At 36.2% G+C, this 57,671-nt stretch carries 59 protein-coding genes, 1 tRNA gene and 2 riboswitches (2 of these 62 cut by a window edge); of the genes, 14 read left to right on the forward strand and 46 right to left on the reverse strand.

The genetic code is table 11. From position 1 onward, the window contains the following. The 3 genes from QRY57_RS20970 to QRY57_RS20980 all read left to right on the forward strand — a co-directional run. Positions 1-205, forward strand: the 3' end of a protein-coding gene (locus QRY57_RS20970) for a helix-turn-helix transcriptional regulator (RefSeq protein WP_286016016.1). The gene continues 491 nt to the left of window position 1, outside the view; 205 of the gene's 696 nt are visible here — the last part of the coding sequence; its start codon lies off the left edge, out of view; the stop codon is at positions 203-205. Between the two features lie 139 nt (positions 206-344). Further along, a complete protein-coding gene (locus QRY57_RS20975) occupies positions 345-587 on the forward strand; it encodes a DUF2626 domain-containing protein (protein WP_026589940.1) in 243 nt (80 codons plus the stop codon). Positions 588-674: 87 nt separating this feature from the next. Continuing rightward, on the forward strand, positions 675-2,090 hold the full coding sequence (locus QRY57_RS20980) for an L-cystine transporter (protein ID WP_026589939.1): 1,416 nt from the start codon (positions 675-677) through the stop codon (positions 2,088-2,090). A 347-nt stretch (positions 2,091-2,437) separates the two neighbouring features. On the opposite strand, the gene QRY57_RS20985 is transcribed toward QRY57_RS20980, so the two are convergent. Continuing rightward, entirely contained in the window at positions 2,438-2,653 is a 216-nt protein-coding gene (locus QRY57_RS20985) for a DUF3912 family protein (protein WP_026589938.1), read from the reverse strand. Between the two features lie 251 nt (positions 2,654-2,904). On the opposite strand from QRY57_RS20985, the gene QRY57_RS20990 reads away from it, so the two are divergent. Beyond that, the gene (locus tag QRY57_RS20990) at positions 2,905-3,216 is read left to right on the forward strand and encodes a hypothetical protein (RefSeq protein ID WP_026589937.1); all 312 of its coding nucleotides are present in this window, start codon (positions 2,905-2,907) and stop codon (positions 3,214-3,216) included. A 38-nt stretch (positions 3,217-3,254) separates the two neighbouring features. On the opposite strand, the gene QRY57_RS20995 is transcribed toward QRY57_RS20990, so the two are convergent. From QRY57_RS20995 to QRY57_RS21020, 6 genes are all read right to left on the reverse strand, one after another. Next, positions 3,255-3,746 (reverse strand): hypothetical protein, encoded by a 492-nt coding sequence (locus QRY57_RS20995; RefSeq protein WP_286016017.1) that lies wholly within the window; start codon positions 3,744-3,746, stop codon positions 3,255-3,257. Positions 3,747-3,930: 184 nt separating this feature from the next. Then, positions 3,931-4,308 (reverse strand): nucleoside 2-deoxyribosyltransferase, encoded by a 378-nt coding sequence (locus QRY57_RS21000; RefSeq protein WP_026589935.1) that lies wholly within the window; start codon positions 4,306-4,308, stop codon positions 3,931-3,933. 106 nt (positions 4,309-4,414) lie between these two features. Beyond that, the gene (locus QRY57_RS21005; protein WP_286016018.1) at positions 4,415-4,717 is read right to left on the reverse strand and encodes a DUF3966 domain-containing protein; all 303 of its coding nucleotides are present in this window, start codon (positions 4,715-4,717) and stop codon (positions 4,415-4,417) included. A 50-nt stretch (positions 4,718-4,767) separates the two neighbouring features. Next, entirely contained in the window at positions 4,768-5,826 is a 1,059-nt protein-coding gene (gene murG / locus QRY57_RS21010) for an undecaprenyldiphospho-muramoylpentapeptide beta-N-acetylglucosaminyltransferase (RefSeq protein ID WP_090687496.1), read from the reverse strand. An 18-nt stretch (positions 5,827-5,844) separates the two neighbouring features. Further along, positions 5,845-9,243, reverse strand: coding sequence for a methionine synthase (gene metH / locus QRY57_RS21015; RefSeq protein WP_286017917.1), 3,399 nt, complete (start codon positions 9,241-9,243; stop codon positions 5,845-5,847). Further along, on the reverse strand, positions 9,243-11,075 hold the full coding sequence (locus tag QRY57_RS21020) for a bifunctional homocysteine S-methyltransferase/methylenetetrahydrofolate reductase (protein WP_286016019.1): 1,833 nt from the start codon (positions 11,073-11,075) through the stop codon (positions 9,243-9,245). Before QRY57_RS21020 ends, metH begins: the two co-directional genes overlap by 1 nt. A gap of 69 nt (positions 11,076-11,144) precedes the next feature. After that, a riboswitch (SAM riboswitch) is annotated at positions 11,145-11,255 on the reverse strand. Between the two features lie 200 nt (positions 11,256-11,455). Continuing rightward, positions 11,456-11,568: riboswitch (SAM riboswitch) on the forward strand. A gap of 94 nt (positions 11,569-11,662) precedes the next feature. Between QRY57_RS21020 and QRY57_RS21025 the strand changes: the two genes are divergently transcribed. The 3 genes from QRY57_RS21025 (at position 11,663) to QRY57_RS21035 (ending at position 14,773) form a co-directional block, all read left to right on the forward strand. Next, positions 11,663-12,775, forward strand: coding sequence for a methionine biosynthesis PLP-dependent protein (locus QRY57_RS21025; protein ID WP_026589930.1), 1,113 nt, complete (start codon positions 11,663-11,665; stop codon positions 12,773-12,775). Then, entirely contained in the window at positions 12,772-13,935 is a 1,164-nt protein-coding gene (metC, locus tag QRY57_RS21030; protein WP_286016020.1) for a cystathionine beta-lyase, read from the forward strand. Before QRY57_RS21025 ends, metC begins: the two co-directional genes overlap by 4 nt. A gap of 547 nt (positions 13,936-14,482) precedes the next feature. Further along, the gene (locus tag QRY57_RS21035) at positions 14,483-14,773 is read left to right on the forward strand and encodes an ArsR/SmtB family transcription factor (protein WP_000894376.1); all 291 of its coding nucleotides are present in this window, start codon (positions 14,483-14,485) and stop codon (positions 14,771-14,773) included. 147 nt (positions 14,774-14,920) lie between these two features. Here QRY57_RS21035 and QRY57_RS21040 read toward each other — a convergent pair whose 3' ends face one another. Both QRY57_RS21040 and QRY57_RS21045 read right to left on the reverse strand, forming a co-directional pair. Next, positions 14,921-16,027: a class I SAM-dependent methyltransferase gene (locus QRY57_RS21040; RefSeq protein WP_286016021.1), complete on the reverse strand. Its 1,107-nt coding sequence runs from the start codon at positions 16,025-16,027 to the stop codon at positions 14,921-14,923. Between the two features lie 14 nt (positions 16,028-16,041). Further along, positions 16,042-16,671 (reverse strand): MBL fold metallo-hydrolase, encoded by a 630-nt coding sequence (locus QRY57_RS21045; protein ID WP_026589927.1) that lies wholly within the window; start codon positions 16,669-16,671, stop codon positions 16,042-16,044. Positions 16,672-16,840: 169 nt separating this feature from the next. Here QRY57_RS21045 and QRY57_RS21050 point away from each other — a divergent pair, with 169 nt between their 5' ends. Beyond that, a complete protein-coding gene (locus QRY57_RS21050) occupies positions 16,841-17,014 on the forward strand; it encodes a DUF2759 domain-containing protein (RefSeq protein ID WP_026589926.1) in 174 nt (57 codons plus the stop codon). A 132-nt stretch (positions 17,015-17,146) separates the two neighbouring features. Here QRY57_RS21050 and QRY57_RS21055 read toward each other — a convergent pair whose 3' ends face one another. From QRY57_RS21055 to QRY57_RS21120, 14 genes are all read right to left on the reverse strand, one after another. Continuing rightward, positions 17,147-18,127 carry an ROK family glucokinase gene (locus QRY57_RS21055; RefSeq protein WP_026589925.1) on the reverse strand — a complete coding sequence of 327 codons (981 nt, stop codon included), beginning with the start codon at positions 18,125-18,127 and terminating at the stop codon, positions 17,147-17,149. A 20-nt stretch (positions 18,128-18,147) separates the two neighbouring features. Continuing rightward, positions 18,148-18,348, reverse strand: a complete 201-nt coding sequence (locus QRY57_RS21060; protein WP_286016022.1) for a YqgQ family protein — start codon at positions 18,346-18,348, stop codon at positions 18,148-18,150. A gap of 101 nt (positions 18,349-18,449) precedes the next feature. Further along, positions 18,450-19,028, reverse strand: a complete 579-nt coding sequence (locus QRY57_RS21065; protein WP_026589924.1) for a 5-formyltetrahydrofolate cyclo-ligase — start codon at positions 19,026-19,028, stop codon at positions 18,450-18,452. Positions 19,029-19,181: 153 nt separating this feature from the next. Further along, positions 19,182-19,331 carry a 50S ribosomal protein L33 gene (gene rpmG, locus QRY57_RS21070; protein ID WP_001265618.1) on the reverse strand — a complete coding sequence of 50 codons (150 nt, stop codon included), beginning with the start codon at positions 19,329-19,331 and terminating at the stop codon, positions 19,182-19,184. 70 nt (positions 19,332-19,401) lie between these two features. Beyond that, the gene (locus QRY57_RS21075) at positions 19,402-21,756 is read right to left on the reverse strand and encodes a sugar phosphate nucleotidyltransferase (RefSeq protein ID WP_286016023.1); all 2,355 of its coding nucleotides are present in this window, start codon (positions 21,754-21,756) and stop codon (positions 19,402-19,404) included. 386 nt (positions 21,757-22,142) lie between these two features. Then, on the reverse strand, positions 22,143-22,799 hold the full coding sequence (gene phoU, locus QRY57_RS21080; RefSeq protein WP_208018174.1) for a phosphate signaling complex protein PhoU: 657 nt from the start codon (positions 22,797-22,799) through the stop codon (positions 22,143-22,145). A gap of 93 nt (positions 22,800-22,892) precedes the next feature. After that, positions 22,893-23,708 carry a phosphate ABC transporter ATP-binding protein gene (gene pstB, locus QRY57_RS21085; RefSeq protein WP_286016024.1) on the reverse strand — a complete coding sequence of 272 codons (816 nt, stop codon included), beginning with the start codon at positions 23,706-23,708 and terminating at the stop codon, positions 22,893-22,895. A gap of 21 nt (positions 23,709-23,729) precedes the next feature. Further along, on the reverse strand, positions 23,730-24,596 hold the full coding sequence (gene pstA, locus QRY57_RS21090; RefSeq protein WP_208018173.1) for a phosphate ABC transporter permease PstA: 867 nt from the start codon (positions 24,594-24,596) through the stop codon (positions 23,730-23,732). A gap of 1 nt (position 24,597) precedes the next feature. Beyond that, positions 24,598-25,548 carry a phosphate ABC transporter permease subunit PstC gene (gene pstC, locus QRY57_RS21095; protein ID WP_286016025.1) on the reverse strand — a complete coding sequence of 317 codons (951 nt, stop codon included), beginning with the start codon at positions 25,546-25,548 and terminating at the stop codon, positions 24,598-24,600. 27 nt (positions 25,549-25,575) lie between these two features. Next, positions 25,576-26,493 carry a PstS family phosphate ABC transporter substrate-binding protein gene (locus QRY57_RS21100; protein WP_286016026.1) on the reverse strand — a complete coding sequence of 306 codons (918 nt, stop codon included), beginning with the start codon at positions 26,491-26,493 and terminating at the stop codon, positions 25,576-25,578. Positions 26,494-26,807: 314 nt separating this feature from the next. Next, positions 26,808-28,904: a peptidoglycan D,D-transpeptidase FtsI family protein gene (locus QRY57_RS21105; protein WP_286016027.1), complete on the reverse strand. Its 2,097-nt coding sequence runs from the start codon at positions 28,902-28,904 to the stop codon at positions 26,808-26,810. Between the two features lie 109 nt (positions 28,905-29,013). Continuing rightward, a complete protein-coding gene (locus QRY57_RS21110; protein ID WP_286016028.1) occupies positions 29,014-30,291 on the reverse strand; it encodes an MFS transporter in 1,278 nt (425 codons plus the stop codon). 136 nt (positions 30,292-30,427) lie between these two features. Further along, on the reverse strand, positions 30,428-31,039 hold the full coding sequence (gene sodA / locus QRY57_RS21115; protein WP_026589915.1) for a superoxide dismutase [Mn]: 612 nt from the start codon (positions 31,037-31,039) through the stop codon (positions 30,428-30,430). 226 nt (positions 31,040-31,265) lie between these two features. Continuing rightward, a tRNA-Ile gene (locus tag QRY57_RS21120) sits at positions 31,266-31,339 on the reverse strand. 490 nt (positions 31,340-31,829) lie between these two features. Between QRY57_RS21120 and QRY57_RS21125 the strand changes: the two genes are divergently transcribed. From QRY57_RS21125 to ispG, 3 genes are all read left to right on the forward strand, one after another. After that, positions 31,830-32,597 (forward strand): DUF1189 domain-containing protein, encoded by a 768-nt coding sequence (locus tag QRY57_RS21125; RefSeq protein ID WP_286016029.1) that lies wholly within the window; start codon positions 31,830-31,832, stop codon positions 32,595-32,597. Between the two features lie 65 nt (positions 32,598-32,662). Continuing rightward, entirely contained in the window at positions 32,663-33,010 is a 348-nt protein-coding gene (locus QRY57_RS21130) for a hypothetical protein (RefSeq protein WP_208018168.1), read from the forward strand. Positions 33,011-33,174: 164 nt separating this feature from the next. Then, positions 33,175-34,272: a flavodoxin-dependent (E)-4-hydroxy-3-methylbut-2-enyl-diphosphate synthase gene (gene ispG, locus QRY57_RS21135; RefSeq protein ID WP_161785268.1), complete on the forward strand. Its 1,098-nt coding sequence runs from the start codon at positions 33,175-33,177 to the stop codon at positions 34,270-34,272. 97 nt (positions 34,273-34,369) lie between these two features. Here ispG and QRY57_RS21140 read toward each other — a convergent pair whose 3' ends face one another. The 4 genes from QRY57_RS21140 to QRY57_RS21155 form a co-directional block, all read right to left on the reverse strand. Beyond that, entirely contained in the window at positions 34,370-34,783 is a 414-nt protein-coding gene (locus tag QRY57_RS21140; RefSeq protein ID WP_026589911.1) for a Fur family transcriptional regulator, read from the reverse strand. 13 nt (positions 34,784-34,796) lie between these two features. Next, the gene (locus tag QRY57_RS21145) at positions 34,797-35,630 is read right to left on the reverse strand and encodes a metal ABC transporter permease (RefSeq protein WP_286016030.1); all 834 of its coding nucleotides are present in this window, start codon (positions 35,628-35,630) and stop codon (positions 34,797-34,799) included. Next, positions 35,630-36,400, reverse strand: coding sequence for a metal ABC transporter ATP-binding protein (locus tag QRY57_RS21150; protein WP_026589909.1), 771 nt, complete (start codon positions 36,398-36,400; stop codon positions 35,630-35,632). Before QRY57_RS21150 ends, QRY57_RS21145 begins: the two co-directional genes overlap by 1 nt. A 258-nt stretch (positions 36,401-36,658) precedes the next feature. Next, complete coding sequence (locus QRY57_RS21155) at positions 36,659-37,537, reverse strand: YitT family protein (RefSeq protein WP_026589908.1); 879 nt, start codon at positions 37,535-37,537, stop codon at positions 36,659-36,661. A gap of 149 nt (positions 37,538-37,686) precedes the next feature. Here QRY57_RS21155 and QRY57_RS21160 point away from each other — a divergent pair, with 149 nt between their 5' ends. After that, the gene (locus QRY57_RS21160; protein WP_208018167.1) at positions 37,687-37,941 is read left to right on the forward strand and encodes a DUF2624 domain-containing protein; all 255 of its coding nucleotides are present in this window, start codon (positions 37,687-37,689) and stop codon (positions 37,939-37,941) included. Between the two features lie 19 nt (positions 37,942-37,960). On the opposite strand, the gene QRY57_RS21165 is transcribed toward QRY57_RS21160, so the two are convergent. Next, positions 37,961-38,857, reverse strand: coding sequence for a deoxyribonuclease IV (locus QRY57_RS21165; RefSeq protein ID WP_026589906.1), 897 nt, complete (start codon positions 38,855-38,857; stop codon positions 37,961-37,963). 155 nt (positions 38,858-39,012) lie between these two features. Then, a complete protein-coding gene (locus QRY57_RS21170; RefSeq protein ID WP_026589905.1) occupies positions 39,013-40,323 on the reverse strand; it encodes a DEAD/DEAH box helicase in 1,311 nt (436 codons plus the stop codon). A gap of 181 nt (positions 40,324-40,504) precedes the next feature. On the opposite strand from QRY57_RS21170, the gene vrrA reads away from it, so the two are divergent. Next, the gene (vrrA, locus tag QRY57_RS21175; protein ID WP_026589904.1) at positions 40,505-41,137 is read left to right on the forward strand and encodes a VrrA/YqfQ family protein; all 633 of its coding nucleotides are present in this window, start codon (positions 40,505-40,507) and stop codon (positions 41,135-41,137) included. 91 nt (positions 41,138-41,228) lie between these two features. Continuing rightward, positions 41,229-42,176, forward strand: coding sequence for a 4-hydroxy-3-methylbut-2-enyl diphosphate reductase (locus QRY57_RS21180; RefSeq protein WP_026589903.1), 948 nt, complete (start codon positions 41,229-41,231; stop codon positions 42,174-42,176). A gap of 46 nt (positions 42,177-42,222) precedes the next feature. Here QRY57_RS21180 and QRY57_RS21185 read toward each other — a convergent pair whose 3' ends face one another. From QRY57_RS21185 to yqfD, 17 genes are all read right to left on the reverse strand, one after another. After that, on the reverse strand, positions 42,223-43,344 hold the full coding sequence (locus tag QRY57_RS21185) for a Nif3-like dinuclear metal center hexameric protein (protein WP_026589902.1): 1,122 nt from the start codon (positions 43,342-43,344) through the stop codon (positions 42,223-42,225). Beyond that, a complete protein-coding gene (locus QRY57_RS21190) occupies positions 43,341-44,048 on the reverse strand; it encodes a tRNA (adenine(22)-N(1))-methyltransferase (RefSeq protein ID WP_090687516.1) in 708 nt (235 codons plus the stop codon). Before QRY57_RS21190 ends, QRY57_RS21185 begins: the two co-directional genes overlap by 4 nt. Before the next feature lie 167 nt (positions 44,049-44,215). Continuing rightward, the gene (gene cccA, locus QRY57_RS21195; protein WP_026589900.1) at positions 44,216-44,575 is read right to left on the reverse strand and encodes a cytochrome c550; all 360 of its coding nucleotides are present in this window, start codon (positions 44,573-44,575) and stop codon (positions 44,216-44,218) included. Between the two features lie 385 nt (positions 44,576-44,960). Continuing rightward, complete coding sequence (gene rpoD, locus QRY57_RS21200; RefSeq protein WP_026589899.1) at positions 44,961-46,088, reverse strand: RNA polymerase sigma factor RpoD; 1,128 nt, start codon at positions 46,086-46,088, stop codon at positions 44,961-44,963. 59 nt (positions 46,089-46,147) lie between these two features. Next, positions 46,148-47,944, reverse strand: a complete 1,797-nt coding sequence (dnaG, locus tag QRY57_RS21205) for a DNA primase (protein WP_286016031.1) — start codon at positions 47,942-47,944, stop codon at positions 46,148-46,150. A gap of 38 nt (positions 47,945-47,982) precedes the next feature. Next, entirely contained in the window at positions 47,983-48,441 is a 459-nt protein-coding gene (locus QRY57_RS21210) for a YaiI/YqxD family protein (RefSeq protein WP_026589897.1), read from the reverse strand. A 369-nt stretch (positions 48,442-48,810) separates the two neighbouring features. Next, positions 48,811-49,623 carry a pyruvate, water dikinase regulatory protein gene (locus QRY57_RS21215; protein WP_026589896.1) on the reverse strand — a complete coding sequence of 271 codons (813 nt, stop codon included), beginning with the start codon at positions 49,621-49,623 and terminating at the stop codon, positions 48,811-48,813. 29 nt (positions 49,624-49,652) lie between these two features. Then, positions 49,653-50,285: a transcriptional regulator CcpN gene (gene ccpN / locus QRY57_RS21220; protein WP_026589895.1), complete on the reverse strand. Its 633-nt coding sequence runs from the start codon at positions 50,283-50,285 to the stop codon at positions 49,653-49,655. A 107-nt stretch (positions 50,286-50,392) separates the two neighbouring features. After that, positions 50,393-51,139 carry a DNA repair protein RecO gene (gene recO / locus QRY57_RS21225; protein WP_026589894.1) on the reverse strand — a complete coding sequence of 249 codons (747 nt, stop codon included), beginning with the start codon at positions 51,137-51,139 and terminating at the stop codon, positions 50,393-50,395. 33 nt (positions 51,140-51,172) lie between these two features. Then, positions 51,173-51,316 carry a YqzL family protein gene (locus QRY57_RS21230; RefSeq protein ID WP_000883924.1) on the reverse strand — a complete coding sequence of 48 codons (144 nt, stop codon included), beginning with the start codon at positions 51,314-51,316 and terminating at the stop codon, positions 51,173-51,175. Positions 51,317-51,426: 110 nt separating this feature from the next. Continuing rightward, positions 51,427-52,332, reverse strand: coding sequence for a GTPase Era (gene era / locus QRY57_RS21235; protein ID WP_090687520.1), 906 nt, complete (start codon positions 52,330-52,332; stop codon positions 51,427-51,429). Beyond that, positions 52,325-52,723 carry a cytidine deaminase gene (locus QRY57_RS21240; RefSeq protein WP_286016032.1) on the reverse strand — a complete coding sequence of 133 codons (399 nt, stop codon included), beginning with the start codon at positions 52,721-52,723 and terminating at the stop codon, positions 52,325-52,327. The genes era and QRY57_RS21240 overlap by 8 nt, the downstream gene beginning before the upstream one ends. A 103-nt stretch (positions 52,724-52,826) precedes the next feature. Further along, on the reverse strand, positions 52,827-53,180 hold the full coding sequence (locus QRY57_RS21245; RefSeq protein ID WP_286016033.1) for a diacylglycerol kinase family protein: 354 nt from the start codon (positions 53,178-53,180) through the stop codon (positions 52,827-52,829). Next, positions 53,177-53,647: an rRNA maturation RNase YbeY gene (ybeY, locus tag QRY57_RS21250; protein WP_026589891.1), complete on the reverse strand. Its 471-nt coding sequence runs from the start codon at positions 53,645-53,647 to the stop codon at positions 53,177-53,179. Before ybeY ends, QRY57_RS21245 begins: the two co-directional genes overlap by 4 nt. Then, positions 53,644-55,788 carry an HD family phosphohydrolase gene (locus QRY57_RS21255; protein ID WP_026589890.1) on the reverse strand — a complete coding sequence of 715 codons (2,145 nt, stop codon included), beginning with the start codon at positions 55,786-55,788 and terminating at the stop codon, positions 53,644-53,646. The genes ybeY and QRY57_RS21255 overlap by 4 nt, the downstream gene beginning before the upstream one ends. 246 nt (positions 55,789-56,034) lie before the next feature. Then, positions 56,035-56,994: a PhoH family protein gene (locus tag QRY57_RS21260; protein WP_286016034.1), complete on the reverse strand. Its 960-nt coding sequence runs from the start codon at positions 56,992-56,994 to the stop codon at positions 56,035-56,037. A gap of 3 nt (positions 56,995-56,997) precedes the next feature. Beyond that, on the reverse strand, positions 56,998-57,671 hold the 3' portion of the coding sequence (yqfD, locus tag QRY57_RS21265) for a sporulation protein YqfD (protein WP_208018160.1). It continues 526 nt past the right edge of the window; the window shows 674 of its 1,200 coding nt (coding positions 527-1,200); its start codon lies off the right edge, out of view — the gene reads right to left on this strand; it ends in the stop codon at positions 56,998-57,000.

Genomic DNA, 57,671 nt, shown 5'->3' on the forward strand with positions numbered 1-57,671 from the left:
AAGCACAGATGGCACACAAATTTTCTATGACGTGTACAATTGTCCATTTAAGGAAGTTGCCGTTCATCACCCTGAAGAAGTTTGCCATATGCATAGCGATATGATGAAGGGGATTTTTGGAACTTTATTTCCGGACATGGAATTAACACGACATGAGAACTTATTAGATGGATGCAAGTCTTGTAACTACAAAGTCCAACTATAATTGTTTTTATATGAAATTATGTCAAAAAGAAGTCAATTTGATTTGGCTTCTTTTCTTTTTTTCGCAAATATTTACAATAATAAGAAAAATAAATTATAATGAGGAGAGGTTTACTTTTTTAGAAAAGGAGGGAGATTGCATGGAGCGCATGTTTCGCGTTCTCGGCTTTTGGACTGGAATTTTCTCGGTTATGTTTTACTTAGGGGATATGCATACAACTGCACTATTATTTTTAGGACAAACAGGATTTTTCGTACTTTTAAGTTATTTGAAATTAACAGAGCGTATGTATATATACGTATTCGGGGCCTATTTAACGGTTTTCTTCATTGGATTTACATACTACACAACATTTCTACTTGTCCCTGGCGCTGGGCATTAAAAGGATGGCAATTTGCCATCCTTTTTTTATTCCCCTCAATTACCTAGTTGACTTATAGGTTTTGTTGAAATATATTTTATATAACAGATGGAATTAGGGGGAATTATTATGAATACACTGCTAGTCGGAATTAACATAGTGGTCATGCTTATATTAGTTGGCATTTTATATTATATGCAACGTAAGCATGTATCTTTTAATAAACGCGTATTTACTGCTTTAGGGGTCGGAATTGCATTTGGTCTTATTTTACAATTCATTTATGAACCTACTTCTAAAGTTATCGTGGATTCAAATAACTGGTTTAGCTTAATTGGTAGTGGTTATGTGAAATTACTACAAATGATTGTTATGCCACTTGTTTTAGTTTCTATTATCTCAGCATTTACAAAATTAAAATTAACAAGTAACCTTGGTAAAATTAGCGGACTTATTATTGGCATTTTAATCCTTACAACTGGAATCGCTGCCGCTGTTGGTATCGCCGCAAGCGCAGGTTTTGACGTTCAAGCTACTGGCTTACAACAAGGTGATGCAGAAACAGCTCGTTTGAAATTAGTGGAAGAAAAATTCAGTTCAATTGAACAAACACCAATTCCACAAAAATTATTAGAATTATTACCTACAAATCCATTTCTTGATTTAACAGGTGCACGTCCAACATCAACAATTTCTGTCGTAATCTTTGCAGCGTTTATTGGAATCGCCTTTATTGGTGTAAAAAGAAAATATCCAGAACAAGCTGAACTATTTAAAAAGATGCTCGATGCTGTATATGCTATTGTAATGCGTATGGTAACGTTAATTTTACGCCTGACTCCATACGGTGTATTAGCTCTTATGACAAAAACAGTCGCTGGTAGTGATGTGAATGCCATTTTAAAACTCGGTAATTTTGTTTTAGCATCTTACGTAGCACTTATCGTTATGTTTATTATTCACTTATTATTAATCGCTCTATCCGGTTTAAACCCAGTTCAATATTTAAAAAAGGTATTTCCAGTATTAACATTTGCCTTTACTTCTCGTTCTAGCGCAGGTACAATGCCATTAAATATTGAAGCACAAAAAGAAAAACTTGGTGTATCCGAAGGAATTGCAAACTTTGCCGCTTCCTTCGGTGTATCTATCGGTCAAAATGGTTGTGCAGGTATTTATCCAGCTATGCTCGCAATGATGGTCGCTCCAACAGTAGGTATCGATCCATTACAACCACAATTCATTTTAACTTTAATCGCTGTTGTCGCTATTAGCTCTTTCGGAGTTGCCGGTGTGGGTGGCGGAGCAACATTCGCAGCATTAATCGTACTTTCAACAATGAACTTACCAATCGGAATTGTTGCTCTTCTTATTTCTGTTGAACCATTAATCGATATGGGCCGTACAGCTCTTAATGTAAGTGGATCAATGACAGCAGGTCTTATTTCTAGTAAATGGCTTGGTGAATTAGATCATGAGACATATAATCAAGAGGATGTAAAAAGTAAGGAAGTCGCTTCATAAGAAAGAGGGAACTTTCATGAAAAGGAATGCTAATTCATTTGCATTCCTTTTTTATTCCCTATAATCACTATTTTACATAACTAATCTGCTTCTTTTGCTCCAAAAGATCCAATTCCTTCACATTGTTTTCTGGATTTCCCATTAAAATATTTCGTTTCAATATTGCTACAATATTTCATTTCTTCTTTACTAAATAAACGTAAAAAAAGAGGATATACGCTCTTTTTTGAACATAATCCTTCTCAATATTGCCTATTGATGCATGTCAAAACTTCTTTCTATTATTCAAAACGAACCTTTTCTCTTACAAAATAAAAATTAACGTTTCACTTCACAACCCGTCCTTTTTACAAATAGCCATTTTGCTCGCACCACTCATGAAATTGCCGCACATCTACTCCCACTAAAACAATATCTTTTAGTTCCACATCAACGATTTGTTCGTCAATAACAAGGAAAAAATTCGATCCCTCCTGCTTTCCTTTTTGCTTTACAATTCCAATTCGATTCCGGTACGGTCCGTCTTTTATATATGCTTTTTGCCCTATAATATCAAAATTCAAAATTTTCACCTCTTTTACTACGCTCAACTTCGGAATACTACCTTCTTTTCAGAAATTTTCCTTTCATTGCACTATTTCTGTATATATATGATAAAAAAGTAAAAGAGTCCTTCCTTTATTACAATTATTTTTTCTTTGTTTCATTTTGATAAATTATATGTAAAAAATATGCAAACAAGCGATTGGAAACGCTTTCTTTTGCCGTTTTCATGTTATAATAGAAAAGCAGAACTTCGCAAAGAGGGAGAAAAATGGATATAACAATTATTACAAAAGTAATCGAAGCATTAAAATCATATGGATTTCAAGATGTAACATACTGTGAAGAAGCAAAACAATTTCTATTTCATAATCAAACAGATATCATGAGCGGCTATGCAGAAATCACATATAGTAGTCAATTTGAAAAGTTTAACGTGCAAATTCATCCGATTGAAACGCACCACCAAGCAGAGTTACAAGAAGTTGAAAAACACATTCAATCTTGTATACGAAAAGTCGAGTATTTGAATGCACTTCTTACAGGACAAAAAAAATTAACTGACAAAGTGATTATTATGTAAAAAAGAACGTGATCATCTCACGTTCTTTTTCATTTTCATTATTGAATATTCATCTTCTCTTTCAATTGTAAACTCGTCACAGATTCTAATGCATCCATTGCTTCTCCAATTGTCATATCAAAAATTGTCTTATCTTCTATATATGGGAACTGTCTAAAACGCTTTTCAATCATTTTTACTACATCAGATGTAAATATTGCACTATCTATACCAAATTCTGTTTCAAGGAGAACGATCCAATCTAGAATATGAAACCCTAATCCATTTACAAATGAAATGAGCTTTTCCTCAGGTTGCGAAGATAAGAATACGTGACGTTCCATTTCACTAAAGAGTTCTTCTCCTAAAATCTCTGCAAGCTCTTCATCATGTTCACGATTTACAATTTCGTCATACCCGTAATCGTCTGCAAGTTCTTCTACTTCTTCCCCATCCACACAAAGTAACTGGCTACGCAGCGCACCTTTTTTGAATGCACTTGTTTGTACAACTTCTAAGAAGTTTGTTTCCCATCCTCGTTCTAGTTTCATATTCATAACTCCTTTATTTTTAAATATATCCTTTAATTACTTTTCTCTTTCGCTGTTTAATTACATCTTCTCAAATTCTTGGATAGAAGAGAAGCCTTACACATTAATGGCTATTCCAACAGCTTTCATTGTTCCCAGTTTTTAAATATTTTAAAATTATCGTATATCGTATTCGAAATCTGCATTATACATCACCTTGATTCATAACGTAGGATACAAATCCCGCCACATCCCCCTCAAAAATCTTTACTTCTGGTAAATGGTAAAACGTTGTTTGTAGCAGATTATTTTTATGATACAGATAGACTTTCTTTTCTAAAGCAATTGCCATACCAAGTTCTATATGGCTACCATTTCCTCCATCTAGTAAAAGCAGAAAAACATCCGCAGCTTGAATTGCCTGTCTTTCTGCTTGACCAATCTTCTGTAATTGTTTCCTATTCGTTGCTCTTTCATTTTGAGTCCAATCATATGTATGGTGCCATCCTATTTCTTTCAGTTTACTCGCTACAAATTGAACAAGATGTTTATTTTGAAAACTCGATGCTATATAGAAATTCATCTTAATTAACCCCTTACCTTTATAAACCTAAAGGGAAACTCTTTTTTAGCGTTCATGATAATAAATATAGAAGGATTTCGCCAAAAGAAATCCCCACCTTTAAAACTTATTTTACGTTTAAGTGGTGGGGCACCTCATGATCTTCTCTTATTTTTTGTTTTTTATCACTTTCATCAGCTAACATTTCTAACTCAGCTGTTATTTCTGATTTCTCTAAGTTTCGTTCTTGTGAAAATTTTCTTGAAATGTAAACAATAACACTACCAACATACAAAACAAAACATATAATCAGAGCAGCATTTTCATAGAGACTCAGCTCCAACACAGTCACTCCTAATCCATTCGTATTTTCACGCTCAAAGAACTGAAATTCCCCTATTAAATCTCTGTTATTGTACCATAAATACAATAATTCTTCGAACCTTTCATTCTATTTAAAAAGGCATGATTTTTTTAAAATCATGCCTCCTCAATATATTTCACAATAGTCTGCACTGCTTCTTTTCCACTATATTTTTTTAATTCTTTTTTATACTTCTCATAATTATGATTTAAACTTTCTATCTGTTTTATAAGAGATGTCACTGTTACATTTTCTTCATATAAAACGGATGCATACCCTTGTCTTTCAAACGATTGTGCATTCAAAATTTGATCACCGCGACTTGCAGTTTTCGGTAGTGGAATTAAAATCATTGGCTTTTGCAATGTTAAAAATTCAAAAATCGCATTTGATCCAGCACGTGAGATGACAAAATCCGTTGCCCCTAATACATCTGGTAATTCATCCTGTACATATTCAAATTGCCTATACCCTTCTATACCTTGTAACTTCCCATCTAAATTTCCTTTTCCACATAGGTGAACAACTTGATAAATTTTAAGGAGCTGTGGCAATGCTTCTCGTACTGCCTCATTGATTTTCTTTGCCCCTAGACTTCCTCCCATAACCGTGATGACCGGTTTTCTAGTATGGAATCCAAGAAAGTTCAATCCTTTTTCACGATTTCCGCGTAGCACTTCTTCTCTCACGGGTGAACCTGTATAAACAACCTTTTCTTTCGGCAAATGCTTCGCAGCTTCCTCAAATGTAACAAATATTTTCGAAGCAAAGCGGAGTACAATTTTATTCGCTAACCCTGGTGTCATATCAGACTCGTGTAGCAAAACTGGTACACGATTTAACCACCCACCAATCACTACTGGTACAGATACAAAACCACCCTTTGAAAAAATAACATCCGGTTTTAATTTTCGTATTCGTATATAAGAATCCATGACACCCTTCATAACAAGAAAAGGATCTTTTATATTTTTCAAATCAAAATAACGGCGCAACTTTCCGCTTGCTATCCCATAGTATGGGATTCCTTCGTTCTCTATAATCGCTTTTTCAATTCCTTGATGAGAACCAATATAAGAAATATCCCAATTCTTTTCTTGCAAATGTGGAATAATTGCTAAATTGGGCGTCACATGTCCAGCTGAACCACCGCCTGTAAAGACTATTCTTTTCATACCTCTCCCCCTTCTACACTATAGTACACTAAAATATCGTGCTTCGGGGTGAGCAAATACCATTGCCGTTACAGATGCTTCAGGTTCCATCATAAATCCTTCTGTTAGTGAGATTCCGATTTCCTCTGGCTGAATTAAACGAAATAATTTTTCTTGATCAGCAAGTTCTGGACAAGCTGGATAACCAAAAGAAACGCGAATCCCTTGATATTTCGTACGAAATCGTTCTTCCATCGTCATCTCCGGTGAATCCGGAATTCCAAAGCGGTCACGAATCAACATATGTGTTTTTTCAGCAAGTCCCTCTGCTAGTTCCAGCGCTAATGATTGAATAGCGTGACTGCGTAAATAATCCCCCTTCTCTTTCCACTCCTCCGCGATTTCTCGAACACCTTGTCCAACTGTAACAGATAAAAAGGCGACATAATCCATTTCATCACCAATAGGACGTAAATAATCTCCTAATGTACGGTACGGTGCTTTTCCTTGTCTTGGGAATGAAAAACGCTCTAGTACACGTGTATGGTCTTCTGGATCATAAATAATAATAGTTTGTCCGTCACTTTGAGCAGGGAAGAATTGATACACAACTTTTGGCTTTAGCCAGGACTGTCCTTCTTGCAATAACTCATCAATTAAATCGTTTAATTCATGTGCCCTCTTATCACCTTCTTTTAATAACTTTTTCACATTTCCTTTTAAACCAAGATGATGACCAATTAACATTTGTCTATTTAAAAATGGTGCAAGGTGTGAAACTGGAATATCACGAAGTACGACCCGCTTTGTTGAGTTTGGCACCATGACTTTCGCTCGTGGCAACGGTTCAATACCAACTGGTATCTCCACTTTTTTCTCCTCTTGTTTCACAACATGAATACAGCGATTTTTTTTATCCTGCTTCATTTTTTCTCGTTCTTCTTCTTTTTGTAATCGATTGATAAGGTCAAGCCCTATCATCGCATCGCTTGCATATAACACAAGTCCATTATAAGAAGGTGAAATACGATTATCTGTAAACTTTCTCGTCAATGCTGCACCACCTACAACAATTGGAATATCAATATTTGCCGCTTGTAAATCTTCGGCAGTTGCTACCATTTGTTGTGCCGATTTTACTAATAATCCCGAAAGTCCGATAATATCTGGCTTCTTTTCTTTCACTTCTTGAACAATGCGATCGGAGCGTACATTGATTCCTAAATTAACAATTTCATAGCCGTTATTCGATAAAATAATTTCTACAAGGTTTTTGCCAATATCATGTACGTCTCCTTTTACAGTTGCTAACAATACTTTTCCTTTTTTCGCACTATCACTAGATTCCATATAAGGCTCTAAATATGCAACAGCGGCTTTCATACTTTCAGCACTTTGTAATACTTCAGCAACGATAAGCTCATTGTTATTAAATAAACGACCTACTTCATCCATCCCGGTCATAAGTGGACCGTTAATAAGATCAAGTGGCTTTCTTCCTTCTGTTAGCGCAAGACTTAAATCTTCATGTAAGCCCTGCTTCGTTCCTTCTACAATGTAATTTGCTAACCTTTCATCAAGCGTTAATGTTTCTTGTATAATCACTTCTTTTTTCTTGGCAACTCGGTAAAAATTCGTAAATTCTTCTAGAGTTTCTTTCGTTGTTTCGAATAATAGTGCATCTGCTATTTCCTTTTCCTCATCTGGAATTGATGCATAGCGCTCTAGCTTTTCAGTATTCACGATAGCATAATCAAGCCCAGCCTTTGTTGCATGATATAAAAAGACCGAGTTTAACACCTCGCGACCCGCTGGCGGTAAACCAAACGATATATTACTTACTCCTAAAATCGTTAAACATTCTGGCAGCGCTTCTTTAATAAGACGAATTCCTTCTATCGTCGCTGCTGCCGATCCAATATATTCTTCATCACCAGTTCCAACTGGAAAAACGAGTGCATCGAAAATAATATCCGAGGGACGTATACCGTATTTCTTCGTTAATAATTCATAACTTCTTTTTGCGATTTCTAACTTTCTTTCTGCACTAACTGCCATGCCCTCTTCATCAATCGTCCCAACTACAATTGCTGCACCATATTTCCGGAGAAGCGGCGTCACTTTCTCAAAACGCTCCTCTCCGTTTTCTAAATTAATAGAGTTAATAACGCCCTTGCCTTGTATATACGTAAGAGCTTTTTCCATAACATTCTCATCCGTTGAATCTACCATAATCGGAACTTTTAATACTTTCGTTGCTTCTGTCAAAAAATTCTCCATATCTTCCACTTCATCACGATCTGGATCTGCCATGCAAATATCAATAATATGAGCATTTTTCTTCACTTGCGCCCTCGCAATTTCAGCAGCCTCTTCAAAACTCCCTTCAGCTACTAATCGTTTAAACTTTCTTGATCCAATAACATTTGTTCTCTCTCCAACAAATAACGGCCTCATAGAATCATCATATTGCAATGCTTCTAAGCCACTAATTCCATGCCCCTCCCGCTCATGGTTCTCGCGTGGTTTAAGAGACTCGAGTGAAGATTTAATTGCTCTTATATGATTAGGTGTTGTCCCGCAACAACCGCCAATAATATTAATCCACCCTTCTTCAACAAACTGTTTCACCTTTTCTGCAAGTGAAGTCGGTGACTCATGATAATGTCCATCCTCGTCTGGAAGACCAGCATTTGGATAGCAAGAAATATAACACTCCGAAAGATCCGACAAAGAACGAATATGTTCTCGCATAAATTCCGGGCCTGTAGCACAGTTTAATCCGACAGACAATGGTTTCATATGCTCAACTGATAAATAGAATGCCTCTATCGTTTGTCCCGCTAATGTTGTTCCCATCGGTTCAATGGTTCCTGAAATCATAAGAGGAACAGTATAATTCACTTCTGTAAATGCTTGCTGGATCCCTAAATACGCCGCTTTTACATTACGCATATCTTGACTCGTCTCAACAAGCAACACATCAACGCCGCCCCGCAATAATCCTCGTGCTTGTCTCGTATATGCTTCAATTAATTCATTAAATGTTACACCACCCGTTACACTAATTGCTTTTGTCGTTGGTCCCATCGCACCGGCTACATATACTTCTTTACCACTCTCACTTACAGCTTGCTTTGCTAGCTGGGCTGCTCTTTCATTCAACTCTTCATCTAAATGAGATAACTCGTAATCATGTAATACAATATTTGTAGCACCAAACGTATTTGTTTCAATAATATCCGCACCAGCTTCAATATAAGCTTTATGGATACCTAAAATCACATCTGGCCTTGTTTTTACTAAGTATTCATTACACCCTTCATATTCTTCTCCGCCAAAATCTCCAGCAGTTAAATCCGCCTGCTGAATCATCGTTCCCATCGCACCATCTAATATTAAAATATCATGTTGTAATCTCTCTTCTATCGGTCTCATCAATAGATTCCCTCTTTCATTTCTTGCTTTTCTTTCACATACTTCACAAGATTTTCTGTAATTTCATATTTCAAAAATGGTGTAATGAGATAAATGCCGTTAAAGTATTTCATCGCGGTATCAATTAATTCTTGTGAAATGCGAATTCCTTCTTCAACTGCAGCTCCTTGTGTTTCATGCCCATCCATTCGCTGTCTTACTTCCTCAGGTAGAGTAATACCCGGCACTTCAAAATGAAGAAAATCAGCATTTCGTTTGCTCACTAAAGGCATAATTCCAATAAAAATCGGTTGTTCTAAATGTTTTGTTGCCTCATACACCTCTTCAATTAAAGCTACATCGTAAATAGGCTGTGTTAAAAAATATTCTGCACCCGCTGCGATTTTTCTCTCCATCCGCTTCACCGCTGCTTTTAAATGCCTCACATGTGGATTAAAAGCTCCTCCAACAGAAAATCTTGTCGCAGGACCAATAGATTTCCCTAATATGGATCGGCCATCATTCATTTCTTTAATCATTTTTATTAATTCAATAGAAGACAAATCATATACAGAAGTCGCTCCTGGAAAATCCCCAACTCGCGCCGGATCACCCGTTAAGGCTAGCACTTCTTCTATTCCTAAAGCTGATAAACCAAGTAAATGTGATTGTAAACCAATGACATTATGATCACGACACGTTAAATGCATTAGCACCGGAATGTCATGCTTCGTTAATAATGCTCCCATTGCCATATTTGAAATACGCGGAGATGCTAACGAATTATCTGCTAACGTAATTACATCTGCTCCTGCTCTTTTCAATGCCCTTGCTCCCTCAAAAAAACGCTGCGTATCCAATGTTTTGGGAGGGTCCAATTCAACAACCACTGTTGTTTGCTTCTTCGCTTTTTCTGCAAGAGTAACATGAGTGCTAGCACGTTTTGTTTGCATATGAACCACTTGTTGTTTTTGAACAATTTGTTTTTCTGTAACAGGCGTTACATTCGCAATCGCACGCTTCATCCTTTCGATATGTGCTGGTGTTGTGCCACAACACCCTCCGAGCAAACGAATACCTTGTTCAATAAATTTCGGTGTCATCTCTTCAAAATAAGCAGGGCTTCCTTCATATACGTACCGTCCTTCTACATAGTTTGGAAGGCCCGCATTTGGATAAGCTGATAAATAACCATTTTTCGGAATCGATATCATTTTAAAAGCTTCCGTCATATGAAGCGGGCCTAACTGACAATTTAATCCAACTACATTCGCACCGTAATCTAAAAGCTGTTTTAATACTTCATTTACATCATTTCCATTTTGTGTTGTGCCTGCTTCATGAAGCGCCAGCTGTGCAATAATTGGAATATCTGTTTGTTTTCGTAGTACTTTTACGGCATGTAACAATTCAAATTCATCATAAAAGGTTTCTAATAATAATCCATCAACCTTTTCTTCTAATAATGCCCCGGCCTGTTCAAGTAGCATAAACTCTCGTTCCATATCAGTCGTTGTGACGGCTCCGATATGCTTCATACCACCAATCGTCCCTAAAATTGCATTCTTGTCTGTCACAGCCGCTTTTGCAAGTTTGACTGCGGCTTTATTAATTTGGGCGACCCGGTTTTCTAAACCATACATACGCAATTTCGCCTCATTTGCACCATATGTATTTGTTTGAATAAGATCTGCTCCAGCAGCTACATATTGTTTATGAATAGATATAATAAGATCTGGATCAGATAAGTTTAGTTCCTCAAAACTACTTTGCAAACCATGAGAATGTAATAATGTGCCAATTGCACCATCACCAATAACAATTCCTTTCGATAATAAATCTAGAATTTTCACCTATCTCCCTCTTTTCTATCAATATAAAAACCCCTCTTCACCTTGAAGAGGGGGACATCATGAATCCTCCTCTTATCATGCAAAACGAATTGTTTTGCAGGTATTAGCACCGTTTCAAACATTTCGTTTGAAGGTTGCCGGGTTTCACAGGGCCAGTCCCTCCACCGCTCTCAATAAGAGTTTTTCTTTATTATTAATCTATTTTTAAAGGAAATACGTGTACCTTTTAACAATCTTTGTTAATTTTCTAATAAACTTAGCATGGGGTAAACTGAAAGTCAATATAATTAATTCAAAAATAAAAAATATTTAAAATTAAGTTGCAATTCAATTATCTTTTGTTGTAAAGTAAAAAGCATAATAAAATTTCATACAAACTATTCTTATCTAGAGAGGTAGAGGGACTGGCCCTACGACACCTCAGCAACCATTAACACGTTCGTTAATAAGGTGCTAATTCCAGCAAATTGTAAACAAATTTGAAAGATAAGAAGAAGACTATATTCGCATGAAAGCCTTCTTCTTAGAAGGCTTTTTTATTTTTATCCCGCTGATTAATTTTTCACTTTATAAAGGAGGCATTTCACATGTCAACAATCGAAACAAAACTAGCCCAAATTGGAAATCGAAGCGAAACTACAACAGGAACAGTTAACCCACCCGTTTACTTTTCCACCGCTTATCGCCATGAAGGAATTGGAAAATCAACAGGTTTTGATTATTCACGAACAGGAAATCCAACACGCGGTCTTTTAGAACGCGCAATTGCTGATTTAGAAGAAGGTCAACAAGGCTATGCCTGTAGCTCTGGAATGGCAGCTGTTCTTCTTATTCTTTCCTTATTCCGCTCTGGAGATGAACTTATCATATCAGAAGATTTATATGGAGGAACCTATCGTTTATTTTCGGAACATGAAGAAAAATGGAATATTCGATGTAGATACGTAGATACACAATCTATAAAACAGATAGAAAAAGCTATCTCTTCTCAAACAAAAGCTATTTTCATAGAAACACCAACCAATCCATTAATGCAAGTAACCGACATTGCAGCTGTCGCAGCCGTTGCAAAACAACATGGGGTCCTTTTGATTGTTGATAATACTTTTTATACACCCTACATACAACAACCATTGACGAAAGGCGCAGACATCGTACTTCACAGTGCGACAAAGTATTTAGGTGGTCATAATGATGTACTAAGTGGCCTTGTTGTTGCAAAAGGTCAGGCACTTTGCGAAGAACTTGCCCACTATCATAACGCCTCTGGTGCTGTATTAAGCCCATTTGATTCGTGGTTATTAATTCGTGGTATGAAAACGTTGGCTCTTCGTATGAAACAACATGAAGAAAACGCAAAGAAAATCGTTTCTTATTTAAACGACGAAGAGGGTGTAACCGATGTTTTTTATCCAGGAAGAGGCGGCATGATTTCGTTTCGTCTTCTCGATGAGAAATGGATAAATTCTTTCTTACAATCTTTATCATTAATTACATTTGCAGAAAGTCTTGGCGGGGTTGAAAGTTTAATGACATATCCAGCAACACAAACACATGCAGATATCCCAGAGGAAGTACGTACAGCACGTGGTGTATGTAATCGTCTCCTCCGTTTCTCCGTCGGCATTGAAAACGGAGATGATTTAATTCAAGACTTGAAACAAGCTATTAAACATGTAAAAGAAGGTGTGAGAATATGAGTTATTCATTAGATACACTCTTACTTCATAACCAATATAAACATGATTCTCAAACAGGAGCTGTTAACGTTCCTATTTATAATACATCAACATTTCATCAATTTGATGTAGATACCTTTGGAAAATACGACTACAGTCGCTCTGGGAATCCAACTCGTGATGCACTTGAAGACATCATTGCTTTATTAGAAGGGGGAACAAAAGGATTTGCCTTCGCATCTGGAATTGCAGCGATTTCTACTGCTTTTCTACTTCTCTCACAAGGCGATCATGTTCTCATTTCAGAAGATGTATATGGAGGAACGTATCGTATTGTAACAGAGGTCCTCTCTCGTTACGGTGTTTCACATACATTCGTTGACATGACAAATTTAGAGGCAGTCAAACAAAATATTAAACCGAATACAAAAGTATTTTACATTGAAACACCATCCAATCCTTTATTAAAAGTAACTAACATTCGTGCGGTTTGTGAATTAGCGAAATCTGCTGGGGCTCTTACTTTTGTTGATAACACATTTTTAACACCACTATTTCAAAAACCACTTGAACTCGGAGCGGATGTTGTACTCCACAGCGCGACAAAGTTTATTGCTGGGCATAGTGATGTTACAGCTGGGTTAGCGGTTGTTAAAGATGAAGAACTCGCTAAAAAACTGGGCTTCTTGCAAAATGCATTTGGTGCTATATTAGGACCACAAGATTGCTCTCTCGTTCTTCGTGGTTTGAAAACATTACACGTACGTCTTGAACACTCAGCAACAAATGCCAATAAAATTGCTCATTACTTACAAAAGCACTCAAAAATTCAGAATGTGTATTATCCTGGATTAGAATCACACCTAGGCTATGACATACAACAGTCACAAGCACAATCTGCCGGTGCTGTTTTATCTTTCACGCTGCAATCTGAAGATGCTTTGCGACAATTCTTATCCCAAGTCAAACTGCCTGTATTTGCAGTAAGTTTAGGAGCTGTAGAATCCATCCTCTCCTATCCCGCAAAAATGTCACATGCCGCATTATCACAAAAAGCACGTGATGAAAGAGGTATTTCTAATTCATTGCTCCGTTTATCAGTTGGCCTTGAAAATATAGATGATTTAATTGCCGATTTTGACAACGCTCTTTCTTATGTAGAAGAACCCGTGAATGCATAAGAAATTTTTATTCAAACAGTTTTCATTCAACATTGAAATAAAGAAAAGGATAGATCAATCATATCACAGCCACTTGGTCTATCCTTTTATATTTATTATTATGATACCAATGATTTACAAATTAAGATAATACACCATTCATATATCATCACCACTTATCGTTTTAAGTAAACCTCTAGGGAAATGAAAATGTTTTTTTAAACTATGTTATTCTATACCTTCATTTCATCCAGAATTACATTCTATAAAAACATACAAAATCCTTTTTCTTATTATTTTAAAAATTTTGTATATTCATTTGAAAGAACAAAAAATTCATGATAAAATCGTGTTATAAATGTATCTGTATCTTCAAACATATTGTGATTTTCAACAAAAAACATCGTGTTACAAAACGTACAAATTTAGCAAAGTTATTTACACCATGGTCTCTTTTCTTACAATTTCTTTACTGTAGAACATTTTTTTTGCAACAACTATTTTCTTTTCTTTAGATTTTTGGTATGTATAGTATGGGTATAACAGCTCGCATGGAGGTGGAAAAAACATGTTAGAAACCTTTCAAAAGGAATTGGAACTATACGAAAATAATGCAGAATTATTGAAAGTTCTTGCTCATCCTGTTCGTTTATGTATTGTAAAAGGATTAATCGAACGCGGTCCGAGCAATGTTTCGACAATGTACACAGGCTTAAATATGCCACAATCCACAATTTCACAGCATTTAGCAAAATTAAAAAGCGCTAAAATTGTTTCTAGTGAGAGAAAAGGATTGGAAATTTACTACAAAGTAGAAAATGAAACAATCATTCAACTTGTTCGTGTATTACTAGGTTAGAGGTAACCAAACAAAAAGGGCGTATTCTATATTTTCTATCTCATATCTTTAATATAAATATATATCATGAGAGAAAATATACAATACTACATATCCTAAAGTCGTATCAAAAAACAAGACGCAGAATTATTCTGTGTCTTGTTTTTTCTATATATGTAAGTACTGCTTTAAATCAAAATGTGACATTCCTTTTTTTTGTATAACAACATCAAAAGCATCACTCATCCCTCCATGTAAAATCATAGAACGAATCGCCCGATTTTGCTTCTGTTTCTCAGAAAAAGGGTCGGAATCTTGATGAATAGCAAGTTGTTCTAATATACCTGCCGCAAGTAAAAACTCCCTTTGTTTCGTATGCCACACTGTATGCAGAGCACTCTCTTCTCCTATTTCTTTCAATTCATCCCAATGAATATGTGCTGTTATATCCATTTCTCCTGGATACTTCAAAGGATTTCGGATGAGCCTATGGTTATAATACCCCCTTATACTCCCTTCATGGTGAGCAGGATGCATCCACTCCGCCTTCGTATATCCATAATCAACTGTGATAAATAAGCCTTCCTCGAACCATTTTGCAACTTCTTGCAAATAAGTTTCCATTGCTATTGGTACCTCAAATCGCTGCCCATCAGAAAGTTGAATATGACGCCTTCGAAGGTAACTACTTACTCTTTCTTCTATCGGCCTTAATACTTCTGTAAGTTTTCCTTCATCTGTATACGTTATTCGTACTTCATACAAAATACTATCTCGCTTCTCAACTACTTCAACAGGAAATGCATCAAACAATTCATTTGAAAAAACAACTCCTGTAAAAGACTCACCTAACTCCTCATAGGATTTGTACTGCGAAACATTTGAAAATGAATCAAGTTGATGTTTTTGTACTTTTCTATGGAAAGAACTTACTTCAACGATAGAATACCGTAACTCTATAAAAGTCTCTGGAGAGAGGTGTTTCCATTCTTGTAAAACAGCATAAGCAAATCTTCCTGTTCCTCCACCAATTTCACAAATATTTGGAGGGATTTCTCCATTTTCAACAAGACGGATAAAAAAACGTGCAAATGTCTTTGCAAATACAGAAGAAATATTACTACTTGTAAAAAAGTCTCCATTCCTTCCGATTTTCTCACGTTCTTTCATATAATATCCGCAATCTTCATCATATAGTGCAAGGTTCATATATGTACTATATGAAATCGAATAATCCTTTTCTTTTTCCATCCATTTTCTTAAAACGAACTCCATCCCCGTATAGCTCCTTATTGTAAAAATGGATTATTTTCTTTTTCGAAACCGATATTTGTTTCTGGACCATGTCCACATAATACCGCTGTATCATCTGGCAGTACAAATAATTTTTCTTCAATGCTCCCAATTAATTCTGCAAAACTTCCACCTGGTAAATCTGTTCGACCAATACTCATTTGGAATAATACATCTCCTGAAAATATAGCATTTGCCTCTTTACAATAATATGAAATACTACCCGGAGAATGCCCTGGCGTCTCAAACATTTCAAATGTAAAAGATCCAATTGTTAAAGTTCCTTCTCCTTTAATGATTTGATCAGCAGGTTTTGCTGTAATGCTTCGATTCATCATAAAAATTTGTGAACCATTGACAGTCGCATCTCCTAACCAATCTGCTTCCTCTTTATGTACATATACCGGAATATGAAAAGCCTCCCTCACTTCATCGACTGCACCAATATGATCAAAATGAGCATGCGTTAATAAAACTGCAAGCGGCTTTAATTGTTCTTCTTGTAAATACGTTACAAGCTTCTCTCCTTCACTACCTGGATCAAAAATAATACACTCTTTTTGATCATTGATTAAAATATAGGCATTTGTTTGTAATGGTCCTAACGGCATTTGTATCCATTTCATTTTTAAATCTCCTCCAGTTGTTAAACTTACTTTTATGATACAACATTTCTTCCCCTCAGGAAAAGAAACGGTGCTATCTCGACAATCATTTCTAAAACATGTACAATAAAAAAGAACAAATATTTAAAAAACTCAAACGAAAGAATGAGAGAGCAGAGGGGGATCATATATGGGTCTTGTTATTATTTTTGCGCTAGTCACTCTGTTAGCTGTATTCGCCACTCTTAGAACGTTACGTGAAAAAAATCTACTTGCAGGCGGCTTCGCTGTTGCAACTGTACTTGTTTTCGGATGGTTTACGTTTATGACTGTCCTTAATAGCGGATACCCACCAGCTCATTAATTCACTTACAGTTCTATTCTCCATCAAGATTTTGCATAAAAAGAGGAAGGGACTCCCCCTTCCTCTTCTCATTATCATATAAACATCAGTAGCCTCATCTTAATTTTCATTCAGCCTCACTGATTCTATTCTTTATTTCATAACTTCATATTTATACTTCTTCACAAGCCAAGCTCCGCCGATTACACCAGCATCATTACCAAGCCTTGCGATCGCTAACTTCGTGCTCTTAGCAGCACGTGAAAATGCATACTGTTTAAAATAGCGCTGAATTGGTTGTAACAATGCATCACCAGCTTTAGATACACCGCCGCCAATTACAATTTTTTCTGGATTTAACGTACTAGAAAGATTCGCTACAGCTAATCCTAAATAAGAAGCTACTTTTTCTACAACTTGTTCCGCTAAAGCGTCACCTTTTCCAAGTGCTTCAAATACATCTTTAGATGTAATACGTCCCTCTTCTTCTAACATTGAACGAAGTACACTTGGTTCATCTGTATTTTGTAATTTTTGCATAGCAACACGTACGATACCTGTTGCTGAAGCCACTGTTTCTAAACATCCAGATTTTCCACAGTTACAAGGAAATGCATTTTCTGTTACGACTGTAATATGTCCGATCTCACCAGCAGCACCACTTACACCGTGCACAATTTCACCGTTTGCAATTACACCGCCGCCAACGCCAGTTCCAAGTGTCATACAAACAAGATCTTTCGCTCCCTCACCAGCACCTTTCCACATTTCACCAAGCGCTGCTAAATTTGCATCATTATCAACTACAACAGGTAAGCCTGTTTCTACTTCTAATAAATCTTTTAATGGATAGTTTTTCCAACCTAAATTAACTGCTTCATAAATCATACCAGAAGCGACATGCACTGGCCCAGGCGCACCCATACCAATACCAATTAACTTGCTCTTTAATTCTTCTAATTCTTCTAACTTTTTATCAATTGCTTTCGCTACATCTAATGTAATATGTTTGCCTTGCTCACTTGTATTCGTTGGGATTTCCCACTTATGTAAAATTTCACCGTACACATTAATAAATGCTAATTTAATCGTTGTCCCACCAAGGTCAACACCAACTAACCACTTTTCTTCCATATTTGCTAACCTACCTTTATCTAATTCTTGCTCATTTCTTTTTGAATCTCTTGCTTCAATAAAAATAAAGCTGTTTGATAGTCTTTTGGCTCAATCAGCTGTGATTGATCTAATTCCCGCAACTCATCTTGCATTAATTGTAAATCAGCGATTCGATCACCTGTGTAAATGATTGTTCCAAATTTTTTTAGCAATTGCTGAATATCATAAATTGATATCATTTTATCACCCTCTATGCCCACTTATTATGGAAATATAATAAGAAAACGTTCACATATTTTATTATAATCAACAAGAAAAAGCCTCGTCAATTTTTATTTGTCTATACAAGTTCATTTTGAACAATTGTTTCTTTTTCTGTAATAATTTTTTGTACATTTTGATCAAATGGCTCTGTTGGAATATAACTTACAAGTTGAAAATCAAAAGCTAATGATAGCGTTTTCCCTTCATACTGCAACAAATAGCGATCATAATAACCACCGCCGTATCCAATACGTTCCCCTCGTCTTGTATATGCAACTCCAGGTACAAAAAGAAGATCAATTTCATTTGCTTCTGATTCTACTGTTAGCGCAGGAATGGGTTCACGCAAGTTCATATACACTGTTTCTAATTGATCAAAATTTGTTATTTGACGAAAGATCATTGTTCTTGTCTCTCGATTACACTTTGGAACAACGACTTTTTTTCCTTCTCGCCATGCTTGTTCGATAATTACATATGTATTAACCTCATGTTCCATCGAAAGAGTAATTCCGATTGTTTTCGCTTCTCTCCACTCTTTTTGTTTATATAAAGAAAATACGATTTGTTCTGATAAAGTTTTGTGCTGTTCTTTCGATAAAGAATTCATTTTTTCTACTATTTTCTTACGTAAACGTACCTTCTCCTCTTTCACACGCTCTTCCCCCTATAAAGTAATCCTTACTCGTTTTTAAATTATCGCAAAATGAATTACGTTCTTGTGAACAGTTTATCATTTTTTTCGTGGATCATCACTTTTCTATAAGAGCTGCAAAAAAAAAGAAACAGTAGGAAATATTCCTACTGCTTACTTTGTTTCACGGTGTAACGTAGACTTCTTGTCACGCTTGCAATACTTTTTAAGCTCAAGGCGCTCCGTGTTGTTACGTTTATTTTTCTTTGAGATATAGTTACGATCTCCGCATTCTGTACATGCTAGAGTAATATTCACACGCATTCTTATTTCCCTCCAGTCACTAATAACTTAAATCAGACTATACTATAATACCACTTTTAAAACAAAAATTCTACACCTTTTGATATTGTCTAATCTTTTCTATAAGAGTTTTCATATTTTCCTTTGCTATTACTGGATTTCTCGCATGTGAATATACAAGAAATTTGGGATGTTTTGCATCAGAAACAATATAAGACCACTCTTTTTCCGTATATTTAAATTGAATTCCCTCTAATACTTCGACCTCCCTTTTTTCCATATCTTGCAATAACATTCCCATTACTTTCCCTTTTTCTTTCCACGAACAAACAACTTCATCACATAATAAGTAAAGGGGTGGCGATTGCTCTAACATCGTCAACAATGTATTTCCTTGCCGAGCAATTAGTTCGAATAATTTTCCAATTCGATATAAACTATCTTGCTGCCATCTCATCTGAGATTCACTTTGTTCACCATACATATAAAAAAGAAGATAGCACTCTCCTAATTTTAATGATAATGGATAAACACTTTCTGTTGTCTCAAGTAATAAATCAGGGACGTCGATTTCTTCACAATTTACACTTTGGTAAATACTACCATAATTGTCGTATAATTCAAAATTATTCCCTTGTTCATAAAACATAAGAGCCATATGAGCCCTACTTGATTTCATTAACAATTTAACATGTTCTTTTTTTTCACTAGCATGAACCCATGTAATTGTGCAACCTAGCTTTTGCAAGAAGGATATAAGTAGGGACTGAAACATTTCATCTCTTTTATTAATAAGAAGGTGAAATGTTTGCTTCTGTATCGTTTCGATATCTAAAGACGCTAAAACAGATTCAACATATTTTTCTAAACAAATATGTACCGTTTCATTTCGTCCTATTTCTTTATCATACACGTAATGAAATGCTTCTGACGTATACGAGTGTTCCAATTTTTTTTGTTGTTTATACGATAGCCGTATACCTTCTTTACCATAGAGTTGAATGACAATTCCTTCTTCTTGTTCAAAGTGAATAAAAACGCCCCCGGTACACCCGAACTCATGAATTGCATATCGAAAAGCCGAATCGTTCATCTCTTGACATTCCATCGTATACAAGCCAACCCCATGAATTGCATGTAGAAATAACTTTTTAAACATATCAATTTCTACATCCCTATATCCTCCAACTAATATGCGCTCCCCTTTCGAAAAAAGAGAACCATATGCCATTGCTACTTTTACAACAAATTGAGGTGTCATTTCTATATTCCCTCTGCCGACCACCCTACTTTTTTGTAACCAACCTGATGTTTTTTCATTTTCAGTGATTCCTGACGAAGCAATAATCGAGTGACTATCAATAACTTTACCCGGCCATAGTTTTCCATTTTGTTGTATCACTGTATTTTTTCCAATTTGACAATGATCTGCTACCACACTTTTCTCAAATAAAGTAACATCATCTTTGATCATTGTGTTTTCTCCAACGGTAGCCTCTAATAGCTCACAACGTTTTCCTACATGCGTATGAGCAAGAATAATACTTTTTTGAAGATTCGCGCGGTCCGATATAGTGCATTGCTTACCGATAATTGAATAAGGATCAATGATCACCCCTGCCCCAATAGTTGCCCCTTCTCCGATAAAAGACGGTCCTTGTATTTTTGTTCCCTTTTCAATCGTTACTCCTTCTCCCATCCAAACCATTGGTAGTACTTCCGTATAAGAAATCGGTACCCGTACTTTCTTTGTAAGTAAGTCAAACTGAGCCTGCCGATATTGATCTAACGTACCAATATCTAACCAATAACCTTCCGCTTCATATCCAAAAAGCACTTTTTTATTTTCTAACTGTGGAAATACATGCTGACTAAAGTCAAAAAATTGTGCTGATGAAATATAAGAAAAAATTCCGGGGTCCATAATATAAATTCCTGTATTTACAATATTGGAAATAACTTCATTCCAACTTGGCTTTTCCATGTAACGCATAATTTCATGCTCTCTATTCATAACAACTGAACCAAATGACAGTGGGTTTTCCACTTCCTTCACGAACATCGTAACTAGTCTACCCCTACACTTATGAAATTCAATTCCTTTCGACAAGTTAAAATCTGTCAATGCATCTCCACTAATTACAACAAATGGCTCATCTAAAAACGATTCTGCTTGCTTAATACTCCCTGCTGTACCAAGTGGTGGTGAATCTTCGAAGTAGTGTAACTTTACTCCCCATTTACTCCCATCACCAAAATATCTCTTAATAGCCGCACCCATATATTGAACTGTAATTGCAATCTCATGAATACCATGCCGCCTTAGTAACTCAATATTATATTCCATAACTGGTTTTTCAAGTAATGGTAACATCGGCTTTGGAAGATTGCATGTTAACGGTCTAAGACGCTTTCCTTTCCCTCCAGCTAAAATAACCCCCTTCATATACATTCATCCTCCACTTTTATAATGTTGAACGATCTTGTATACCATATGTATGTCACTTATGTAGAAATTAACCTTTTCACTTCATTATAATTAATAGTAAGCGCTTACTTATTAATTTAATAAGAGAAAATCATAAAGCGAAACTTCAATCAATTCTCCTCCTTCACTAATTATTCATCTTCACAAATCGGGCTTTACTAAGTAGTAAGAATTTTACTCTCCTATAACAGCCAAATAAACAAATACCACCTATATTGTTTCATTTTTCCATATCGCATTATGATACATCTTATCATCATAAATAAAACAAGACAACGAGCCTTTTTTGTCATGTTTTGACTAAAAAAGCAAGCGATATCTCATCACTTGCTGATATTTTCTTCCTATTCATTTAACAAATAATGTTTCCCTTTCACCAAATAAAAAACATTCTCGGCAATATTTGTAATGTGATCTGCTACACGCTCAATGTAACGTGCAATAAAAGATAATTGTGTAATTTGCGTAATCGCCTCAGGATGTTCAGGGATAGAGGAAATAAATTCTCGAATCGCTCTCCCATATATTTCATCAACAGAATCGTCCAATTCCGCAATTTGTTTTGCAAAGGTTAAATTTTCTTCTTGATATGCTTCTAACGATAAATTTAACATATCCGTAGCAATCGTAAACATCTCTCCTAGATTGTGCAAACTGACAGATACATCTTTTTCTCCGAGCCGAATTGTTGATTTAGCAATATTTACGGCATGATCTGCAATACGCTCTAAATCAGTCGCTGTTTTAATCGAAACAAAAATTCTTCGCAAATCGCTTGCAACAGGTTGCTGCTTTGTAATTAACATAAGTGCTAGGTCATTAATTTCTTCTTCTAAATTATCCATGCGATAATCACCATCAATGACTTCCAACGCCGTTTCTACATCTCTCTTCTGAAGCCCTTCCATAGAACGAGAAAGAGCTTCTCCTGCCAATTCTCCAAGTTCAATTACCTTTTGCTGCAATGTTTGTAGATCATAATGAAATTGCTCCCTTACCATGTTTCTTCCCCCTTTATTTATTACATACATAAAAAATGATAAATGCCCCTTTTAAGAGGGACATTTACTCTTATATAAGCTGCTCTGATCATATTAACCAAATCGTCCTGTAATATAATCTTCTGTTCGTTTATCTGTAGGTGTCGTAAATAATTTGTTTGTATCTGTATATTCAACAACCTCACCACTTAAGAAGAAAGCTGTCTTATCAGAGATACGTGCTGCTTGTTGCATATTATGCGTTACAATGACAATACTAAAATCTTTCTTTAACTCTTGAATTAATTCTTCAACTTTTAGTGTAGAAATCGGATCCAATGCTGATGTCGGTTCATCCATTAAAATTACATCCGGTTCAATTGCTAAACAACGTGCGATACATAAACGCTGTTGTTGTCCACCAGATAAACCATATGCGTTATCATGTAATCGATCTTTTAATTCATCCCAAATCGCTGCACCACGTAAACTTTTTTCAACAATTTCATCAAGTGTTTTCTTATCACGAATACCATGAATCTTTGGACCATAAGCAATATTTTCATAGATAGATTTCGGAAATGGGTTCGGCTTTTGGAATACCATTCCAACATGCGTACGTAGTTCTTCAACGGGATATGACTTATCAAAAATATTTCGATCTCGATATTCAATGACTCCCGTCGTGCGAACGATAGGTACGAGTTCTACCATGCGATTTAATGTTTTTAAATATGTTGATTTTCCACAACCACTCGGCCCAATAATTGCCGTTACTTCATTCTCATGAATACTTAAATTAACATCTTTTAACGCATGATCTTCTCCATACCATAAGTTTAAGTTTTTTGTATCGAATACAATCTTCTTCGTCGCTGATTCAACTTTCGTTTCATTTTTCACCTGTACGTTTACTACTGTTGCTACCATTTTGAATTCCCCTTTCATCCACTACTTACGATTTCGTAACCATAAGACAACCGCATTCATAATAAGCAACAATCCTAATAAAACAATCATACCGGCTGCTGCTACATGCTGAAATTCCTCTTGCGGTCTACTCATCCAATTAAAAATTTGAATCGGTAAAACTGTAAATCTATCAAACATGTTAAGTGGGATATAATTAGCGAAAGCAAGCGCTCCAATGACTAATAGTGGTGCTGCTTCTCCAATTGCCCTCGATAAGGCCAAAACACATCCCGTTAAAATTCCTGGCAAGGCAGTTGGCAATACAATCTTATACATTGTTTGCCATTTTGTAGCACCAATGCCATACGAAGCTTCTAACAGAGAACGCGGCACCATACGAATCGCTTCTTGACTCGATACAACGACAGTTGGTAATACAAGAAGACTCATCGTAAACGCTGCGGTTATTATACTCTCTCCTAACTGAAGACCGTATACAAAAATTGTTAAACCAAGCAATCCAAACACAACCGATGGCACACCTGCTAATGTTTGAATATTTAATTCTACAATTCTTGTGAATACAGATTGCCTTGCATAATGTTCTAAATAAAGAGCTGTACCTACTCCAAATACAAAGGAAACCGGCACTACTATACTCATAAATAAAATTGTTCCTGACAATGCAGCGGCAATACCAGCTTGCTTTGGATTACGTGAAGCAAAGTTCATAAAAAAATCTACCGAAAGGTAACTTACACCTTTTTCAAAGATTTGATACAGTAATAAAATTAGTATGCAAATAGAGAATAGCATTGTCATATAAGAAATTGACTTATATATTTGATCCTTCCAAAAACGTATTACCATATTTTCTTTTATTTTCTCATGATTCAGCATTCGCATCTTATATCGCCTTTCTAAAACGGCGCATAATCTGCTGCGAAATTATATTCATCATGAATGTAAACATGAGTAACGTCGCTCCTACAGCGTACATGCTGTAGTACGTGGTCGTTCCATGGGGAGCATCACCTAAGCTTACTTGCACAATATAAGCCGTTAACGTTTGAATCGAATGCGTCGGATCTATCGATACATTTGGAGTTGAACCTCCAGCAATGACAACAATCATCGTTTCACCAATCGCACGTGAAGCCGCTAATAGGATTGCAGCCATAATACCGGTAAACGCCGCTGGAAACACAACCTTTCGCACAGTTTCAAAACGCGTTGCCCCTAGCCCAAGCGAAGCCTCTTTTATTCCTTTAGATACAGCCCTCATCGCATCTTCAGAAAGCGAAGCGATTGTCGGGACCATCATAATCCCTATAACTATGCCTGGACTAATTGCATTAAAGAACTGTAAATCTGGAATGACACGCTGTAAGGCCGGTGTGACGATTGTTAAAGCAAAAAATCCATATACTATTGTAGGAACACCTGCTAATAGCTCTAAAATAGGCTTTAGTATTTTTCTAACAAAGGGTGAAGCATATTCATTTAAAAATACGGCACATCCTAATCCAATTGGAATAGCTACTATCATCGCAATTGTTGTTACAAGTACGGTCCCACATATAAGAGGAAGTATCCCAAACTTAGGTTCTTCAAAAAATGGTAACCATTCTTTTTCAGTGAAAAAAGAATACATTGGTATTTCACGAAAAAACATAATCGTTTCATTCGCTAGCGTAACGATAATGCCGATCGTTGTTATAATAGATACACTAGCAATTGCCTTTAATAGTAATGGAACTATTTGATTGATTCGCTGCGTTTTCTTTCTTTTGATTGTATTTCTTTCAATCAAATGTTGCACAGAAAATGTAATTTGACTTTTGTCATTTCGAGCCAAAGATGAAAACCCCTTTCCACCCTGACATTATCTTTTTATTTCTGTTAACATTCGCAGCTGTTCACTATATTTCTTTTGCGGTAACTTAACATATCCGACTTCTTCAGCAAGACTACCCGCATGTTGCATCATAAATGTCATATACTCTGCCACACTACTTTTATTTCGAATCGAAGCATGATTTACATAAGCAAACAGTGACCTAGACAATGGTTTATAAACACCAGATTGAATGGTTTCTTTCGTTGGTAGTACACCGTTTACCTTTATAGCTTTTACCTTATCTCGATTTGCCATATAATACGCGTATCCCACAAATGCAATTGCATTTTTATCATTCATTACCCCTTGCATAATGACTTGATCGTCTTCAGATAAAGAAGTTGTTTTTGCAAGGCGGTTGTCTTGCAGGACAACACTTTGAAAATAATCATAAGTACCCGAATCAACACCTGGTGCATAAAATTGTACCTCTTCATGCGGCCATTTCGGATGAATATGTGACCATCGTTTCGTTTTCCCATTTTCACTCCATAATAGACGTAATTCTTCTATTGTCATATTATCTACCCATGTATTTTGACGATTCACAATGATTGTGAGGCCATCATAAGCAATTTCAAATGGTGTAAACTGGATGGAGTTTTTTCTCATAAAATCTTCTTCTACTTGTTTCATCTTACGTGAAGCATTATTTATATCCACTTCACCTTTTCCAAAACGATGGAATCCTCCTCCTGTCCCAGATATACTAATAGAAATTTTTACACGTGGTTCTTTTTTTGTGTATTCTTCCGCTATCGCTTCCATAATAGGAAAGACGGTTGAGGATCCATCAACTCTCACTTCCCTCACATCATTAGCAGCGGATGAAGTAGACACATTATAAAACATAAAACATGTCGATATTGATAAAATCTTGATACATTTTCTTGTCCACTTCACGTGTAGTCCTCCTAGAAGTATCCCGAAGTAACAGGATTACAGATATAAGAATACTGCCTAACTATTAATTCGGTTTTAATAATTTGTAAAAGTTTTGTAAAGTTCAACTTAATGTGAAGGATACGATGCTCCTTTCTCTTATTTACTTCTTTTCTCAAAAGTAAATATATGACCGGCCATACTATGAGAAAGTTCATTTTTCAGCACCGAATTTTGTATATATGATATGCTCGTCCACAATTACTAAACTCTATGCATAAAATACAAAAAAAAGCACACTATCTTTTGAGATAGTGTGCCAAATTCACATATTTTTATTCTTCTTCTTTACTCTTCGGTGCTTCCCCTGTAACTTCTTGTTTTTTCAATTCAAAGTAAGCATCCATAATTTCACGACCAATGTATCCATTAATACCAGTTTTATCATCATGTACCCATGGAACAACAACGGAGAACGCCACTTCTGGATTATCCAGCGGTGCATAACCTACTAACGTTAAGTTATAAATGATTTTGCGCTGACCATTTGCATCTCTTCCTATTGCTTTATCACCGCCGTAAGGTATCTGAGCTGTTCCAGTTTTTCCAGCAGCTTTATATGGTGCACCAGTAAAGTATTTTGTCCCAGTGCCCCCCTGGTCATTGAACACTTGTCTAAATCCTTCTTGCACACGCTTAATTTGTTCTTCAGGCATATCAACACGATTTAATACTTTCGGTTCCATCGATTCAATTACTTTTCCAACTTCATCTGGTTTCGAGGTTGGTTGACGGATTTCTTTTACAACTTGTGGTTGCATACGATAACCACCGTTTGCAATTGTAGATACATATTGTGCAAGCTGAAGTGGTGTATAGTTATCATACTGTCCAATTGCTAAGTCTAATAAGAAACCAGGCGTATATTCTGGACCTTTAAGTCCTGCTGTTTCATTCGGCAAGTCAATACCTGTTTTCACTCCAAGACCAAACTGACTGAAATAATAACGCATATCCTCAAATGCTTTTTTCTTAATATCTAATGTACCACCTCTAACATATGGTACTCCAGCAATATTCATGGCTGTTTTAAACATGTATACGTTAGATGACATTTTCAAAGCGGTAAGGTCATCAATATAGCCCATCGTTTTCCAAGAAGATTTTATTGGTGTACCTTTTAATTTAATTGGTTCATCTAGTAATACTGTTCCAGGTTGAATTGCTCCTGTTTGATATCCAGTAAGCACTGTTGCACCTTTTACAGTTGAACCCATCGGATAGGAACTTGTCATTGTTCCTAATGCATAGTCTTTCACTTCTTTTTTTCCATCTTCTTCTACGAGCTGTTTTCCAGCCATAGATAACACTTCGCCATTTTTCGGGTTCATCATCACAACAAATGCACGATCTAAGAGAGGTTCTGCACCTTGATATTTCATTAAGTTCTCTTCAAGAATTTCTTCTACACGTTTTTGCAATTCCATATCAATTGTTAAATTTAGGTCATTTCCTCGTTGCCCCTTAGATACATTTATCGTTTCTAAAATATTTCCGTCTTTATCTGTAATATTTCGCACTTCTGCTTTTGTACCGTGAAGCGTATCCTCATATTGCTGTTCAATATAACTTTTACCGACGCGGTCATTACGGTTATAGTCCCTAACAAGGAAATAATCTAGTCTTTCCCTTGGCAATCCTTCATCTGAGCTTGTTACACCACCAAGTACACTGCGGAACATGTCATCATAAGTGTATTTACGGTCCCAATCAACTGTCGTATCTATACCTGGTAACAACGCTAAATTTTCACTGATAATTGCATATTCTTGTGGTGTTACATCTTTTTTTATAATTTGCGGCGTCATTGCATATCCGCCGTCCATTTTACTCTTAATCGCAAGTATTTCTAAATCTTCCGCTGTTAATTGATTTATTTCTTCCTCTGTCACGCGATTACGCTGACGCTCTGCCATTTCTTTATCATCAATTTTCTTTGCTTTAAATTCTGCTTGGTCTTTCTTTGTAATCTTTTCTTTTGCTTCTTTTTCATGTAAAGAAAGCCAATAATCTTTTTTATCACGTTCTGTTAGTTTATCCGGCGATACTTCTATTAGCTTAGCAAGTTTTTTCGCTGTCTCTAAACGTTCTTCCGAAGTGGATCCTTTCATTCTTGTAAACGTAATTGTACGAACTGGATTATTGTCCACAACCGGTCGACCATATCTGTCAAAGATTTTCCCGCGTGGAACCGGATTACTTACTGTTGAGTTCTCTTTTTTTTCAACCTCATTTTTATAATCTTCACCATGTACAATTTGTACCATTCCAAGCTTTACAATAATCGCTGAAAACATTAAAAACACACAAAAAAACAACACGTTAAGCCGGAACGGAACGTGGGTCTTCTTTTTTTTCTTCTTTTTACTCATACGAACCCCCTCTACCAACAGCTATGTAATAGGAAAGGGACACCTTGTTACAGGTGTCCTCACTGCTGTTTTACATGTCTTTTTATTCTAGCATAAAACTCGGAAGAAGTTAACCTTCTCGTTCAGTATGATTTTGTGTTGTTTCAGGTGCTGGAACCCTTGTCTTATTTAGATTTCCTTCCCCATATTTGACATTTTTAACAGCAAAATAAATAAGTAAATGTCCAGCGCCGAGAATACATAATAAAACAGGTAAGCTTTTTTCTGGCGCAAAAAATGATACTGCACATAAGAAGCTTAAAATGGAACATATTCTCCCGCCGTTCAGCCATAGTTCTCGTACAACAATATACTCAACACGCCACTCTCTCGCCTGCTTTGCTCTTCCAATTACATCATATGTCATAGAACCGTATGGAACGAGCAAAATTGGATACGCAATAGCGATACATGCTGCATAAATGAGTAATTTTACATATGTAACATGAAAAATAACCAAAAATACAACGGCATACAAAATAATTCCACCAAGTAAAATCGATTTTTTTCTCCATTCCTTTTTTAGCATACGTGCAACTAAGTAATAACATACAAATGAAACAGCGGAATTGACTAAACTATACTTCCCTAATGCAAATTCACTTCCTGATGCTAAATAGACATATACAGAAATAACAAAAACAAACGTTCCTTCCCTTAATCCTTGAAAGAAATGTGCGCGTGTAATCCTTCCCCAGTTTTTATCAATCTTCCGCTCTTTCAAAACTTGAACAATTTCATAACGCCCTTCGCATTCTCTTTTCGATAAAAAGAAGCTTATAACAACAGCAATCGCAAATAAAGTTAATGAAAGAAAAAAGATGACTGTATAGCCGCTCCACTTTTCCATACGTGAAATTGTATATCCTGCTGTTATTGGTCCAATCATTCCTGCGAAAGATGTTAGAAGACCAAGAAAACCGTTAAAAAAATCACGCGTTTCCGGTTCCGTAATCTCAAACGTCAACAAATTAAATGCAAGCCAATAAAAACCATATCCAATTCCAAGAAGACCACCAAGTAATAAAATGTAATGTGAGGCATGCGTTCCTGCAAGCAAAACAACAATAAAAAAAGTCGCTAATGTTCCAACTCCTACTCGCAGTAAAATAGCACGATCTATCCGCTTTGCCAATTTCCCTGCAAAAAGGAATGTTAATGGCTGCAAAACAACGCTTGCTAAATTATACAAACCAAGGTTCACATAGTTTTGTGTCTGCTTCCATAAATAAATGTTAACAAACGTGTTGGATAAAGATATCGCGAGCGTGTATAATCCCCCCATAACAAGTAACAATATTAAATCACGGTTCACCTCGACATCGCCAATTACATGTTTCCACTTCATATATAACTCTCCTTTACTTCATGTTCTAGTCTTCCAAAGACCGACGCAATTATGTAAAAGAAAGCATACAAAAAAGCTAGGAGAATATTCCCCTAGCTTCTTCAATATCGACTTATATGAAACGGAATACGCGATATTATTTAGCTTCTTGGTAACGTTTTTCAGCTGCGTTCCAGTCTACAACGTTCCAGAATGCACCGATGTAGTCAGGACGACGGTTTTGGTAATGTAAGTAATAAGCATGTTCCCAAACGTCTAAACCAATAACTGGAGTTTTACCTTCTGTTAAAGGAGAATCTTGGTTTGGAGTGCTTGTTACTTCTAGCTCACCATTATTTACTACTAACCAAGCCCAACCAGAACCAAAGCGAGTTGCACCAGCTTTTGCGAATTCTTCTTTGAATGCATCGAAGCTACCGAATTTCGCTTCAATTGCTGCTGCAAGTTCACCTACAGGCTGTCCACCACCGTTTGGAGATAGAATTGTCCAGAAGAAAGTGTGGTTCGCATGTCCGCCACCATTGTTACGTACTGCAGTACGAATTGCTTCTGGTACTTCGTTTAAGTTTGCAACTAATTCTTCAACACTTTTGTCAGCTAGTTCTGCATGACCCTCTAATGCAGCGTTTAAGTTTGTTACGTAAGTATTGTGATGTTTTGTATGATGGATGTTCATTGTTTCTTTATCAAAGTGAGGTTCTAAAGCATCATACGCATAAGGTAAATTTGGTAATTCATGTTTCGCCATTGTTACATTCCTCCCATTTTATGTATTGCCTAAAATCACTTGGCATACAACTTCATTTTACCCTATTTACAATAGGGTGAAAACAAATTAAATCACATTGTCTTGCTATCAATAACGTAGCAAAATTCCCATTTCTTTTCAAACAAAATGCTCATATATTTCGTCAAAAAAGCTTCCTTCTATTAAGGAAGCTTCTTGTCTACATGATAAACATATGAAATGGATATGGACCCTGTAGGACTCGAACCTACGACCGGACGGTTATGAGCCGTCTGCTCTAACCAGCTGAGCTAAGGGTCCAGAATTATGTATACAGCGGTGGCTAAATTTGAGATTGTACCACCAAATCTCCACTGAACATTCATAAAAGCTAAAAATCGTAAGATATATCGATTAAGAAATGTAAGATAAATTTACCATATAAAAAAGAAAAGTGTCAATTGTATTTTTACCTTTTCGAATCTTAAAGAGCTATCTTACTGCAAGCGAATAATTATATGAATCCATTTTGATTTTTCGACATCCCCCCTGCTACGAGAGACAAAAAGTAACCTACACTCGTTTTCTCCCTTCGTACAAGGCAAGAAAAGAATGTGATCGCCTCTATGCATAGCCGGATGATCTCTCCCATATAAAGAAAAATTTTATTAGTAGCAATTCCTCTCTATATAGCCAAATTACTGAAGTATTAACCTTATTTCGTGTGATATAGCTTGTGATTCTCCAGATTCGTACGTTACAATGATTTTATGCATCAATCTTTCATACATATAGCAAAGGAAGTGGATACATGTCCATATTTACGCAGCTAGTAAAAAGTTTATATTCGCCAAAAGACATGGCACTTTTTCGTTTTCAAAAAATCGGGAAAACAATTCTGTTTATCATGTTATTATGTTTAATTGCAACGATTCCAAAAACTTTTACATTTGGAAATTTCGTACAAGATGTCGTTTCTACTGTACACCAATCAATTGAAAAGGACCTTCCGAATTTTAAAATTGAAAACGGTGAACTTCATGCCGACATCAAAGAACCCATTATAAAAGAAGATGGGAATTTTGTTTTCGTATTTGACCCTAATGCGACAGATACAAATGCATATGCAAATAAACAAGGTGTATTCGTTTTAAAAGATAAAGTTGTATCTACTAATAACAACCAAACACAAATTCAGTCTTATAGCGATTTCGGTAATGGTACATTTGAGAAAAAAGATATACAGAATATTGTATCAGCCATTGATAATATTTATCCGTTTCTCATGTTCGGCGTTGGAATAGCCATTTACTTGATCCAATTATTTATTTCGTTCCTAGGCACAACAATTTTAGCCTTCATTGGTTCAGCCATGGTTGGTCAACGAAAATTATCTTACAAACAAGTTTGGACATTAACAGCTTACAGCTATACAATCCCGACAATTTTCTTTATGATTATGGATTTACTAAAGGTAAATGTACCATGGTCATTCCTTCTATACACTGCTATCATTTTAATTGTTCTGTACTTAACAATTAAAGAAATACCACAACCTAAAGAAAAACACGAACTATAAAAAAATGCCATTTTGGCATTTTTTTTTTGGACAAGCATATATTTCCTAACAAAGGAGTGAGGAATATGAAGAGACTTAGCGCACTCTTACTTGTGCTTGTTCTCGGTTACGTGTTTTATTATGATATAAAAATTGGTACTTTACCAATGTTAAGTTCATACAAAAAAACAACAGCTACTCAAACTGTAAAAAAAGAAAACGTAGATACAAAATCCAAAAAAGAAACAAATATACAATATAAAGCAATTGAAGTAAAAACAGGAGATACTGTTTTATCCATTACAGAAGCAATTAACAAGAAAAAGATTCCTTCTATTGAAAATGTAATCGATGATTTTAAACAATTAAATACAAATACATCTTCTACAAAAATTCAAATCGGGAAATCTTACAAATTCCCGTTATATCAGTGAATCATCACTTAATCCTTGTCAATTACATAAAGGCGCTGATACAATAGTAAAAGTGAAACCGAGCATATAGGTTTCTATCGTTCCATATCACATATACTATTTTTGATATGGAAGGAAAAATAAGAAACTTCTTTTATAAGGAGAGCGATCTATTCGTGAATGAAATGACTCATCGTACAAAAACACGTCCTGTTAAAGTCGGTAATTTAACAATTGGCGGTAATAATGAATTAATTATACAAAGTATGACAACAACGAAAACGCATGATGTAGAAGCAACCGTTGCTGAAATCAAACGGTTAGAAGAAGCGGGTTGTCAAATTGTCCGCGTTGCTGTCCCAGACGAACGCGCAGCAAATGCGATTGCTGATATTAAAAAACAAATTAACATCCCACTTGTTGCTGATATTCATTTTGATTATCGTCTTGCTTTAAAAGCAATTGAAGGTGGCATTGATAAGGTACGTATCAATCCAGGAAACATCGGCCGTCGCCATAAAGTAGAAGCTGTTGTAAATGCAGCGAAAGAACGCGGTATTCCAATTCGTATTGGTGTAAATGCTGGCTCATTAGAACGCCACATTTTAGAAAAATATGGCTATCCTACTGCTGATGGTATGGTTGAAAGTGCCTTGCATCACATTAAAATTTTAGAGGACTTAGATTTCCACGATATTATCGTATCGATGAAAGCCTCTGATGTTAACTTAGCTATTGAAGCATACGAAAAAGCAGCTCGTGCTTTTGATTATCCATTACATCTAGGCATTACAGAATCTGGAACACTATTTGCTGGGACAGTAAAAAGCGCCGCTGGTCTGGGTGCGATCTTAAGTAAGGGTATCGGAAATACACTTCGTATTTCATTAAGTGCTGATCCTGTTGAAGAAGTTAAAGTTGCTCGTGAATTGTTAAAATCATTCGGTCTTGCATCGAACGCTGCAACACTTATTTCTTGCCCAACATGCGGTCGCATTGAGATTGACCTTATCAGCATCGCAAATGAAGTAGAAGAATATATCTCTACACTGAAAGTACCGATTAAAGTCGCTGTACTTGGATGCGCAGTAAACGGACCTGGTGAAGCTCGTGAAGCTGATATCGGTATCGCTGGCGCACGTGGAGAAGGTTTATTATTCCGTAAAGGAAAAGTCGTACGTAAAGTACCAGAAGAAACAATGGTAGAAGAACTCAAAAAAGAAATTGATGTAATTGCTGCTGAAATGGCTGCGAATCAAGAAAAAGAAAAACAAGAGCAATAATAAAAAAGGCTGTCTGGATATTACCAGCAGCCTTTTTATTATACCTTAGTAGTGAAACTAAAAATAAAAGCTCGTCAGTTTCAAAACTGACGAGCCTTTATTTTGTACACTTCGGGCAACGACCATATATTTCAAACTTATGCCCCGTTACCTCATACCCTTTAAAATCTTTATTCATAAAATCCATTGGACAAGAAGTAATTTCTTTTGTCCCACCACAATCTAAACAAATAAAATGATGATGGTGTTCCATAATTGAACATGTAAATCGGAAATGTTTCTCCCCATTTAGTTCTGTTTGTTCTAAAACACCAATTTCAGCAAATACCGTTAAATTACGATAGATTGTATCAAAACTTAGTCCTGGATAATCATCCTTCATATGCTCTAAAACGTCCTTTGCGGTTAAATAACGATTATGAGCCGCAAATAACCGCAACATTTCTTCCCTTTTTCCAGTATGTTTATAGCCTTTTTCTTTCATAAGGCGTAAAGCTTCTGTCAGATTCATAACTATCCCTACTTTATGCAGTTTTTTTCTTCTTCCATAAGATTGCACCGATTAAAATAAGAACTGCTAGCATAACAATTGTACCACCTGGAGCTAAATCAAGCTGATAAGAAGTAAACAGTCCACCGATCACAGAAATTTCACCAAATAAAATGGAAAAGAAAATCGCTTGTTTAAATCCTTTTGCGATGCGGATACTTGCGGCAACTGGTAACGTCATTAAAGATGATACAAGAAGAACCCCAACAACTCGCATCGATATCGCTATAACAAGCGCAACTAAAATAATAAAAACAAAGTGGATCCACTTTGCACCAAGCCCTGTTGATACGGCATATTCCTCATCAAATGATAATAAAAATAACTCTTTATATAGTAGAATAATCGTTGTAATAACTACGATTGCTACAATACCAATAAGAATTAAATCTGTGCTTGTTACAGCGCTAACGCTACCAAATAAGTAACTAAATAAATCCGTATTAAATCCATTAGCAAGCGAAATGAAAATAACTCCAATTCCCATCCCAGCTGAAAGAATAATCGGAATCGCTAATTCTTGGTAATGTTTATATACAGTACGTAACTTTTCGATTAATAGCGCTCCACCTATCGAAAAAATCATCCCCATATATAACGGATTTAAAAATCCACCTGTAAAAATGGTTTTTTCAAGCAATAAACTTGCAGCAATTCCCGATAATGTCACATGGCTTAACGCATCTGCAATCAGTGACATACGGCGAATTACAACAAATACACCGATTAATGGAGCAACCAACCCTATTAAAATACCAGCGTATAAAGAATTACGTAAAAAATCATATTGTAAAAAATCCTGTATCATTATATCCTCCCGTGATGCTCATGATCATGCTCTAAACGATGAACATGATGTCCATATAAAATCGACATTTCTGCATCTTCTAACTCTCGGAATTTCTCAACGTTGCCATGGAAATGTAAATGTTGATTTAAACATGCAACATGGGTCACTTTCTCTGTTACAGCCCCCATATCATGTGTAACGAGTATCAGTGTGATCCCTAGTTTTTTATTTAAATCTTCTAGTATCTCATAAAAGCTCTCCACACTCTTTACATCAATACCCACTGTAGGCTCGTCCAAAATCAGTAATTCTGGGTTACTTACAAGCGCACGCGCAATAAATACACGTTGCTGTTGTCCACCGGAAAGCTCTCCGATGTTACGATTTTGAAATTCACGCATCCCTACGTCTGCGATTGCCTTAGCTACTTTCGCTTTATCGTCTTTTGTTAAGAAGCGAAACAATCCTCTTTTAGAAACCAGTCCCATTGAAACAACTTCAAATACAGTCGCTGGAAAACCAGAATTAAAGCTGTTTGCCTTTTGAGATACATAGCCAACCTTGTTCCAATCTTTAAATTTTTTGCTATCAACATCGAATAACCGAACACTTCCCTTTTTCGGTTTCAAAACACCTAATATACATTTTAACAAGGTCGATTTACCAGATCCATTCGGCCCAACCAAACCTAAAAAAGCTCCCTGCGGAACTTGCAAATTAATATCTTCTAGTACATTTCGCTCTTCATATCGAAATGTCAATCCTTCGATTTCCAATATATTATTCATAGCATCTCACCTATTTTAATTCAGAATGATTCCGATTTATTCCTACTTAAATTATAGTATAGCTTATTATAGTTGTAAACCAATCTGCCCTAAAATAAAGAATATGTTTTAGGGCGACCTTATTATTATAACAAAAAGCAGAGAAAATCTCTCTGCTTTTTAAGACTATTTAAAAACCAAAACAAAGATAGCTATCACATTTTTTCATATTTCAAAACCGATTAGCTCTCTTTTCTTTTCGTTTTTGAACATCCGCTTTTAATGAATAGCAGATTTAAATTTACCACCATTCGTCTCTTGCGTACTCATAATTGTAATAAAGGCATTTTCATCAATTTCATGAACAATTGATTTTAATTTCGTTACCTCAAGACGTGTAACAACAGCATAAATTACTTCTTTTTCTTTATCCGTATAACCACCCTTAGCAACAAGTTTAGTTGTCCCACGACCAAGGCGGTGTAAAATGGCATTTGATACTTCTTCATACTGATCTGATACAATCAGTACTGCTTTCGTCTCATCCAACCCTTGAATAACCGTATCAATTGTTTTAAATGCAATATAGTATGTCATAACGGAATACATCGCCTGTTCAACACCAAATACAAATGCCGCCCAAGCAAAAACAAATAAATTCACAAACATAACAAATTCACCGACAGAAAACGGTAATTTTTTCGTTAATAAAATCCCCATAATTTCTGTTCCATCTAATGAGCCACCATGCCTAATAACAAGCCCTACACCAAGCCCTAAAATAAGCCCTCCAAAAACAGTCGCTAAAATGGGTTCAGTCGTAAATGGTTTAATAGAATGTAATGTTGACTCTATAAAAGCTAAAGCCACAATCGCAAAAGCAGAAGATAACATGAAGGTTTTCCCAATTTGTTTATATCCGGAATACATGAATGGTAAATTGAGGATGACAACTAAAGTAGAGAAACTTAACCACCAAATGTTTGGTGTAAGGTAATCTAGTATGAGGGAAATACCGATAATACCGCCATCAATAATTTTATTCGGTATTAAAAATAATTCAATGGCTACCGCAGCACATGCCGCTCCAAAAACAATCATAACTAAACGATACAATAAATGAATAACACTTTCTTTTCGATGTTGTTTTTTCTCCATACGCCCTCCTTATACATTCTATATGCAGTTTCATTCTTCTATTATAACACACTCCCCTTTTTCTTTTTAAAAAGCAATTAGAGTGTGAATATACACAAGCATCCTACACATATATTTCGGTATAAGAACCACTGAAGGAGGACGACATCATGAACCTTATCAAGCACATTGTAAACAAAAAATTAAATCACATGACCACAAAAGAATTATTAAAATATAGTACAGAATATGGAGTTTCCATTACAACTGAACAAGCTGAACAAATTGTCCCTTTAATAAAAGGAAAAAACATCAATATTTATGATACGGGAGAAAGACTAGAACTTTTGAAAAAGATTGCTAAAGTAACTTCTCCATCTACTGCTCAACAAATCAATACGTTATTCCAGCAACTATTAAAATAAGGAGGGAAAATTCCCCTCCTTACTGTTCTTTAACCTTCTCTAGAAGATTTTCATCAAATGAACCATTCTTTAACATTTCAATCTCAAACTTATATGGTGGTTTTTTATCTTTCTTATCTTCACCTACATACGGCGTTTCAAGAATTTTCGGTACATGCTTTAATTGCGGGTGGTGCACAATGTAGTGCAACGCTTTATATCCAATATGACCGAAACCAATATTTTCATGACGGTCTTTTCCAGCTCCGCGTACATTTTTACTATCGTTAATATGCAACACTTGCAAACGGTCAATTCCAACAATCTTATCAAATTCATTTAGTACGCCGTCAAAATCGTTAACAATGTCATAACCTGCATCATGTGTATGACATGTATCGAAGCATACAGATAGTTTTTCGTTATATTTAACGCCTTCGATAATTTTTGCAATTTCTTCAAAACTACGCCCACATTCTGTACCTTTTCCAGCCATTGTTTCTAATGCAATATTCACTGTTTGTTCTGGTGTTAACACTTCATTCAACCCTTTAATAATCTGAGCAATACCAGCATCAGCACCCGCACCAACATGAGCTCCCGGATGAAGTACAATTTGTTTCGCTACCCCTAGCGCTTCCGTTCTTTCAATTTCCAAACGAAGGAAGTCCACACCTAATTGGAATGTTTCAGGTTTTATCGTATTACCGACATTAATAATATAAGGTGCATGGACAATAATTTCTTCGATACCACTCAGTTCCATATGTCTTCGTCCTGCTTCTATATTCAAATCTTCAATTGGTTTTCTTCTCGTATTTTGCGGTGCACCTGTATAAATCATAAACGTTGTCGCACCGTATGAAACAGCCTCTTCACTTGCTGCTAATAACATTTTCTTACCACTCATAGAAACATGAGATCCAATCTTTAACATCTAATCACCTCTTCAATATACAATAGCTATAATAATAGCATAATTTGTAGAAATATGTAGTGAATTGTTTGCTAGCACAAGAAACCACTATAAAATAAACTTTCCTAGATCACTTCTACTACGAGCGAATAGCAATAAAAAAAGATAAGGGATCCTTATCTTTTTTTATTGCTATATTTTTTCTTCACTTTTTCACGTTCAGTGGCAAGCTTTTTCTTATATCCCGGCTTAACCTTTTTCGGTTTTTTAACAACTTTAGTCGCCATAATATCTAATTCATTATTCGGCTTTTTGCGACTTTGACGACGACGGCGATCGCCTAAGTCCACCCATTCATCTCCACGTAAATCTACATGGTTAAATGTGATATTCCGTTGTTTCTCTAAGCTATCTAATGCTTCTTCATTTGCTGGGTCATAAATCGTCACTGCAATACCTGAATAGCCTGCACGAGCTGTTCTTCCAACGCGGTGAACGAAGAAATCTAAATCAGAAGGAAGTTCGTAGTTAATTACATGACTGATTCCCTCGATATCAATACCACGTGCTGCTAAATCCGTCGCAACAATATATTGGAATTCTAAATCACGAATTTGTTTCATCATTTTTTTACGATCACGCGGAGATAAATCACCATGAATACGTCCAACTTTTAATCCACGCTCCGTTAATCCATTCGCAACTTCTTCTGCCATCTTTTTCGTATTTGTAAAGACAATTGCTAAATACGGCTTAAATTGAAGTAACATTTTGTTCACTAATTCAATCTTATTACGATGTCTAGAAGGAACTAAATAATGCTCAATATTTCCCGCCGCAACTTGTTTCGGATTAATATGAATGTGCTCTGGATTCTCCATGTATTTTTTCATAAACGGTTTTAATTTTTGAGGAATCGTTGCAGAAAAAACGAGCATTTGCAAGTTTTTAGGCATACGTGCTGCAATTTTATCAACATCTTGAATGAATCCCATATCAAGCATCAAATCTGCCTCATCGACAATGATAGTAGAAGCCGTGTGCACAAATAGTGCTTGTTCTTCTACTAAATCTTTAATACGCCCTGGTGTTCCAACAACAACATGAGGTTGCTTCTTAAGCTTTTCAATGGATCGTTGTTTGTCTGTTCCACCAATTAAACAACGCGCTGTAATCATTTGACCTTCTGCACAAAACTTTGTTAACTTTACAATCTCTTGATAAATTTGTTGTGCTAATTCACGAGTAGGTGCTGTAATAACTAATTGTACCTCTTCTCGTTTTGCATCAATTCTGTTTAAAGTTGGAAGTAAGTATGCGTGTGTTTTTCCAGAACCCGTTTGAGACTGTCCAATTACACTCACACCTTTTTTCACAACAGGAAAAATTTTCTTTTGAATTTCTGTCGGCTCCGAAAAGCGTAGTTCACGAACTGCATCTATTAAAAATGGTTGAAAATTATATTGTGTAAATGTTTGTAGTGTCATAAGTTACACCTTCTTTCTAAAATTTCTACTGCGCGCACAAATCAGTCAAGTCTACATTATATCGAAATCTAATAGTAAAATCCATCTTTAGTTTAGGTTTTTACTTCAAAAACTAACCTTCTTTCTTTTCATTGCATATTGTATGTGTATATACCTAGCTAAAGAAAGGAGGATTTCTCTTATGTATCCGAAACCCCCTATGGGGCAAATGTATGCAGGACAACAGCAACCATACAGCCCATATCCCATACCTAATTTACCGCCTATGATGCAAAAAAAGAAAGGATTTCTCGCTAGACTATTCAAAAAACACGATCCAACTCAGCCATTTATGCAAATGGCTCCCCCCTATCGACAAATGGAAGGGCAACCGATGATGCATCAACATCAGCAACCCTATATGCAGCAACCTCAACAAATGATGCCGCCTCAAATGAACGATCCGAATGAAATGCGCGGCTCAGCACCGGTAGCACCTAGCGGCGGTATAGGTAGCTTTTTTTCCAATTTAATTTCCAATCCTACAGGCATGTTAAATAATATTGAAAAGGTTGCTCAAGTCGCTCAATCTGTTGGACCTGTCGTGCAACAATACGGTCCCATTGTCCGCAGTATACCGAGCATCGTAAAAATTCTCACTTCTGGAAAAGGTACCGCTGAAGAATCGGCGGAAGAAGTGGAAGTAATCGCTACACCTCCACCACCTTCACAAGGGAAAAAAAAGAAAAGAATAGTTTTGGAGCCAGTTATTGAAAAAGAGCCCATGAAAGAGAATATCCCGCGTACGGCACCAAAACCCAAACTATATGTCTAACAATCCTTTGTTTTCTGTCCGCTCCTCCTTTATAATGGAAAAGACTATGTACAAAAAAGGATCTCTTGTTTAGAAGGAGAGGATTACTCACATGAAGATTGTAAAAATTTCCCCTCGTGGTTATTGCTACGGTGTTGTTGATGCAATGGTCATTGCACGCAATGCCGCACTAGATAAAACATTACCGAGACCAATTTATATTTTAGGTATGATTGTTCACAACAAGCATGTAACCGATGCTTTCGAAGAAGATGGCATTATTACATTAGATGGTCCAAGTCGATTGGAGATTTTAGACAAAATCGATTCTGGTACTGTTATTTTCACAGCGCATGGTGTTTCTCCAGAAGTTAAACAACGTGCAAAAGAAAAAGGATTAACGACAATCGATGCAACATGTCCAGATGTTACGAAAACACATGACCTCATTGAAGCAAAAAAAGCGGAAGGATACCATGTGATTTACATTGGCAAAAAAGGGCATCCAGAACCAGAAGGCGCGGTTGGTATCGCACCTGATATCGTTCATCTTATTGAAAAAGCAGCGGATTTAGAGACACTGGAAATCCCAACAGAGAAAATTTTAGTTACAAATCAAACAACAATGAGCCAATGGGACGTTCAGCACCTTATGGAAGACATTCAGAAAAAATTCCCAACAGCTGAATTTCACAAAGAAATTTGCTTAGCAACACAAGTACGTCAAGAAGCTGTTGCTAAGCAAGCTGATGTTGCTGATTTAACGATTGTTGTTGGTGATCCAAAAAGCAATAACTCAAACCGTTTAGCTCAAGTATCCGAGGAAATTGCCGGTACAAGGGCATACCGCGTTGCGGACGTAAGCGAAATTCAATTAGAGTGGCTGCAAGGTATTGAAAACGTCGCTATTACCGCAGGTGCATCTACACCAACGCCAATTACAAAAGAAGTAATCGCCTTTTTAGAACAGTACGATCCGATGAACCCAGCAACTTGGGAACGCAAACGGAATGTACCGCTTCAAAAAATCTTGCCGCGTGTAAAAGCAAAAAAACAATAAAAAAAATCCGTTGCTAATGAGCTAGCAACGGATTTTTTTATTTTACTTATACAAAAGTAAACGGATCTGTATGTAACTGAGAAGCATGAATTTGCACAGCAAATTTTTTCTCATCTACCTTTTGTTGTAATTGTTTTTGTACACCTTGCTTCATCACTTTTTCCACATTATGTCCTGGGTCAACAATATTTAATCCAAGCATCATCGCATCGTGTGCAACATGATAATACATATCGCCTGTCACATACACATCTGCTCCTTTATATTTTGCTTGCGTAATATATTTATTCCCATCACCGCCAAGCACTGCTACTTTCCGTACTTTATCGTCTAATTTCCCAACAACTCGCGCTCCGTTTACATCTAATGCCGATTTCACATGTTCAGCAAACTGCCCTAATGTCATTTCTTCTTGCAAGTATCCAATCTTTCCAAGCCCCAATGTCTCCCCCTTATTATCAAGCGGGTATACATCGTAGGCAACTTCTTCATATGGATGCGTTGTTAACATTGCTTTTACTACTTTTCGCTCCAGTGAAGCTGGAATAATTGTTTCGATCCTTATCTCTTCCACACGCTCTAACTGTCCAGTTTCGCCTATATAAGGATTTGTTCCGTCCTGAGGTATAAATGTACCTATTCCTTCGCTATTAAACGTACAATGGCTATAGTTACCGATATATCCAGCTCCAGCATTCCCAAGAGCTTTGCGAACATCTTCAGCATGTGTTACAGGCACAAACACAACAATTTTTTTCATTTCTTCCGAGTATGTCGGAACAAGTACTTCTGTATTTTGCAAGCCTAATGCATCTGCAAGTAAATCATTCACCCCACCTTTTGCGACATCGACATTTGTATGCGCCGCATAAACAGCGATATCATTTTTGATGCAAGTTTCAATAATCCGCCCATACGCCTTATCTGTATGGATTGCTTTTAATGGATTAAAAATAAGCGGGTGATGAGCAATAATTACATTTGCTCCTATTTGAATCGCTTCTTCTACAACCGCTTCTGTAACATCCAGTGCAATCAATACATGCCCGACCTGCTTATTTAACGCCCCAATTTGTAAGCCTATCTTGTCACCTTCCATTGCTAGATGTTTTGGATACATGCTTTCAAATAAAGAAATCACTTCATGACCATTTGGAATTTTACTCATGATAAAACCTCCTCTATCATTTTCATTTTCTCGACTACTTCAATCCGTTTCGCTTTTGTATCTTCCGATTCTGTCGCACGTTCCAGCTGCTTCAAGATATTTTGAAAGTTTTTCAGTTCATTTTCCCATTTTTCTACAAACGCATCACTTTTTTCCTTCATCAAAAATGGTCCGATAAATAGCTCAGCTTGTTTGTCTTCATGATAAGGAGTGAGTGGATCACCTTTTTCTCCCACTAAAATCTCATAAATCTTTCCATCTTCTTTTATAATTTTCTCATGAATAAGCTCCCAGCCATTTTCAATAAACCATTCACGAATATGATGCGCTGCAATATTAGGTTGTAAAATCAAGCGAGTTACACCACTTAGCTTCTCTTTTCCACTCTCTAAAATATCACGAATTAACGCTCCACCCATGCCAGCAATTGTAATAACATCGACTTCTCCTGGTGTAATAACAGCTAGACCATTCCCTTTACGAACATCTACTTTTTCTTGCAAGCCGCTCTCAGCTACCGTAGCTTGCGCAGAACGGAACGGTCCATCTACCACTTCTCCTGCTACTGCCTTTGTAGCAATATTATTTATAATTGTATAGCACGGTAAATACGCATGATCAGAACCAATATCCGCAACTGTAGATCCTACTGGAATCTCCCGTACTACTTCTTCTAATCTTTTGGAAAGCTTCACTTCATTCATTTATTTCCATTACTCCTTCTCTTGTCAGTCTGTCTCCATGATAATGAATTTACAGTAGTTGTTGCAAGTAAAGAAATAAAACAATTCCTTTATCTAATCGTATTCTAGAAAGAAAAGACAAGAAAAACAAGCCTTTTGCTATAAGCAAAAGGCTTGTTTTTTAAACTTTATTTTTTCTTCGCTAACCAGTCTGCTACTTTAGAAGCTTGATCTGCCGGAATTAAATTCGGTGGCATGTTTCCTTTTCCTTTTGAAATCACTTCTTTAATTTCATCTTTAGAGAGTTTCCCGCCAATTTTTTGTAAATTCGGCCCCACAGCACCTTGCAACTGATCACCATGACAACTCGTACAATTTTGCTTCACAATGTCCTCTGGTTTTGATGCCGCTTGTGTAGTTTTCCCCCCATTTTTTTTCGCTTCAGCTAGTTCTTTTGATTTATACAATCCCTCAAACGAAAATACAAACATAATAACAATTCCTAGTACAGCAATGAGTGCAAACGGAATCAACGGATTACGTTTCATATTTCTTCTCCCCCCTCTATGCCCCCTAATAATTAGATGATTCAGTTATTTCCATTGTACTTGAAAACGCTCTATCAGAAAAGACAAAACTATCAGTTGTTACAAATATTCCATAAATTCAGTTTATTTACTTTCTTCCTTTTATCACATATTATTTTGATAAATATCAACGCTTTTCATCATATTTTTTGTTTTTCTACATATATTTTTGTATAGAATAAACGAAATTAATCGAAAAATCGAAAAATGAGCATTTGCAAATCAAAAGACAATTCTGTAAAATAAATTACAAGAATTGTAATCGTTACTAACAACTAAATTTTAACAAAAATTAACAAAATAAAAAAGTTTACTTCACAAATGTGAAGTAAACTTAGAAAGAACCCTATTCTAAGAAATCTTTTAGACGTTTGCTACGGCTTGGATGTCTTAATTTACGAAGCGCTTTTGCTTCAATTTGACGAATACGCTCTCTCGTTACACCGAACACTTTTCCAACTTCTTCAAGCGTACGAGTTCGTCCATCATCTAAACCGAAACGAAGACGTAGAACATTTTCTTCACGATCTGTTAGTGTATCTAACACATCCTCTAATTGTTCTTTTAGCAGTTCATACGCTGCATGATCTGCAGGTGATGTTGCTTCTTGGTCTTCAATGAAGTCACCTAAATGGGAGTCATCCTCTTCACCAATTGGCGTTTCAAGAGAAACCGGCTCCTGTGCAATCTTTAAAATTTCGCGTACTTTTTCTGGAGCAAGATCCATTTCTTCACCAATTTCTTCTGGAGATGGTTCACGTCCTAAATCTTGTAACAATTGACGCTGTACACGGATTAATTTATTAATTGTTTCAACCATATGAACTGGAATACGAATTGTTCTCGCTTGGTCTGCAATGGCACGTGTAATCGCTTGGCGAATCCACCAAGTTGCATACGTACTAAATTTAAATCCTTTACGATAATCGAACTTTTCAACCGCTTTAATTAGACCCATATTCCCTTCTTGAATTAAGTCTAAGAAAAGCATACCTCGGCCAACATATCGCTTTGCAATACTTACTACCAGACGTAAATTCGCTTCTGCAAGACGGCGCTTCGCTTCTTCATCGCCTTCTTCAATACGCGTTGCAAGTCGAATTTCTTCTTCAGCAGATAGTAAGTCAACGCGGCCGATTTCTTTTAAATACATGCGAACAGGGTCATTGATTTTCACACCAGGTGGTACGCTTAAATCATTTAAGTCAAATTCTTCTTCTGTCTTTGAGATTTGATGAGTATTAGGACCTTCATCGTTGTCGTTGTCACCAACTAGGTCAATCCCTTGTTCACCTAGATATTCATAATATTCATCCATTTGATCGGATTCAATTTCAAATCCACTCATGCGTTCTGCAATCTCTTCATATGTAAGAACGCCACGTTTTTTTCCGAGCTCAGTGAGTTGTTCTTTCACTTGCTCAAGGGTCATTTCAGTTTCAATTTGTTTAGAACGAGCTGGTTTGTCAGCCATCTGTTCCCCTCCTTACGCGAGATACAAACATTCATTATACTAAAATTTTATCGAAAAAGCTATTTTCTTGCTTTTTGATTTTGTAAATATGCTGCATAATATTTAGCAGCCTCTACAGGATCTGTTTTTTCCATTTGCTTTAATTCAAAGATAATTTTCATCTTTTCAAGCTTTTCCTTATGACGTTTTAACGCCTCTAAATGACCTTGTAACACTTCTTCTGTGTATTCTGGATTAATAAATTCATCCGTTGAAATGTTAGTGATAATATTTTTCAACTTTTCATCAGAGAGCCAGCTTAAGAAATTTCCGACTGAAGGTTCATTTCCCTTTTCATAATATGCGTATAGTTCATATAAAATCCCTTTATGTTCTTCTGTATGAAAATCTTCTATATGAGGTTCAATGCGGAAAGCAACTTCTGCACTTTGTAGCATATGGTAAATGAGCTCTCTTTCTGCCCTTTCAAAACCTGAAAATTTCGGTTTCGCCTGAACAATTTGAGTCAGCTTAGAAATTTGCTTCGTTTGTTTTTGCTGTATCTTTTGTTCTTTGCGATATTGGTGCAATTGGCCTAAAAGTGTTTCCATTGAGTAAGCAAATTCTTGTGATAATGATTTTAAATATGACTCCGCTTGCATTGCATCTTGCAATAATGCTAACTCTTTTAAAACACTTTTCACATATTCTTCTTTACCAGACTCATCTTGCAAATTTTTCCCTAAACGCAAGTAATTTATTTTGAATCCAACAAAACTTATACTAGCCTTTACAAGATTTTCAAACGCCGCTGTTCCATATTGTTGCACATATTCATCAGGATCAAGCTTATCTGGCAATGAAGTAACCTTTATTTGACAACCAACTTGTAATAACAATTGGCCTGCTTTCATTGTCGCTTCTCTTCCTGCTTTATCACCATCATAGCAAAGAACAACAGTTTCAACATTACGCCGCAGAAGTTTCGCTTGTTCTTCTGTTAAAGCTGTTCCCATCGTTGCAACTGATTCTTCAACCCCGCTTTTTACAGCAGCTAATACGTCAGCATATCCTTCAAATAGAACAACTTGCCCTCTTTTTCTGATAAACGGCCTTGCTTGATGGAAGTTATACAGCAACTTACTTTTGTAAAAAATAGGTGTTTCTGGGCTGTTTAAATATTTCGGAGTATCATCTCCTAACGCCCTTCCACTAAACGCTGCAACTTTCCCTTGCAGTGTGTGAATTGGAAACATGACCCTTCCACGAAAACGATCATGATGACTGCCATCCCTCTCACTTCTTACAAGAAGACCTGCTTGTTCCATAAGAGACAGCGAAAAACCTCTTTTTTGCAATATTTTCGCTGCATCATCCCAAGCTGGTGATGCATAACCAATTTCAAACTTCTCAATCATCTCTTTTGTAATACCACGTTTTAATAAATACGAAAGAGCTTCATTCCCCTCTTCTGTATTTACCAATAAATGATGATAATACTTTTTCAGAAGTTCATGTGCTTGTAGCATGATGGCAGTGTCATCAGATATATTTTCTTGTTGCCCTTGCCCTGATGTATACTCTGCAACCGCAACGCCATTTCTTTCTCCAAGCTTTTGCACAGCTTCTATAAAAGAAAGTCCTTCCATTTTCATAAGAAAAGAAAAAACATTTCCACCCTCTCCACATCCGAAACAATGGAAAATTTGCTTGTCGGATGAAACTGAAAACGAGGGAGAATTCTCACCATGAAATGGACAAAGTCCAAAATAATTGCGCCCCTGCTTTCTCAGCTGAACATACTCACCAATCACTTCTACGATATCGGATGATGTCCGAATCTGTTCAACAACTTCTTCGGGAATTCTGTTCCCCATAACTCCATCTCCGTGTCGTATTTTGTATTCGATACAAATTAAAAGATTCCTTTATAATTCGACAATATTTTTTCTAAATTTGTTAGAAAGTACTGTCGATCACGCTTTGTAAATGATTTTGGACCTTTTGTATAAGTCCCTTGTCTGCGTAGCTTCGCAGATACATACCTACTATATAAAATTGTATCCATTTGCTCATCTGTCACAAATGTACCCCGTGGAGATAATACATATACTCCTTTTTTGACAAGAAGACCAGCAAGTCCCATATCCTGTGTGATCACGAGATCCGAAGCTTTGGCATGTTTATAAATATAAAAATCCACCTCATCTTGCTCAGAATCTACATAGATCCAATTCCCTTGCTGTTTTCTCGAACGATGGGCGTAGGATGCGACAAACAAAATTTCGACATGAAATTTTGTTCCCACTCGCACAATTTCATCCTTCACGGGACATGCATCTGCATCAACTAATATCTTACTGATGTTTTGCATATTTCTGTATTCTACATCCCTTCTGTGAATCCTTCCATAATGTGCGTTTTCTTGTTCAGATTTTTGTCGATTTTACGTAAATATATACCTTTTCCGTAAATCCTATCCCTAGTTTATTCTGAAAAATTAAAGTCTAAACGTAAAATGTACGTTTTTATCACAATTTTTTATTATAATATATTTTCTCTAACTTCGCTACATATCCTTTAAAATTTTATTATTCTATTGATAGGCAATAAATTTTCCTATCTAACATGAATACAGAAGAAAAGAATATAGGTTCAATCATTCTAGCGTGAAATAAAAAATACTAAGAATGCATGCCCTTTATTTTGAGCGAAAAAAGCACATTCACCTTTGGTAAATGTGCTAAAACATTCTTTGGTTTTGCACTGCATTCACAATAATATTCGCCGTTTCCTCAATCGCCTTATTAGATACATCAATTACTTGACAGTTTATTCTACTTACTACTTTCTCAAAGTGATCAATTTCTTCTTTAATACGATTGATATTCGCGTATGTTGCTCCATCACTTAACCCAAGTGATTTTAATCGCTCTTTTCGAATATGATTTAACTTATCCGGCGTAATTTTCAAACCAAAACATTTTTCTTTTGCAACTTGATATAATTCTTCAGGCGGATCTACTTCTGGTACAAGAGGCACATTCGCAACCTTCAATCGTTTATTATGAGCTAAATACTGTGAAAGTGGTGTTTTTGATGTACGAGACACCCCAATTAAAACGATATCAGCCTTTAAAATCCCGCGTGCATCTCTACCATCATCATATTTAACAGCAAACTCGATTGCTTCAATCTTTTTAAAATATTCTTCATCTAATCTGCGGACAACACCTGGTTCATACCTTGGAACTTGTCCTGTAATTTCTTCAATTTGATCAATAAGAGGGCCAATAATATCATAGGCCTCTACTCCCTCTTTTGCCGCTTCTGTTAACAAATATTGACGCATGTCAGGTTTTACTAACGTAAAACAAATCAGCGCTTGGTTACTCTTTGCAATTGAAATTACTTCTTTTAATGTCCCCACATCTTCCACATAGGGTACACGTCTAATATCAGGAGCGAATGGAAACTGTCCCATTGCAGCTCGAACAACTAAATCAGCCGTCTCTCCAACAGAATCAGATACGACATATACGATTTTATTATCCATTACATTACCTCACTTTAAACAAATTACATTTAATCATTGTTTACTAAATTTACAAACGCTCGCGTAATATTTGTTTTTGTAATTCTACCAACAACTTCTAATCCTTGTTTTGTGTCTTTTACAACTGGCATCGCATCAATCTGTCTTTCTATTAATTCCATCGCAACATCATATAGAGAGTCCTCCCTACGACACATTGCGATATTTGGCATCCTAGTCATGATAATATTAACCGGAAGTGATGTTAAATCCTGCTTTCCTAAGCTTGCACGTAATAAATCTTTACGAGAAACTACCCCAACTAGAAGCGTTGCTTGCTCTACAATAAACAAAGTACCTACGTCTTCTAAAAACATAGTGCAAATCGCGTCGTATACGGAAATATTTTTATCAACAACTACCGGCCTAGATTGATAATCTTGCACCTTAACTTTCTTAACTGCTTCTGATAATAACTGTCCCCCAGTTTTCCCTGTATAAAAATACCCCACACGCGGACGTGCTTCTAAATAACCTGCCATCGTTAAAATCGCTAAATCAGGTCTTAACGTTGCACGTGTTAAATTTAATTGCGCCGCAATTGATTCCCCTGTAATAGGACCGTGATCTTTTACAATCTGAATGATATGTTCTTGCCGTTTATTCAGTTCTATGATAATCACCACCTTCAATGCAAAACGAAAAAAGTTATACTATCTCTTAAATATTATATACTAAATATGCTTTTCGAAAAAGAAAGTATGTAAAAAGGACCTACATATGGTCCTCGTTATATCCGAAATTTATCAAGTTGTTCCAGAAAACGTCTTGATTTCAAATAGATTCCACAATATTCATCATAATATGTATTTAATACTGTACGCATTTGTCGCTTCGTTCCATCTTTGACAGATACATTGCCAAGGCGAGCTAAATCAAAATGATAAAAGAGACGTAACAATTTATGAACGGCCTCTCCCACTGGAATACGGTACGGATCCTGCTCAGCATGACGCGAGCACAGAAAACCGCCTTCTCGGACAGAGAAGGCGACAAAATCTGTTTCTTGGTGACAAATGGCACATGTATCAAAATATGGATGCATCCCGAGTACAGGGAGCATTTTCGTTTGATAAATTAACGACAATACTTCGGAATCAACACCCTCACACATATAGTGCAACGTTTGATATAACATTTCAAATAAGTACGGATTATGTTTCTTATCTTCAGTTGCTTTATCAGTCAATTCAACGATAAATGATGCATATGCAGTTAAAAATATATCCTCACGAATTTCTTTCATCGATGAAATTATTTCACCTTGCTGCAAAGTCCCAAGTCCAGACCCCATTTGAATCAGAAAGTGACCATGTGTCATAAGTTGCGAAATAGATGCTAACCTACTTTTCGGTTTTTTCGCCCCTCTTGCCATTGCACTTACCTTTCCAAGTTCACGGGAGAATATCGTAACAATTTTATTCGTTTCTCCGTAATCTGTTGTCCGGATGACAATTCCCTCAACTTTTTGAAACATGTTCGTCACCATCCAAGGTTTGAACAAAACGGGTCAAGAAATTGGAGAATCTAGATGTGCTAGCTCCTCTTCATGTTGATCCATCTCATCGTTTACGTCTTTTTCCATTTCCTTCAAAAGCAAATACGTTTCAATGCTTCCTGTCTTGGAGAAAAACTTCCAGGTAAAATCTAGCATAAGAATCCACCTTTCTCAGTAAGAGTAGCATATAAACCAATTTCTTTTGTTGTTATTAAAATGACCCATTTTGTCCATTTTCATGTGAGAAAAATTTTTCCTAATTTTTATTAATACTCATCTTCACGGAAACCAAGATCACGAAGCTGGGACATTTTATTGCGCCAATCTTTTTGCACTTTTACCCATACTTCTAAGAATACTTTTGAACCGAGAAGCGCTTCAATATCAAAACGAGCCCGCTTCCCAACTTCTTTCAGCATCTTCCCTTGTTTTCCAATAATAATCCCTTTTTGTGAAGGGCGCTCTACAATAATTGTCGCGTTCACATAGACCGCTCCGCCTTCACGCTTTTGAATCGCATCGATAACAACCGCTACCGAATGCGGCACTTCCTCACGTGTTAAATGAAGCACCTTTTCGCGAATCAGTTCTGCAATAATAAATCTCTCCGGATGATCTGTTACTTGGTTGTCCGGATAGTATTGCGGTCCTTCTGGTAAATACTTCTTAATCGCTCCAATTAACGATTCAACATTATTACCTTCTAACGCAGAAATCGGTACAATTTCTGCAAAATCATGTAACTTACGATATTGATCAATTAATTCCAGCAATTTCTCTGGATGAACTTGGTCAATTTTATTGATTACTAGAAATACTGGTTGTTTTGTTTCTTGTAGTTTTTCGATAATAAATTCTTCACCACGCCCAAAACCTTCAGCTGCGTTGACCATAAACAGCACAATGTCAACCTCTTTTAATGTCGTTTGTGCCATTTTCACCATAAAGTCGCCTAGTTTATGCTTCGGCTTATGTATTCCTGGCGTATCAATAAAGATGACTTGTGAATCATTTTCTGTGTATACACCTTGAATTTTATTACGAGTTGTTTGTGGTTTATCACTCATAATCGCAATTTTTTGACCGATAATACGATTTAAAAATGTAGACTTTCCAACATTCGGTCTTCCGATTATAGAGACAAAACCTGATTTATAACCTTTTCTATTCATGTAAATCCTCCGCTACAAATGCTCCTGGTAACAATTCCCCGACCGTCGTCTCCTGAATGTCACCATGTAAATTTGATAAGTATACTTTCGTATCCTGTTTACATAATTCTATCATAACTTGACGGCATGCTCCACATGGAGGTACCGGACGGTTCGTATCTGCTACGACCGCTATCGCTACAAATGCTTTATCTCCTTCAGAAATCGCCTTAAATAAAGCGGTTCTTTCTGCACAATTACATAATCCATATGATGCGTTTTCAACATTACATCCTCGGTATACCTTTCCGTCCTCCGTTAATAATGCCGCACCTACTTGAAACTTAGAATATGGTACGTACGCCTGTTTACGCGCTTCGATTGCTTCTTGAATTAATTCTTTGCTGTTCATGCTCTCGCATCCTTTCCGCTTTCAATTGTGAAAAGATAAAATGAAACTTTTATTAATGGTGTTTTGAACGCTACCAAAGCATAACAAAAACTTTGGAATGCAACTATACCATATAAGGTAAAAAGATAATAGCACCAATTATAACAGCGATAACAGTAAATAACAGTACTGATCCAGCAGCAACATCTTTTGCAATTTTAGCAAGTGGTTTAAAATCTTCAGTAGCTAAATCAACCGTTTTTTCAATTGCCGTATTAACCATTTCCAAACTCATTACAATTCCAATTGTAATGAGTAATATGAACCATTCCGTTATCGTTACATGGAAATAAAAGCCGCAGCATATAACAATAACTGCGGCCCCAAAATGAATTTTCATATTTCTTTCGTGACGAAGACAAAAGTATATGCCAGCTATAGCATATCCGAAACTATTTATAAGCTTTCCTTTTTTCATCGCCCTAATCCAAATACCTCTAAAATTTCCTTTTGCTTTCCAAACATTTCTTTTTCGTCTTCATCTGTCATATGATCATAACCAAGTAAATGTAGGAATCCATGTAATGCTAAAAAACCTAGCTCACGATCAAAGGAATGTCCATATTCTTCAGCCTGTTCTTTCGTTCTTGGGATAGAAATAATAAGATCCCCTAACATACGTGGCATTTCCGCACCAACGATCTCCATCTCTCCCTCTCCCATATCCTCCATCGCAAAAGAAATAACGTCTGTCGGTTGATCTTTATCACGATAATCACGATTAATTTCTTGAATACGTTTATTATCAACAAATGTAACAGAAAGCTCCGTTCCATCTTCTACGTTCTCCATTCGTGCTGCTTGCTCTAACAAATCGCGAATCATATTCACATATTCTTCTTTCACTTCTTCTGTTTCATCAAAAAAATCTATTAACAAACTCATTCTTTCACCTTTTCTTCCGGCGGCTCCGGATATTTAATACGAGAATGGAAAATACCATTTAACGTTTCACACAAAGTTTTTCCAACAATTTGTAATTCTTTAAATGTCAAATTACATTCACTAAATTGGCCATCCTGCAAGCGATCTTTTATAATACTTTGTACTAAATTATTAATTTGTTCTGGTGTTGGATGGTTCATGGAACGCACTGCCGCTTCAACGCTATCAGCAATCCCAACAATCGCAGACTCTTTTGACGTCGCTTTTGATCCTGGATAACGGAACATTTCTTCTGTATATTTCTCTTTATCTTCTTTAATTGCTTTATAGTAAAAATATTTAAGTAATGTTGTTCCATGATGCTGTCCTGCAATATCAATAATTTCTTGTGGAATATGATGTTCTTCTAACATTTTTACTCCATTTGTCACATGAGCAATGATAATATCTCTGCTCGTTTCAGGATCTAATTTATCATGCGGGTTTTCAATCCCCATTTGGTTTTCTATAAAGAAATGAGGTTGCAGCGTTTTTCCGATATCGTGATAATACGCACCAACACGTGCTAAAACTCCATTTGCTCCAACCGCCTCACAAGCTGCCTCAGAAAGATTAGCAACCATAACGCTATGATGATACGTTCCCGGTGCTTCTAATAAAATCTTACGAAGGAGTGGATGATTCGGGCTTGAAAGCTCCATAAGCTTCATACTTGATACAATACCAAGACCACTCTCTAAATACGGTAAAATACCCATAGCTAAAATAGATGAAATGATACCAGAAGCTGCAGCCATTAATAATTGCGAACTAATTTCAAGCGGTGAGAAATTTCCATTTCGTAAAAGTAATAGCGCGGCTAATACAACTACATTCAAAACGGAAACAAGGATACCAGCTTGCAAGATCATTGTACGTCTGTTTTTCTCTCTCAAAAAGATGCTAACAGATAAAGAACTCAGTAAAACATAAATACCTACACTATAATTCAGTGTACTCGTTACACCTTCATTAAACAGGATACTCCCACATACAGAGAAGATCATACTTGTTATAAAAACAAAACGATCACCAATCATTAATTTTACCAATATTGTTCCCATCGCGACCGGAACAACATACGCGATTCCTGCATATTCCAACTTTTGAAACAAACTAATAATTTTCATCAAAACAACTGTAATTGCTACAATTGTTGTATACGCTAAAATATACGGTTTTTCTTCTCTTTTCAATTTTAAAAACGATTCAAATTGTTTATGCATAAAGAATACGAGTACACCAATAATGATTGCTAATCCTACAAATGGTTGGAATGTATTCCCTTGTTCGAGAAGTCCAACCAATTTTAACTGATCGTATACTTCTCTTGTAATTGTGTCGCCTTCCTTAACCAGAATTTGTCCTTGTAAAATATACACTGGTGCTACCGCATCCATCGCCATTTGCTTTCGTTCTTTTGTAGCAACTGAATCATAGAAATAATTCGCTTCAATTGCATATTTTCCAAGTACATTAAGTGCCTCTTTCAAATCACTATTTACATTAACATTGCGTATTTCATTAACAAATCGCTCTCTCGCATCATTTTCTTCATTCATTTTAATGTGCGTACTCATAATATTATTAATTGCTGTTACCACAGCATCCCTCGCCAATGACAATTGATCTGGCTCAGCATTTACAAACTGCAACAGTACAGAATCAGATAAACTTTTTGTCAAATCAGCCGGCAATTTCTTTTTAAGCTTTTCTAATCGTTCCGCAGCAGAAATCTTTTTCTGTTCATCAGGACCGGCAGGCTTCGTTTCAGCTTCCACTTCTTTTATCGCATCAAAGACAGAATTTACAATATCCACTTTATTTTGCTTATATTCGCTTCGATATGTATATTGATCTTCAATCTTTTGAGCGGCTTCCCTCTTTTTTCTATCTGTCGTTACTTTATCTTCAATTTTGATAGGAGAGTGGATTGTTTGTTTAGAAATAGATAGCATTTTAACATCTAGTTGTTCTGGTTTCACATTGTTCATAAGTGCAAAAAACAGTACCGCTCCTAATAAAATATAAGAAATCCAGCTTAATTTTTTCGAATGTTGTATGTTACGAAACCACCTAGAAATTTCTTGAGATCTTGACATGATTTCAATACCTTCTCCTCTCCAGACATAAAGTGAAACTTTAATCAATCGAGAACTTTCTTCATCTCCACTAATGATTAATCCTCACCAATCAAGCTTTTTACAAGCAGGCTTTTAAATTGTATTGTACACTCCCAAATACATAAATCTACTTGTCCATCCTTTAATGATAGTAAAAAATAAGCTATTCGCCAACCCTTTCCTCTATCTCTATCATACAAAAAGAAATGATCCTTACAAGTAGGATCATTCCATTTTATCATACGCCTCGATAATCCGCTGCACAAGGGGATGTCTTACAACATCTGATTGTTCTAATACAACAAATGAAAGACCTGATACTCCTGATAGAACGTTTGCAGCAATTGAAAGACCTGACTTTACTCCCTTTGGTAAGTCAACTTGTGATGGATCGCCAGTAACAACCATTTTTGAGCTAAAGCCTAGGCGAGTTAAAAACATTTTAATTTGAGCACCAGTTGTATTTTGGGCTTCATCCAAAATAACGAATGAATCATCCAACGTACGCCCCCTCATATATGCAAGAGGTGCAATTTCAATCGTTCCTCTCTCTAGCATACGCTGCGTATATTCTTGCCCAAGAATATCATGAAGTGCATCGTATAAAGGACGTAAATAAGGGTCTACCTTTTCTTTTAAATCACCTGGTAAAAAACCTAAGCTTTCCCCTGCTTCTACAGCTGGTCTCGTTAAAATAATCTTTTTTACATACCCTTGCTTTAATGCTCGTACAGCCATTACCACAGCTAAATACGTCTTCCCTGTACCAGCAGGCCCTATTCCAAATACAATATCATTCTTCTTCATCGCATGAATGTACTGTCTTTGCCCCATTGTTTTCATACGGATGGATTTACCTTTTGCTGTTTTAAAAATTTCCTCTTCATATAGCTCTTCAAAATGAGTTATTTTTCCTTGCCGACCAAGCTGAATTGCATATGCAACATCTCGTTCAGAGATTGATACACCTTTACGAATAACAGCAAGTAATTGCTGTAAGATTTTTTCAACAAGCACCACCGCTTCATCTGTTCCAGATACACGGACAGATTCACCTCGCGTTACGATAGATACAGCAAGTTCTCGCTCAATTACTTTCAAATGTGCATCATTCACTCCAAATAGAGCAATTGCTTCATTATGATTTTCCACTTGTTGATTCATTTCTACTAATTGTTCTGCCATTACTCAGTCTCCTTGAATGTCGGATTCAGATATCGGTTGTGGCTCTGCAATATTTTCAATCACTGTATAATGTAATGTCACTCTTAGATGATCTACCTCAACCTCTTTACGCAAAATCTTATCACTTACAATCATAGCATGTTCATCCAATTTTTTCTTTAGTTCTTTTGCAGCCATTTCCTTTGCTACTTGCATCGCTTGTTTTTCTGTATATTCACGGTTCGCTTCTTCCTCTTCACGCACAATTTCCTTCTCATAAGAAATAGGCAATGAAAAACCGAATAGTTTCACATCATGTTTGATATTCTCAGTACGAGGCCGCTTATACTTATCATGCTGAAATCCCCATATTTTTATTTTAACACTTCCAAAACGAAGATAATGCTCATTATATGAATTTCCTGTATACACTTGAAACGTTGTTTTTAAAGGAACTGTCACTTCAGATTCATACCATGTTTCGCCATATACAATTCCTTTAGCAGAAACAATTGTTGGATTATCCTCTTTTCCAAACATTCCTGACACAAGAAGTTGTCCCTTTTGCACATAATCATTTTTCATTACAACTGGTTTTCCAGTTTCCACAAATGTTTTTGTAACTATCGCCTCTTTTTTGGCAACTAAATGTTGCGGCTTTTGCTCTTTCTCCTTCTCCGGCTCATTTTTTTCAACGA

It is taken from the genome of Bacillus arachidis (genome assembly GCF_030285945.1).
GTDB lineage: Bacteria > Bacillota > Bacilli > Bacillales > Bacillaceae_G > Bacillus_A > Bacillus_A arachidis.

Excerpts from the sequence above, each read along its gene's own strand:
- QRY57_RS20975 (WP_026589940.1), top strand. The coding sequence starts at position 345 with ATGGAGCGCATGTTTCGCGTTCTCGGCTTTTGGACTGGAATTTTCTCG.
- QRY57_RS20980 (WP_026589939.1), top strand. The coding sequence starts at position 675 with ATGGAATTAGGGGGAATTATTATGAATACACTGCTAGTCGGAATTAAC.
- QRY57_RS20990 (WP_026589937.1), top strand. The coding sequence starts at position 2,905 with ATGGATATAACAATTATTACAAAAGTAATCGAAGCATTAAAATCATAT.
- QRY57_RS20995 (WP_286016017.1), bottom strand. The coding sequence starts at position 3,746 with ATGAAACTAGAACGAGGATGGGAAACAAACTTCTTAGAAGTTGTACAA.
- QRY57_RS21000 (WP_026589935.1), bottom strand. The coding sequence starts at position 4,308 with ATGAATTTCTATATAGCATCGAGTTTTCAAAATAAACATCTTGTTCAA.
- murG (WP_090687496.1), bottom strand. The coding sequence starts at position 5,826 with ATGAAAAGAATAGTCTTTACAGGCGGTGGTTCAGCTGGACATGTGACG.
- metH (WP_286017917.1), bottom strand. The coding sequence starts at position 9,243 with ATGAGACCGATAGAAGAGAGATTACAACATGATATTTTAATATTAGAT.
- QRY57_RS21025 (WP_026589930.1), top strand. The coding sequence starts at position 11,663 with ATGTCAACAATCGAAACAAAACTAGCCCAAATTGGAAATCGAAGCGAA.
- metC (WP_286016020.1), top strand. The coding sequence starts at position 12,772 with ATGAGTTATTCATTAGATACACTCTTACTTCATAACCAATATAAACAT.
- QRY57_RS21035 (WP_000894376.1), top strand. The coding sequence starts at position 14,483 with ATGTTAGAAACCTTTCAAAAGGAATTGGAACTATACGAAAATAATGCA.
- QRY57_RS21040 (WP_286016021.1), bottom strand. The coding sequence starts at position 16,027 with ATGGAGTTCGTTTTAAGAAAATGGATGGAAAAAGAAAAGGATTATTCG.
- QRY57_RS21045 (WP_026589927.1), bottom strand. The coding sequence starts at position 16,671 with ATGAAATGGATACAAATGCCGTTAGGACCATTACAAACAAATGCCTAT.
- QRY57_RS21050 (WP_026589926.1), top strand. The coding sequence starts at position 16,841 with ATGGGTCTTGTTATTATTTTTGCGCTAGTCACTCTGTTAGCTGTATTC.
- QRY57_RS21055 (WP_026589925.1), bottom strand. The coding sequence starts at position 18,127 with ATGGAAGAAAAGTGGTTAGTTGGTGTTGACCTTGGTGGGACAACGATT.
- QRY57_RS21060 (WP_286016022.1), bottom strand. The coding sequence starts at position 18,348 with ATGATATCAATTTATGATATTCAGCAATTGCTAAAAAAATTTGGAACA.
- rpmG (WP_001265618.1), bottom strand. The coding sequence starts at position 19,331 with ATGCGTGTGAATATTACTCTAGCATGTACAGAATGCGGAGATCGTAAC.
- QRY57_RS21075 (WP_286016023.1), bottom strand. The coding sequence starts at position 21,756 with ATGAAGGGGGTTATTTTAGCTGGAGGGAAAGGAAAGCGTCTTAGACCG.
- phoU (WP_208018174.1), bottom strand. The coding sequence starts at position 22,799 with ATGGTAAGGGAGCAATTTCATTATGATCTACAAACATTGCAGCAAAAG.
- pstB (WP_286016024.1), bottom strand. The coding sequence starts at position 23,708 with ATGGTAGCAACAGTAGTAAACGTACAGGTGAAAAATGAAACGAAAGTT.
- pstA (WP_208018173.1), bottom strand. The coding sequence starts at position 24,596 with ATGCGAATGCTGAATCATGAGAAAATAAAAGAAAATATGGTAATACGT.
- QRY57_RS21105 (WP_286016027.1), bottom strand. The coding sequence starts at position 28,904 with ATGAGTAAAAAGAAGAAAAAAAAGAAGACCCACGTTCCGTTCCGGCTT.
- QRY57_RS21110 (WP_286016028.1), bottom strand. The coding sequence starts at position 30,291 with ATGAAGTGGAAACATGTAATTGGCGATGTCGAGGTGAACCGTGATTTA.
- sodA (WP_026589915.1), bottom strand. The coding sequence starts at position 31,039 with ATGGCGAAACATGAATTACCAAATTTACCTTATGCGTATGATGCTTTA.
- QRY57_RS21125 (WP_286016029.1), top strand. The coding sequence starts at position 31,830 with ATGTCCATATTTACGCAGCTAGTAAAAAGTTTATATTCGCCAAAAGAC.
- QRY57_RS21130 (WP_208018168.1), top strand. The coding sequence starts at position 32,663 with ATGAAGAGACTTAGCGCACTCTTACTTGTGCTTGTTCTCGGTTACGTG.
- ispG (WP_161785268.1), top strand. The coding sequence starts at position 33,175 with ATGACTCATCGTACAAAAACACGTCCTGTTAAAGTCGGTAATTTAACA.
- QRY57_RS21140 (WP_026589911.1), bottom strand. The coding sequence starts at position 34,783 with ATGAATCTGACAGAAGCTTTACGCCTTATGAAAGAAAAAGGCTATAAA.
- QRY57_RS21145 (WP_286016030.1), bottom strand. The coding sequence starts at position 35,630 with ATGATACAGGATTTTTTACAATATGATTTTTTACGTAATTCTTTATAC.
- QRY57_RS21150 (WP_026589909.1), bottom strand. The coding sequence starts at position 36,400 with ATGAATAATATATTGGAAATCGAAGGATTGACATTTCGATATGAAGAG.
- QRY57_RS21155 (WP_026589908.1), bottom strand. The coding sequence starts at position 37,537 with ATGGAGAAAAAACAACATCGAAAAGAAAGTGTTATTCATTTATTGTAT.
- QRY57_RS21160 (WP_208018167.1), top strand. The coding sequence starts at position 37,687 with ATGAACCTTATCAAGCACATTGTAAACAAAAAATTAAATCACATGACC.
- QRY57_RS21165 (WP_026589906.1), bottom strand. The coding sequence starts at position 38,857 with ATGTTAAAGATTGGATCTCATGTTTCTATGAGTGGTAAGAAAATGTTA.
- QRY57_RS21170 (WP_026589905.1), bottom strand. The coding sequence starts at position 40,323 with ATGACACTACAAACATTTACACAATATAATTTTCAACCATTTTTAATA.
- vrrA (WP_026589904.1), top strand. The coding sequence starts at position 40,505 with ATGTATCCGAAACCCCCTATGGGGCAAATGTATGCAGGACAACAGCAA.
- QRY57_RS21180 (WP_026589903.1), top strand. The coding sequence starts at position 41,229 with ATGAAGATTGTAAAAATTTCCCCTCGTGGTTATTGCTACGGTGTTGTT.
- QRY57_RS21185 (WP_026589902.1), bottom strand. The coding sequence starts at position 43,344 with ATGAGTAAAATTCCAAATGGTCATGAAGTGATTTCTTTATTTGAAAGC.
- QRY57_RS21190 (WP_090687516.1), bottom strand. The coding sequence starts at position 44,048 with ATGAATGAAGTGAAGCTTTCCAAAAGATTAGAAGAAGTAGTACGGGAG.
- cccA (WP_026589900.1), bottom strand. The coding sequence starts at position 44,575 with ATGAAACGTAATCCGTTGATTCCGTTTGCACTCATTGCTGTACTAGGA.
- rpoD (WP_026589899.1), bottom strand. The coding sequence starts at position 46,088 with ATGGCTGACAAACCAGCTCGTTCTAAACAAATTGAAACTGAAATGACC.
- dnaG (WP_286016031.1), bottom strand. The coding sequence starts at position 47,944 with ATGGGGAACAGAATTCCCGAAGAAGTTGTTGAACAGATTCGGACATCA.
- QRY57_RS21210 (WP_026589897.1), bottom strand. The coding sequence starts at position 48,441 with ATGCAAAACATCAGTAAGATATTAGTTGATGCAGATGCATGTCCCGTG.
- QRY57_RS21215 (WP_026589896.1), bottom strand. The coding sequence starts at position 49,623 with ATGGATAATAAAATCGTATATGTCGTATCTGATTCTGTTGGAGAGACG.
- recO (WP_026589894.1), bottom strand. The coding sequence starts at position 51,139 with ATGTTTCAAAAAGTTGAGGGAATTGTCATCCGGACAACAGATTACGGA.
- QRY57_RS21230 (WP_000883924.1), bottom strand. The coding sequence starts at position 51,316 with ATGCTAGATTTTACCTGGAAGTTTTTCTCCAAGACAGGAAGCATTGAA.
- era (WP_090687520.1), bottom strand. The coding sequence starts at position 52,332 with ATGAATAGAAAAGGTTATAAATCAGGTTTTGTCTCTATAATCGGAAGA.
- QRY57_RS21240 (WP_286016032.1), bottom strand. The coding sequence starts at position 52,723 with ATGAACAGCAAAGAATTAATTCAAGAAGCAATCGAAGCGCGTAAACAG.
- QRY57_RS21245 (WP_286016033.1), bottom strand. The coding sequence starts at position 53,180 with ATGAAAAAAGGAAAGCTTATAAATAGTTTCGGATATGCTATAGCTGGC.
- ybeY (WP_026589891.1), bottom strand. The coding sequence starts at position 53,647 with ATGAGTTTGTTAATAGATTTTTTTGATGAAACAGAAGAAGTGAAAGAA.
- QRY57_RS21255 (WP_026589890.1), bottom strand. The coding sequence starts at position 55,788 with ATGTCAAGATCTCAAGAAATTTCTAGGTGGTTTCGTAACATACAACAT.
- QRY57_RS21260 (WP_286016034.1), bottom strand. The coding sequence starts at position 56,994 with ATGGCAGAACAATTAGTAGAAATGAATCAACAAGTGGAAAATCATAAT.